The 55,485-nt window shown below is 71.2% G+C and carries 55 protein-coding genes (1 of these 55 running past the window's edge); 28 read left to right on the forward strand and 27 right to left on the reverse strand.

Annotation, left to right across the window (positions count from 1 at the left end; all coding sequences use genetic code 11):
* The 4 genes from ACFXAZ_RS03260 to ACFXAZ_RS03275 form a co-directional block, all read left to right on the forward strand.
* Nucleotides 1–1,350, forward strand: partial view of an ATP-binding protein gene (locus ACFXAZ_RS03260; protein WP_384584305.1) — the 3' portion only. 1,185 nt of this gene lie to the left of the window's left edge; only the last 1,350 of its 2,535 coding nucleotides appear in the window; the start codon falls outside the window, past its left edge; its stop codon occupies nt 1,348–1,350.
* Between the two features lie 50 nt (nt 1,351–1,400).
* On the forward strand, nt 1,401–2,315 hold the full coding sequence (locus ACFXAZ_RS03265) for an anti-sigma factor RsbA family regulatory protein (RefSeq protein WP_384584308.1): 915 nt from the start codon (nt 1,401–1,403) through the stop codon (nt 2,313–2,315).
* A 134-nt stretch (nt 2,316–2,449) separates the two neighbouring features.
* Entirely contained in the window at nt 2,450–2,941 is a 492-nt protein-coding gene (locus tag ACFXAZ_RS03270) for an ATP-binding protein (RefSeq protein ID WP_384584311.1), read from the forward strand.
* 154 nt (nt 2,942–3,095) lie between these two features.
* The gene (locus ACFXAZ_RS03275) at nt 3,096–4,424 is read left to right on the forward strand and encodes an Nramp family divalent metal transporter (RefSeq protein WP_384584314.1); all 1,329 of its coding nucleotides are present in this window, start codon (nt 3,096–3,098) and stop codon (nt 4,422–4,424) included.
* 108 nt (nt 4,425–4,532) lie between these two features.
* Here ACFXAZ_RS03275 and ACFXAZ_RS03280 read toward each other — a convergent pair whose 3' ends face one another.
* Entirely contained in the window at nt 4,533–6,230 is a 1,698-nt protein-coding gene (locus ACFXAZ_RS03280) for a chitinase (protein WP_384584531.1), read from the reverse strand.
* A 370-nt stretch (nt 6,231–6,600) separates the two neighbouring features.
* Here ACFXAZ_RS03280 and ACFXAZ_RS03285 point away from each other — a divergent pair, with 370 nt between their 5' ends.
* From ACFXAZ_RS03285 to ACFXAZ_RS03350, 14 genes are all read left to right on the forward strand, one after another.
* Complete coding sequence (locus tag ACFXAZ_RS03285) at nt 6,601–7,521, forward strand: hypothetical protein (RefSeq protein WP_384584316.1); 921 nt, start codon at nt 6,601–6,603, stop codon at nt 7,519–7,521.
* A 238-nt stretch (nt 7,522–7,759) separates the two neighbouring features.
* Nucleotides 7,760–8,467, forward strand: a complete 708-nt coding sequence (gene cpaB / locus ACFXAZ_RS03290; protein ID WP_384584319.1) for a Flp pilus assembly protein CpaB — start codon at nt 7,760–7,762, stop codon at nt 8,465–8,467.
* A gap of 31 nt (nt 8,468–8,498) precedes the next feature.
* Entirely contained in the window at nt 8,499–9,794 is a 1,296-nt protein-coding gene (locus ACFXAZ_RS03295; RefSeq protein WP_384584322.1) for a CpaE family protein, read from the forward strand.
* A gap of 53 nt (nt 9,795–9,847) precedes the next feature.
* The gene (locus ACFXAZ_RS03300; RefSeq protein ID WP_384584534.1) at nt 9,848–10,183 is read left to right on the forward strand and encodes a pilus assembly protein; all 336 of its coding nucleotides are present in this window, start codon (nt 9,848–9,850) and stop codon (nt 10,181–10,183) included.
* Between the two features lies 1 nt (nt 10,184).
* Nucleotides 10,185–10,556, forward strand: a complete 372-nt coding sequence (locus ACFXAZ_RS03305; RefSeq protein WP_384584325.1) for a TadE family protein — start codon at nt 10,185–10,187, stop codon at nt 10,554–10,556.
* 14 nt (nt 10,557–10,570) lie between these two features.
* Nucleotides 10,571–11,908 (forward strand): CpaF family protein, encoded by a 1,338-nt coding sequence (locus ACFXAZ_RS03310; protein ID WP_384584328.1) that lies wholly within the window; start codon nt 10,571–10,573, stop codon nt 11,906–11,908.
* Between the two features lie 339 nt (nt 11,909–12,247).
* Nucleotides 12,248–13,162: a type II secretion system F family protein gene (locus ACFXAZ_RS03315; RefSeq protein WP_384584537.1), complete on the forward strand. Its 915-nt coding sequence runs from the start codon at nt 12,248–12,250 to the stop codon at nt 13,160–13,162.
* Between the two features lie 15 nt (nt 13,163–13,177).
* On the forward strand, nt 13,178–14,065 hold the full coding sequence (locus tag ACFXAZ_RS03320; RefSeq protein ID WP_384584331.1) for a DUF5936 domain-containing protein: 888 nt from the start codon (nt 13,178–13,180) through the stop codon (nt 14,063–14,065).
* A gap of 6 nt (nt 14,066–14,071) precedes the next feature.
* Nucleotides 14,072–15,478 carry a sensor histidine kinase gene (locus ACFXAZ_RS03325; RefSeq protein WP_384584334.1) on the forward strand — a complete coding sequence of 469 codons (1,407 nt, stop codon included), beginning with the start codon at nt 14,072–14,074 and terminating at the stop codon, nt 15,476–15,478.
* Nucleotide 15,479: 1 nt separating this feature from the next.
* On the forward strand, nt 15,480–16,292 hold the full coding sequence (locus ACFXAZ_RS03330) for a response regulator (RefSeq protein WP_384584337.1): 813 nt from the start codon (nt 15,480–15,482) through the stop codon (nt 16,290–16,292).
* A gap of 123 nt (nt 16,293–16,415) precedes the next feature.
* Nucleotides 16,416–16,613, forward strand: coding sequence for a Flp family type IVb pilin (locus ACFXAZ_RS03335; protein ID WP_384584540.1), 198 nt, complete (start codon nt 16,416–16,418; stop codon nt 16,611–16,613).
* Nucleotides 16,610–17,206, forward strand: a complete 597-nt coding sequence (locus ACFXAZ_RS03340; RefSeq protein WP_384584543.1) for a pilus assembly protein TadG-related protein — start codon at nt 16,610–16,612, stop codon at nt 17,204–17,206. The genes ACFXAZ_RS03335 and ACFXAZ_RS03340 overlap by 4 nt, the downstream gene beginning before the upstream one ends.
* 34 nt (nt 17,207–17,240) lie before the next feature.
* Complete coding sequence (locus ACFXAZ_RS03345) at nt 17,241–17,828, forward strand: hypothetical protein (protein ID WP_384584340.1); 588 nt, start codon at nt 17,241–17,243, stop codon at nt 17,826–17,828.
* 11 nt (nt 17,829–17,839) lie between these two features.
* Nucleotides 17,840–18,460, forward strand: coding sequence for an OmpA family protein (locus tag ACFXAZ_RS03350; RefSeq protein WP_384584343.1), 621 nt, complete (start codon nt 17,840–17,842; stop codon nt 18,458–18,460).
* 2 nt (nt 18,461–18,462) lie between these two features.
* On the opposite strand, the gene ACFXAZ_RS03355 is transcribed toward ACFXAZ_RS03350, so the two are convergent.
* The gene (locus tag ACFXAZ_RS03355; protein ID WP_384584346.1) at nt 18,463–18,876 is read right to left on the reverse strand and encodes a DUF192 domain-containing protein; all 414 of its coding nucleotides are present in this window, start codon (nt 18,874–18,876) and stop codon (nt 18,463–18,465) included.
* A gap of 155 nt (nt 18,877–19,031) precedes the next feature.
* On the opposite strand from ACFXAZ_RS03355, the gene ACFXAZ_RS03360 reads away from it, so the two are divergent.
* Complete coding sequence (locus ACFXAZ_RS03360; RefSeq protein WP_384584349.1) at nt 19,032–19,907, forward strand: LLM class flavin-dependent oxidoreductase; 876 nt, start codon at nt 19,032–19,034, stop codon at nt 19,905–19,907.
* 76 nt (nt 19,908–19,983) lie between these two features.
* Nucleotides 19,984–20,766 (forward strand): class I SAM-dependent methyltransferase, encoded by a 783-nt coding sequence (locus tag ACFXAZ_RS03365; protein WP_384584352.1) that lies wholly within the window; start codon nt 19,984–19,986, stop codon nt 20,764–20,766.
* Between the two features lie 24 nt (nt 20,767–20,790).
* On the opposite strand, the gene ACFXAZ_RS03370 is transcribed toward ACFXAZ_RS03365, so the two are convergent.
* On the reverse strand, nt 20,791–21,969 hold the full coding sequence (locus ACFXAZ_RS03370; RefSeq protein WP_384584355.1) for a winged helix DNA-binding domain-containing protein: 1,179 nt from the start codon (nt 21,967–21,969) through the stop codon (nt 20,791–20,793).
* Nucleotides 21,970–22,796: 827 nt separating this feature from the next.
* Here ACFXAZ_RS03370 and ACFXAZ_RS03375 point away from each other — a divergent pair.
* The 4 genes from ACFXAZ_RS03375 to ACFXAZ_RS03390 all read left to right on the forward strand — a co-directional run bounded on the left by ACFXAZ_RS03375 (nt 22,797) and on the right by ACFXAZ_RS03390 (nt 27,971).
* On the forward strand, nt 22,797–23,570 hold the full coding sequence (locus tag ACFXAZ_RS03375; RefSeq protein WP_384584358.1) for an isoprenyl transferase: 774 nt from the start codon (nt 22,797–22,799) through the stop codon (nt 23,568–23,570).
* Between the two features lie 402 nt (nt 23,571–23,972).
* Entirely contained in the window at nt 23,973–25,298 is a 1,326-nt protein-coding gene (locus ACFXAZ_RS03380; protein WP_384584361.1) for a PhoH family protein, read from the forward strand.
* A gap of 407 nt (nt 25,299–25,705) precedes the next feature.
* The gene (locus ACFXAZ_RS03385) at nt 25,706–26,422 is read left to right on the forward strand and encodes a transglycosylase SLT domain-containing protein (RefSeq protein ID WP_384584364.1); all 717 of its coding nucleotides are present in this window, start codon (nt 25,706–25,708) and stop codon (nt 26,420–26,422) included.
* A 181-nt stretch (nt 26,423–26,603) separates the two neighbouring features.
* Nucleotides 26,604–27,971 carry an AI-2E family transporter gene (locus ACFXAZ_RS03390; protein ID WP_384584368.1) on the forward strand — a complete coding sequence of 456 codons (1,368 nt, stop codon included), beginning with the start codon at nt 26,604–26,606 and terminating at the stop codon, nt 27,969–27,971.
* Nucleotides 27,972–27,992: 21 nt separating this feature from the next.
* Here the strand turns inward: ACFXAZ_RS03390 and ACFXAZ_RS03395 are convergent, their stop codons facing one another.
* Both ACFXAZ_RS03395 and ACFXAZ_RS03400 read right to left on the reverse strand, forming a co-directional pair.
* Nucleotides 27,993–28,526 (reverse strand): alkyl hydroperoxide reductase, encoded by a 534-nt coding sequence (locus tag ACFXAZ_RS03395; protein WP_384584371.1) that lies wholly within the window; start codon nt 28,524–28,526, stop codon nt 27,993–27,995.
* Nucleotides 28,527–28,530: 4 nt separating this feature from the next.
* Nucleotides 28,531–29,085, reverse strand: coding sequence for a peroxiredoxin (locus tag ACFXAZ_RS03400; RefSeq protein WP_384584374.1), 555 nt, complete (start codon nt 29,083–29,085; stop codon nt 28,531–28,533).
* 169 nt (nt 29,086–29,254) lie between these two features.
* Here ACFXAZ_RS03400 and ACFXAZ_RS03405 point away from each other — a divergent pair, with 169 nt between their 5' ends.
* Nucleotides 29,255–30,235, forward strand: coding sequence for a hydrogen peroxide-inducible genes activator (locus ACFXAZ_RS03405; RefSeq protein ID WP_384584546.1), 981 nt, complete (start codon nt 29,255–29,257; stop codon nt 30,233–30,235).
* Nucleotides 30,236–30,811: 576 nt separating this feature from the next.
* Here the strand turns inward: ACFXAZ_RS03405 and ACFXAZ_RS03410 are convergent.
* The 5 genes from ACFXAZ_RS03410 to ACFXAZ_RS03430 all read right to left on the reverse strand — a co-directional run bounded on the left by ACFXAZ_RS03410 (nt 30,812) and on the right by ACFXAZ_RS03430 (nt 35,808).
* A complete protein-coding gene (locus ACFXAZ_RS03410) occupies nt 30,812–33,103 on the reverse strand; it encodes an ABC transporter permease (protein ID WP_384584549.1) in 2,292 nt (763 codons plus the stop codon).
* Between the two features lie 86 nt (nt 33,104–33,189).
* Complete coding sequence (locus tag ACFXAZ_RS03415) at nt 33,190–33,891, reverse strand: ABC transporter ATP-binding protein (protein ID WP_384584376.1); 702 nt, start codon at nt 33,889–33,891, stop codon at nt 33,190–33,192.
* Nucleotides 33,888–34,412 carry a PadR family transcriptional regulator gene (locus ACFXAZ_RS03420; protein ID WP_384584379.1) on the reverse strand — a complete coding sequence of 175 codons (525 nt, stop codon included), beginning with the start codon at nt 34,410–34,412 and terminating at the stop codon, nt 33,888–33,890. Before ACFXAZ_RS03420 ends, ACFXAZ_RS03415 begins: the two co-directional genes overlap by 4 nt.
* A gap of 140 nt (nt 34,413–34,552) precedes the next feature.
* Nucleotides 34,553–34,927 (reverse strand): hypothetical protein, encoded by a 375-nt coding sequence (locus ACFXAZ_RS03425; protein ID WP_384584382.1) that lies wholly within the window; start codon nt 34,925–34,927, stop codon nt 34,553–34,555.
* Nucleotides 34,873–35,808 carry an SPFH domain-containing protein gene (locus tag ACFXAZ_RS03430; protein WP_384584384.1) on the reverse strand — a complete coding sequence of 312 codons (936 nt, stop codon included), beginning with the start codon at nt 35,806–35,808 and terminating at the stop codon, nt 34,873–34,875. The genes ACFXAZ_RS03425 and ACFXAZ_RS03430 overlap by 55 nt, the downstream gene beginning before the upstream one ends.
* 267 nt (nt 35,809–36,075) lie before the next feature.
* On the opposite strand from ACFXAZ_RS03430, the gene ACFXAZ_RS03435 reads away from it, so the two are divergent.
* Nucleotides 36,076–38,388, forward strand: a complete 2,313-nt coding sequence (locus tag ACFXAZ_RS03435) for a transglycosylase domain-containing protein (RefSeq protein WP_384584387.1) — start codon at nt 36,076–36,078, stop codon at nt 38,386–38,388.
* A gap of 46 nt (nt 38,389–38,434) precedes the next feature.
* Here ACFXAZ_RS03435 and ACFXAZ_RS03440 read toward each other — a convergent pair whose 3' ends face one another.
* From ACFXAZ_RS03440 to ACFXAZ_RS03495, 12 genes are all read right to left on the reverse strand, one after another.
* Nucleotides 38,435–39,898, reverse strand: a complete 1,464-nt coding sequence (locus ACFXAZ_RS03440; RefSeq protein ID WP_384584390.1) for a catalase — start codon at nt 39,896–39,898, stop codon at nt 38,435–38,437.
* A gap of 161 nt (nt 39,899–40,059) precedes the next feature.
* Nucleotides 40,060–42,174 (reverse strand): SpoIIE family protein phosphatase, encoded by a 2,115-nt coding sequence (locus ACFXAZ_RS03445; protein WP_384584392.1) that lies wholly within the window; start codon nt 42,172–42,174, stop codon nt 40,060–40,062.
* Between the two features lie 317 nt (nt 42,175–42,491).
* A complete protein-coding gene (locus ACFXAZ_RS03450; protein ID WP_384584395.1) occupies nt 42,492–43,211 on the reverse strand; it encodes a DUF402 domain-containing protein in 720 nt (239 codons plus the stop codon).
* Nucleotides 43,212–43,293: 82 nt separating this feature from the next.
* Nucleotides 43,294–44,715, reverse strand: coding sequence for a class II fumarate hydratase (locus tag ACFXAZ_RS03455; protein ID WP_384584398.1), 1,422 nt, complete (start codon nt 44,713–44,715; stop codon nt 43,294–43,296).
* 106 nt (nt 44,716–44,821) lie between these two features.
* The gene (locus ACFXAZ_RS03460) at nt 44,822–45,511 is read right to left on the reverse strand and encodes a GntR family transcriptional regulator (protein WP_384584401.1); all 690 of its coding nucleotides are present in this window, start codon (nt 45,509–45,511) and stop codon (nt 44,822–44,824) included.
* Between the two features lie 28 nt (nt 45,512–45,539).
* Nucleotides 45,540–46,541 carry a proline racemase family protein gene (locus ACFXAZ_RS03465; protein WP_384584404.1) on the reverse strand — a complete coding sequence of 334 codons (1,002 nt, stop codon included), beginning with the start codon at nt 46,539–46,541 and terminating at the stop codon, nt 45,540–45,542.
* The gene (locus ACFXAZ_RS03470) at nt 46,541–47,458 is read right to left on the reverse strand and encodes a dihydrodipicolinate synthase family protein (protein WP_384584407.1); all 918 of its coding nucleotides are present in this window, start codon (nt 47,456–47,458) and stop codon (nt 46,541–46,543) included. The genes ACFXAZ_RS03465 and ACFXAZ_RS03470 overlap by 1 nt, the downstream gene beginning before the upstream one ends.
* On the reverse strand, nt 47,455–48,990 hold the full coding sequence (locus ACFXAZ_RS03475; protein WP_384584410.1) for an FAD-dependent oxidoreductase: 1,536 nt from the start codon (nt 48,988–48,990) through the stop codon (nt 47,455–47,457). The genes ACFXAZ_RS03470 and ACFXAZ_RS03475 overlap by 4 nt, the downstream gene beginning before the upstream one ends.
* On the reverse strand, nt 48,983–49,282 hold the full coding sequence (locus ACFXAZ_RS03480) for a (2Fe-2S)-binding protein (protein WP_384584413.1): 300 nt from the start codon (nt 49,280–49,282) through the stop codon (nt 48,983–48,985). The genes ACFXAZ_RS03475 and ACFXAZ_RS03480 overlap by 8 nt, the downstream gene beginning before the upstream one ends.
* On the reverse strand, nt 49,279–50,436 hold the full coding sequence (locus tag ACFXAZ_RS03485; protein ID WP_384584416.1) for an NAD(P)/FAD-dependent oxidoreductase: 1,158 nt from the start codon (nt 50,434–50,436) through the stop codon (nt 49,279–49,281). The genes ACFXAZ_RS03480 and ACFXAZ_RS03485 overlap by 4 nt, the downstream gene beginning before the upstream one ends.
* A gap of 125 nt (nt 50,437–50,561) precedes the next feature.
* Nucleotides 50,562–50,759 carry a DUF397 domain-containing protein gene (locus tag ACFXAZ_RS03490; RefSeq protein ID WP_384584419.1) on the reverse strand — a complete coding sequence of 66 codons (198 nt, stop codon included), beginning with the start codon at nt 50,757–50,759 and terminating at the stop codon, nt 50,562–50,564.
* Nucleotides 50,756–51,637 (reverse strand): Scr1 family TA system antitoxin-like transcriptional regulator, encoded by an 882-nt coding sequence (locus tag ACFXAZ_RS03495; protein WP_384584422.1) that lies wholly within the window; start codon nt 51,635–51,637, stop codon nt 50,756–50,758. The genes ACFXAZ_RS03490 and ACFXAZ_RS03495 overlap by 4 nt, the downstream gene beginning before the upstream one ends.
* A gap of 130 nt (nt 51,638–51,767) precedes the next feature.
* Here ACFXAZ_RS03495 and ACFXAZ_RS03500 point away from each other — a divergent pair, with 130 nt between their 5' ends.
* Nucleotides 51,768–52,013, forward strand: coding sequence for a hypothetical protein (locus tag ACFXAZ_RS03500; RefSeq protein WP_384584425.1), 246 nt, complete (start codon nt 51,768–51,770; stop codon nt 52,011–52,013).
* Entirely contained in the window at nt 52,013–52,201 is a 189-nt protein-coding gene (locus tag ACFXAZ_RS03505; protein WP_384584428.1) for a hypothetical protein, read from the forward strand. The genes ACFXAZ_RS03500 and ACFXAZ_RS03505 overlap by 1 nt, the downstream gene beginning before the upstream one ends.
* A gap of 250 nt (nt 52,202–52,451) precedes the next feature.
* Here the strand turns inward: ACFXAZ_RS03505 and ACFXAZ_RS03510 are convergent, their stop codons facing one another.
* The 5 genes from ACFXAZ_RS03510 to ACFXAZ_RS03530 all read right to left on the reverse strand — a co-directional run bounded on the left by ACFXAZ_RS03510 (nt 52,452) and on the right by ACFXAZ_RS03530 (nt 55,289).
* Nucleotides 52,452–52,919, reverse strand: coding sequence for a hypothetical protein (locus ACFXAZ_RS03510; RefSeq protein ID WP_384584430.1), 468 nt, complete (start codon nt 52,917–52,919; stop codon nt 52,452–52,454).
* Nucleotides 52,920–53,000: 81 nt separating this feature from the next.
* Nucleotides 53,001–53,225 (reverse strand): DUF397 domain-containing protein, encoded by a 225-nt coding sequence (locus tag ACFXAZ_RS03515; protein ID WP_384584433.1) that lies wholly within the window; start codon nt 53,223–53,225, stop codon nt 53,001–53,003.
* A gap of 514 nt (nt 53,226–53,739) precedes the next feature.
* On the reverse strand, nt 53,740–54,588 hold the full coding sequence (locus tag ACFXAZ_RS03520; RefSeq protein WP_384584436.1) for a Scr1 family TA system antitoxin-like transcriptional regulator: 849 nt from the start codon (nt 54,586–54,588) through the stop codon (nt 53,740–53,742).
* The gene (locus tag ACFXAZ_RS03525; RefSeq protein WP_384584439.1) at nt 54,578–55,099 is read right to left on the reverse strand and encodes a DUF6879 family protein; all 522 of its coding nucleotides are present in this window, start codon (nt 55,097–55,099) and stop codon (nt 54,578–54,580) included. The genes ACFXAZ_RS03520 and ACFXAZ_RS03525 overlap by 11 nt, the downstream gene beginning before the upstream one ends.
* Nucleotides 55,083–55,289 (reverse strand): hypothetical protein, encoded by a 207-nt coding sequence (locus ACFXAZ_RS03530; RefSeq protein ID WP_384584442.1) that lies wholly within the window; start codon nt 55,287–55,289, stop codon nt 55,083–55,085. The genes ACFXAZ_RS03525 and ACFXAZ_RS03530 overlap by 17 nt, the downstream gene beginning before the upstream one ends.
* Nucleotides 55,290–55,485 lie beyond the last annotated feature (196 nt).

Here is a 55,485-nt window from a genome sequence, read left to right on the forward strand (position 1 = left end):
ACCCCCCTCCCGCCCCCACCGCCCCTCCGCTACCGCCTCCTCGACACCCTGCGCCACTACGGGCTGGACAAGCTGCGGGTGCGCGGCGGGGAGGAGGTGGCCGCCCGGCGGCGGCATCTGGCGTGGATGCAGCGGCGGGCCGAGGAGTGCGAGCGGAACTGGTTCGGCCCCGGGCAGCGGGAGGCCGTGGCGCGGCTGCGGGCCGATCAGGACAATCTGCGGGCCGCCCTCGACTTCGCCCTCACCGCCCCCGGCGAGGCCCTCGCCGGGCTGCGGCTGGCCGGCACCCTGTGGTTCTACTGGCACGCCTGCGGCGCCCCGCGCGAGGGCCGCTACTGGCTCGACCGCGCCCTCGACGCCAACCCCGCGCCCACCCGCGAACGCGCCCGCGCCCTGTGGACCTCCGCCCTGCTGGCCGGCTGCCCCGAGGACCTCACCCGCGGCCGAAGACAGGCCGAGCAGGCCCGCGCGCTCGCCCTGCGGCTCGGCGACCGTGCGGAGGCCGCGCACGCCGAGTACGTGATGGGCGTCGTGGTGCTGTTCGGCAACGACCTCCCGGCCGCCCTCGCCCACTTCCGCGCCAGCGTCGCCCGCGGCCCGCTCCCCGGCCAGCACCTCAGCCTGGTCGGCCTGGACCGGGTCGAACTCGCCTGCGCCCTCGCCTTCCTCGGCCAGGCGGACGAGGCCATAGCCGTCTGCGAGGAGACCCGACGGCTGTGCGAACGGCACGGCGACGCCTGGGTCCTGTCGTACGTGCTGCGCATCATGGCCCTCGCCCATGTCGTCAAGGGCGACCTCCCGAGCGCCGAGAGCCACGCCCGCGAGGCGCTGCGCCTGAAACGGGCGGTCCACGACGTCCTGGGCATCGGACTCACCCTCGACCTGCTCGCCCGTATCAGCGCCCTGCGCGACGCCCCCGACCGGGCCGCCGTCCTGCTCGGCGGCGCCGACCGTGTCTGGGCCGACGTCGACCGCAACCGCTGGGGCTCCGACCCGCTCACCACCGACCGCGCCGACACCGAGAACCGGGCCCGTGCCGCCCTCGGCACCCCCCTCTTCCAGAAGGCGTACGAGCACGGCCGCTCGCTCGGCCTGGAGGAGACCCTCGGCCACGCCCTCGACGAACCCCCGCCCGCCCCCGCGCCCCCCGCGCCCACCGCCCCCGCCCCGCTGACCCGGCGCGAGAACGAGGTCGCCCTCCTCGTCGCCGAAGGACTCGCCAACCAGCAGATCGCCGACCGCCTCGTCATCGCCCGCCGCACCGCCGAGGGCCATGTCGAACGCATCCTCAACAAGCTCGGCTTCACCAGCCGCAGCCAGATCGCCGCCTGGGTGACCGCACGCCAGTAGAGCCGTGCGCCGCCCACCCCAGCCCCACCCACTCATCCCCCGGGAGCCTCATGACCACGTTCGCCCACCCCGCCACCCCGCACGGCGTCTTCGACCACCGCATGGCCGTGTTCGACACCGACGCGGAGTTCCTGACGGCCGCGCTGCCCTTCCTGACCGAGGGCCTGACGGCACCCGGCGAACCGGCCCCGGTCGCCATCACCACCCCCGCCCGCCTCGCCCTCCTGCGCGACACCTTCGGCGACGCGGTCGGCTATGTCCCGCACACCGACTGGTACACCGGCTCGGCGCCCAACGCGATCGCCCAGGGCGCCGGTTATCTGGCCGAGCACGCGGGACCCGGCGGCCGTGTCCATCTCCTCATGGAGCCCGACTGGACGGGCCGGGCCGGCAGCTCGGCGCGCGAGCGCACCGAGTGGATCCGCTACGAATCCCTGGCCAACCTCCTCTTCGCGCCGCTCGCCACCACGGCCCTGTGCGTCTACGACACCCGGCTCGCGGCCCCCGAGGTCATCACCCAGGCCCGCCGCACCCACCCGGACACCGGCGGCTACGAGGACCCGTACCTGCTGACGGCCGAACTGGACGCCGTACCCCTGCCCGAGGCCCCGGCGGACGCCGAGCCGTTGCCGGTGGACGCGGTGGCGGCCTGGGCAGGCGCCCGGGGTCTGGCCGCGGCGGACGCGGAACTGTTCGCGGCGGCGGTGGGGGAGGCGGCGCACTCGCTGGGGCCGCATCGCGCGGAGGTACGGGTGTGGGGCGACGCCCCGGCCTGCGTGGCCGAACTGCGCGTCCCGGGCCACCTCGACGACCCGCTCGCCGGGTTCGTGCCGCCGCCGGGCGGGCTGCGCCCGGAGCCGGGGCAGGGGCTGTGGTTCGCGCGGCAGGTGTGCGCGTACGTGGATGTGCGGGGCGGGACGGGACCCGCGGCCACGACGGCCGTGCGGGTGCAGTACGGGCGGTGACGGGAGTAGGGGGGAGGGGGGTAGGGAGGTACGGGGGGTGCGGTGACGGGGGTACGGGCGCGTAGGTAGTGATAGGTAGTGATTGGGGTAGTCCTCCCCGTGCGGAAGGCGGGCCGGGCGGTCACTCTTGGGACATGCTCCAGCTCTCCGGAAACCGATTCCCGGGCCCCGACTTTCCGGACGGCGCGTTCCCTCAGCCACCGCTGCGGGCCGGCCATCTGCGGGTCACGTACGACCCCCGTCCCACCGCGGTCCGTGAGGCCCGGGTGGCGGTGCGCAGGCATCTGGAGGAGTGGGGCCTGGCGGAGCAGGACGCCCCCGAGGGCCTGGTGGACACGGCCGAACTCCTGGTCAGCGAGGTGACGACGAACGCGCTGCTGCACTCCGCGGGCCGCTTCACCCTCACCCTGTCGGCCGCCCACGGCGTGCTGCGCTGCGAGGTCGGCGACATCGGTCCCCGGGCCCCGCGGGTGGTCGAGGCGGGCGGCGCGGAGAACGGACGCGGCATGTTCCTGGTGGCGGCACTCGCCCGCCGCTGGGGCTGCCGGCAGGAGGGGTCGGGCAAAACCGTCTGGTTCGAGCTCGGCACATGCGCGTGCGACGGCTGCGGTCGGCGACAGCCGTAGCACGCGTACCCCCAGCGGGGCCCCGGCGGCACGGTCGGCCACCGGGGCCCACCAGCTGGCCCGGCGGGCGCCCGCGTTCGCGACTGCGCACATCGGGTGAAGATCGCCGCACCCCCTCTTGTCCGCCCTCGGCTCGTGCGCTTACTTGGCCCGCATGGCGGACACCACGGGAAACACCTCGCAGACCAAGGCGCCCGACCGGCCGGCCACCGACACCGGGCCGCGCAGATCGAGCTGGCGGCACATCGGCCCCGGGATCGTGGTCGCGGCGACCGGGGTCGGCGCGGGCGACCTGGTGGCGACGCTCATCGCGGGCAGCAATTTCGGCTACACCCTCCTGTGGGCGGCGGTCCTGGGCTGTCTGGTGAAGATCTCCCTGGCGGAGGCGGCGGGCCGCTGGCATCTGTCGACCGGCCGCACCCTGTTCGACGGCTGGGCGGGCCTGGGCCGCTGGACCCTGTACTTCTTCGCCGTGTACGCGGTGATCTGGGGCTTTGTCTACGGGGCGGCGGCGATGTCGTCGAGCGCCCTGCCGCTGCAAGCGCTGTTCCCGGGGGTGATGGACCTTCAGTGGTGGGGGATCGCGTGCGGGCTGGTGGGCCTGGTGTTCGTCTGGTTCAACAAGTACGTGGTGTTCGAGAAGGTCATGACGGTGCTGGTCGGCGTCATGTTCGTGGTGACGGTGTATCTGGCGGTCCGGGTCACCCCGAATCTGGCGGACGCCTTCGCGGGCCTGCTCCCGGTGCTGCCCGATGAGCAGGACTCGATCCTCAACACCCTCGGACTGATCGGCGGGGTCGGCGGCACCATCACGCTCGCGGCCTACGGGTACTGGGTGAACGCCAAGGGCTGGACCGACACCGGCTGGATGCGGATGATGCGCCTGGACAACCGGGTGGCGTACGCGACCACCGGCGTCTTCGTCGTGGCGATGCTCTTCGTCGGCGCCGAACTCCTGCACTCCGCCAACGTGGCCATCGCCACCGGCGACAAGGGCCTGATCCAGCTCGGCGACATCCTGGCCGCCGAGTACGGGGACGCCACCGCGACGTTCTTCCTGATCGGCTTCTTCGCCACCTCCTTCACCTCCCTCATCGGCGTCTGGCACGGCGTCAGCCTGATGTTCGCCGACTTCACGGCCCGCTTCGGCGCCGCCCGGGAATCGCGGGGCGACGCGGTGGCCTCCGGCGCCCGCGAACGCTCCTGGCCCTTCCGCGCGTACCTGCTCTGGCTGACCTTCCCCCCGATGGTCCTCCTCTTCCAGGACCAGCCCTTCCGTCTGATCATCCTGTACGGCGTGCTGGGTGCCGCCTTCCTCCCCTTTCTGGCGGGCACCCTGCTCTGGCTCCTCAACTCCGCGCGCACCCCGAGGGAATGGCGCAACGGCCCGCTCAGCAACACCATGCTGGCCCTCGCGGGCGTCCTCTTCCTGGTGCTGTGCGTCAAGCAGGTCTGGGACCAGCCCTGGGCCGATTTCTTCTGAGCCCCCTTCGCCTTCCGCCGCCGATCCCGCTCGTGGGCACGCGTGACGCCCGGGCCCCCCTGAGGGGACCCGGGCGTCGGGGTGCGGTCCTGCGGTGGCGTGTCGGCGCTAGGGCAGCGCGTCCACGTGCGGGCCCACCACGTTGGACCAGGCGTTGCCGGACGTGGCGTCCCAGTTGGTCGACCAGGTCATGGCGCCGCGCAGATCGGGGTAGGTGCGGGCGGGCTTGAAGGTGCCGCAGCTGGTGCCCTTGGTGAGGCAGTCCAGGGCGGCGGTGACCACGGACGGGGCGACATAGCCGCCGCCGGCCGCGCGGGTGGAGGCGGGCACGCCCAGGCCGACCTGGGACGGGGCCAGGCCGTTCTCCAGCTGGATGCAGGCCAGGGCGGTCAGGAAGTCGATCGTGCCCTGGGCGTAGACCTTGCCGTCGCAGCCCAGCATCGTGCCGCTGTTGTAGTACTGCATGTTGACGACCGTGAGGATGTCCTTCACGTTCAGGGCCGTCTGGAAGTAGGAGTTCGAGGTCGACTGCATGTCGATCGTCTGGGGGGCCATGGTGAGGACCAGGGACGGACCCGCCAGCGCCGACAGCGAGCGCAGGGCCTGCGTCATGTAGGTGGCGTTGAGGCCGTTCTCCAGGTCGATGTCCACACCGTCGAAGCCGTACTGCTGCATCAGCGCGTACACCGAGTTGGCGAAGTTGGTCGCCGAGGTGGAGTTGTTGACGGTGATCGTGCCCAGCTCGCCGCCGATGGAGATGACGACCTTCTTGCCGGCCGCCTTCTTCGCGGCGACGTCCGCCTTGAACTGGTCGACCGTGTAGCCGTTCAGGCCCACCGTGTCGAGGTTGAAGGTGACCGCGCCCGGCGTCGCCGTCGCGTCCGCGAAGGACACGGCGATGATGTCGTAGGCCGCCGGGACGTCGGAGAGCTTCTGGACCGTGGCGCCGTTGTTGAAGTTCTGCCAGTAGCCGGTCACCGCGTGCTTGGGCACCGTGCCACCGCCGCCGCCACCGGTGGCCGGGGTGGTCACCGCGACCGCCGTCGAACGGGGCGACTCACCGGCCGCGTTGGTCGCCGTCACCTGGAAGGAGTACGAGGTGCTCGCGGTCAGGCCGGTCACCGTCGCCGATGTGCCGGTCACCGCCGTGATCCGGGTGCCGTCGCGGTAGATGGCGTAGCCGGTCGCGCCGGAGACCGTGTTCCAGGCCAGGTTCACCGAGGTCGAGGTCGTGCCGGAGGCCGCGAGGCCGGTCGGCGCCGTCGGGATCGTCGGGCCCGGGTCCGTACCGCCGCCGCCGTCCGGGCCGAAGACCGAGACGTCGTCGACGAAGTACGGCTGCTGGCCGTACCAGCCGTGGGTGTACAGCGTCACCGACGTGGTCGAGGCGCCCGTCGTGAAGGTCGTCGACAACTGCTTCCAGGCCGTGGAGTCGGGGGTCCACGTCGACACGTCCGTGGTGCCGGTGCCGGTCGCGCCGAGGTAGGCGAAGCCGCCCTGCACCCACGCGCTGAGCGAGTACGTCGAGCTGGGCCGCACCGCGACCGTCTGGGTACAGCGGGCGTTGTCCTGCCCGGAGGGGGCCGCGCGCAGGGCCGCGGTGCCGCCGTGCACCGGCGTGGTCACCGAGGTGCCGCTGTTCGCCGAGCACGTCCAGTTGCTCAGACCGGACTCGAAGCCCGCGTTCTTGGCGTTGTTGATGTCGGCCGCGGACGCTTCGACTGCGGTCGACAGGGAGAGGGCGAGGGCGGCGACGGCGGCGCCCGCCCATACCCGGGTACGGAGCTTGCGCCGGGGGGTGCTGATGTTCCGTCTGTTCCAAGCGAGGTCCACTCGGGCCTCCGGTGGGGAGAGTCGGGACGGGGAGGGGGAATGCCAGAAAGACTCAAGGGGGAGAGAAGAGGAACGGTGGCCACCGCCGCTGCGTCCAAGGTGGTCCAGACCAATTGTGTTGTCAAGGTCTGGACCAAACCGACACCTGCTTCACAGGGTCGAAACGTGCCTAACCTGCCCTGATTTGAAGTGACTTGTGCGATGCCAGTTGTCGCAGAGCCACCGAAACGCTGTTCTCCGGTCACAGAGGCACGGATACAGTGCTGCCGTAGTCACGCAATGAAGTCATCTCGGTGCACCGGAGTAACGCCGCGCACCGGCCGGCGAAATCGGGGAGCTGCGCGTGCCAACTGCCATTGCCGTGACCGGTGCCGATCTCGCACTGCCGGCGCAGGACGAACGGACCCTGCCCGCCGCCGTGCTGCCCGACCTGGACCGGCGCCCGCTGGAACAGACCCTGGCCGAGATGCAGGTGCTGCTCGACCAGCACGGTCAGGTCGTCGTCGTGTGCTCCGGCGCCGCGCCCCCCGCCGTGCACCGGCGGCTGCACACCATCCGCTCGCTGCTCGAAAGCGACCGGATCGCCCTCTTCAGCCCCGACCTGCCGCCGCTCGGCGTCGCCGTCCTCGCCCGGCAACTGCGGCAGCTCGCCTCCTGCGACCTCAGCCCCGGCGTGCTCGCCTCCGCCGGCCGGCTGCTCACCCACTACATCCACGCCGGTGCCGTCCTCGGCTCCGTCGCCAAGCTCGACCGGGTACCCGTCACCCTCAAGGCGCACGCCAAGTCCTGGATGCCGGGCAGCCAGTTCGCCGTACTCGCCCATCCCCAGCCGCAGCTCGTGCGGCTCGGACCCGATGCCCAGCTCGCCGGACCGGAGTTCGCCACCCGGATGGTGGTCGCCAAAGGACAGCTCGCCACCGACTGGGTCACCGCGACCCTCGCCCCCGCCTGGCAGGTCCAGGGCCTGCGCGAGACCGAACTGCCCGCCGACTCCGCCCGCTGGTGGGGGACGGGCAGGATGGTCGAGTTCTGCGCCCATCTGGCCGATCTGCCGGTCCTCTACCAGCTCGTCACCTCCGTACGCCGGACCGTCTGTCACTGGTGCGGCCTCGATGTCATCGGCGACCTGTGCGTGTTCTGCCGCGCGACCCCGCCCGAGAGCGGGGACGCGCCGACGGCCGGTCACCGGACGGCCGTCGCCGACGGACGGCCCGCCCGGCTGGCCCAGAACCCGGCGCACAGCCGCCAGGCGCTGACCCCGTAGTACCCGTACCCGTACCGCCTCGTAGTGCCCGCACCACCCCGTGGGGCCCGTAGTACCCGTACCACCCCGTAGTACCCGTAGTACCCGTACCACCCCGTAGTACCCGTAGTACCCGCAGCACCCTGCGCCACCGCACCACCCTCGTAGCCCACAAGTCCCGAAGCCCCGAAGCCCCGAAGTCCCGCAGCACCGTCCGCCACCCCGCCCCGTCACACCCCCCATCGAGGACGCACGGTTCATGAACTCCCGTCAGCGCCGCGGCGTGATACTCCTGCTCCTGTCCATCCTGTGCGCCCTCGGTGCCTTCGCCGGCGTGCTCTCCGTCGTCAACGACGTCCGGTCCAAGGTCGGCCCCGAGGTCACCGCGTACGAGCTGAAGTCGAACGTGGCGCCCTACACGCCGCTCAGCGTCGGCCAGTTCAGCGAGATCGAGCTGCCGGAGCGCTGGCTGTCACCGACCGCCGTCACCGATCTCGCCGACATCCGCGGCAAGATCGCCGTGACCACCCTCAAGAAGGGCTCGCTCCTCCAGAGCGACATGATCGTCGACCAGCCCGCCCTCCGGCCGGGCGAGCAGGAGGTCGCCATCATGATCGACGCGGCGACCGGGGTGGCCGGCAAGATCACCCCCGGCGCCACCGTCAACGTCTACGCCACCTTCGAGGGCCGGCGCGAGGAGGACCCCGACCAGTCCCGGGTGATCGTCGCGAACGCCCGGGTGCTCGACGTCGGCGAGCTGACCCCGCTCGAAGCCGACGCGAACGACCGCACCGCCACCGCCGGTGACGCCGTGCCCATCACCTTCGCGCTGTCCGCGATCGACGCCCAGCGCATCACCTACGCCGAGTCCTTCGCCGAACAGGTCCGGCTCGCCCTCGTCGCCCCCGGCGGCGACGGCACGGTGCCCGAAGAGGACCGCACCTACGAACTCGCCGAAGACCAGTGACGACACGCAAGGACAAGGGAGAGGCCGCCCCATGCCCACCAGGATCCTTCCGGCGGTGGCCGACGCGGACGCGGTCCGTTCGCTCACCACGCTCCTCAGCCAGCTCCCGGACGCCGAACCGGTCCACCCGGTCCTCGACTCCACCCAGCTGATCGACACCCTCGCCCGGCTCGCCGCCGAGTCCGTCGACGAACTCCCCGAGGTCGTCGTCGTCCACGAACGGATCGGGCCGGTCCCCGCCCTGGAGCTGATCCGCGAGGTCGCCCTGCGCTTCCCCGCGGTCGGCGTCATCCTGGTCACCTCCGACGCCGGCCCCAGCCTGTTCGCCGCCGCCATGGACTCCGGCGCCCGCGGCGTGGTCGCCCTCCCGCTCGGCTACGACGAACTCGCCGGCCGGGTCCAGGCGGTCGCCCAGTGGTCGGTGGGCGTCCGCCGCCACCTCGGCCACGGCGCCGACGTCCTCCCCGGCGTCGGCGGCACCGTCATCACCGTCAGCGGCGCCAAGGGCGGCGTCGGGACCACCGTCGTCGCCGTCCAGCTCGCCCTCGCCGCCCAGGCGTCCGGCCGCTCCACCTGCCTGGTCGACATGGACCTCCAGACCGGCGACATCGCCTCCTACCTGGATGTCCAGTTCCGCCGCTCGGTCGTCGACCTCGCCACCATCACCGACATCTCGCCCCGCGTCCTCGCCGACGCCGTCTTCCGCCACGACACCGGTACGGCCCTGCTGCTCGCCCCCGCCGACGGCGAACGCGGCGAGGAGGTCAGCGACCGCGCCGCCCGCCAGCTCGTCAGCGCCCTGCGCTCCCGCTACGAGACGGTCGTCCTGGACTGCGGCGCCCAGCTGAGCGGCGCCGGCGCGGCGGCCGTCGAGATGGCCGACACCGCGCTCCTGGTCACCACCCCCGACGTGGTCGCCGTACGCGGCGCCAAACGCGTCGTCCGCCTCTGGGACCGGCTCCAGATCCGCAAGGCCGAGGAGACCACCCTCGTCGTCAACCGGCACACCCGCGGTACGGAGATCCAGCCCGCCCTCATCCAGCGGATCACCGGCACCGCCGTCGCCAAGACCGTCGTACCCGCCCACTTCAAGGAACTCCAGGCGGTCGTGGACGCCGGCCGGCTGCACGAACTCGACGCCAAGAGCACCGTGAAACAGGCGCTGTGGACGCTGGCCGCCGAACTGGGGCTGGTGCGTGGCCCCGAGAGCGGCGGCCCCGCCCACCGCCGAGCGGGCCGGGCCCGCGGCGCCGACCGGACACGCGCCCCGCGCGGCGGCGAGCGGGCCGCGCTGACCTTCCGGCGGCGCAAGGAGCTGGGGCGGTGAGGCGGCCCCGGGGGCGGGGCGATCGCGGTCAGGTCACCATCGAGTTCCTCGGTATGACGCCGCTGATCCTCATCACGCTCGTACTGCTGTGGCAGTTCGTGCTCCTGGGGTACACCTTCACGCTCGCGGGGAACGCTGCCGACGAGGCCGTACGGGCCGGGACGGCCGCGCCACCGGGGGAGCGCGCCGCCGCCTGCGAGGAAGCGGGCACCGACAAGCTGCCCGGCGCCTGGGAGGGGAACGCCGAAGTGACCTGTGGAGGCTCGGGTTTCGTCACCGCGACGGTCACCCTTCAGGTGCCGGTGCTCTTCCCGGGCACGGTCGCCTTCCCGTTCGAGGTGACCGGGCACGCGGGCGCGGTGGAGGAGGACACGGGGGAGTGGGACTGAGATGCCGTACGAGTCATCACGGGCCCGGCGCCCGCGGCGCGACCGGGGCCAGGTCGCCATCGAGTACCTCGGCTTCCTGCCTATCCTGCTGCTCGTCGCCCTCGGCACGGTCCAGCTCGGGCTGATCGCCTACGCCGGACAGCAGGCCGGCACGGCGGCGCGGGCCGGGGCCCGGGCCGCCTCGCTGGACCTGGGCGCCCAGGCGGGCTGTACGGCCGCGGTGAGCGACTGGCTCACCGTCGGCTGCTCCGAGGCCATCCTCGGGGACGAGGTCGAGGTCACCGCCGCCGTCGAGATCCCGCAGCTGATCCCCATGTGGGACTTCGGGCAGGCCACCCGTACCGCCGTCATGCCGATCGACCAGAGCGACTGAGAGGAGGCCCCGCGATGAGCCTGAGGGCACGCATGAACTCCCCGGAGGAGCAGGGCAGCCGGGGCGAGGACGGCCATCTGGTCGCCTCCTACCGGGCCAAACTGCTGGAGGAGATAGACCTCGCGGAGATGAGTTCGCTCACCACCGCCGACCGGCGGGCCCGGCTGGAGCGGGTGCTCGGGCACATCATCAGCCGCGAGGGCCCGGTCCTGTCCACCGTCGAACGCTCCCAGCTGATCCGGCGGGTGGTGGACGAGGCCCTCGGCCTCGGCATCCTGGAACCGCTGCTCGAAGACGCCTCCATCACCGAGATCATGGTCAACGGCCCCGACGCGATCTTCGTGGAGCGTGGCGGGCGGGTCGAGCAGCTCCCGCTGCGGTTCGCCTCCGCCGACCAGCTGATGCAGACCATCGAGCGGATCGTCTCCACCGTCAACCGCCGGGTGGACGAGTCCAACCCCATGGTGGACGCCCGGCTGCCGTCCGGCGAACGCGTCAACGTCATCATCCCGCCGCTCGCGCTGACCGGCCCCACCCTCACCATCCGCCGCTTCCCGCGCTCCTTCACCCTCCAGGAGCTGATCGGCTTCGGCTCGCTCGACGAGCACATGCTGTATCTGCTGGCCGGGCTGGTGCAGGCCCGGTTCAACATCATCGTCTCCGGCGCCACCGGCACCGGGAAGACCACCCTCCTCAACGCCCTCTCCGGCCTCATCCCCGGCGGCGAACGCATCATCACCATCGAGGACTCCGCCGAACTCCAGCTCCAGCAGACCCATGTCATCCGCCTCGAATCGCGCCCGCCCAACACCGAGGGCAAGGGCCATGTCACCATCCGCGACCTGGTCCGCAACTCGCTGCGGATGCGCCCCGACCGGATCGTGGTCGGTGAGGTCCGCGGCGGCGAGTCCCTCGACATGCTCCAGGCGATGTCCACCGGCCACGACGGCTCGCTCGCCACGGTCCACGCCAACAGCGCCGAGGACGCGCTGATGCGGCTCCAGACCCTCGCCTCCATGTCCGACGTCGAGATCCCCTTCGTCGCCCTGCACGACCAGATCAACAGCGCCGTCGATGTGCTCGTGCAGCTCACCCGGTTCGCCGACGGCACCCGCCGGATCACCGAGATCGCCCTGCTCGACAGCCATGGCGGGGAACCGTACCGGCTGGTGTCCGTCGCCCGCTTCGACGCCCGGCCGATGGCCGCCGACGGCCGGGTGCACGGCGTCTTCCGCCACTTCCCGCTGCCGCGTCGCACCGCCGACCGCCTCTACATGGCGAGCCAGCCCGTCCCGCAGGCCTTCGGCATCGCACTCACCGAGGAACTGCTCGCCACCCGAGAAGCCAGGTAGGACCCGCCCCCCATGGACCTTGACGCCCCCGACCACCTCGCCGGCCCCGACCACCTCGCCGGTCTCGACCATGCCGCCGGTCCTGAGAGCCTCGCCGGTCTCGACCACGCCGCCGGTCCTGAGAGCCTCGCCGGTCTCGACCATGCCGCCGGTCCTGAGAGCCTCGCCGGCCTTGACCACGTCGCTGGCCCTGAGAGCCTCGCCGGTCTCGACCACGTCGCCGACCCTGAGAGCCTTGCCGCCCCCGGCCACCTCGCCGGCTTCGACCACCTCGCCGCCCCCGACCACCTCGCCGCCCCCGACGGCCTCGCCAGCCTTGAGAACCTCAGCACGCTCACCATCGGCGCCACGCTGCTGACCCTGCTGCTCGCCGTCATCGGGGTGCACGTCTACGCCGCCGGACGCGCCCAGCGCCGGGCCCTGGTGGACCGGCTCACCTCGACCGGCCAGATACCGCTCACCGGACGCCGGCGCCACTTCCGCGACCTGGACCGCAGACTGCGCCGCACCCGGCTCGGCCGCCGCCTGGAGCTGCGCCTGGCGGCCACCGGCCTGGACATCACCCCCGGCGAGTTCGCCGCGGCGATGCTCCTCGCGGTCGCCGGGCTCTGGCTGGTCGGCCACGCCGCCCTCGCCCCCTTCTTCGGCCCGATCGCCGGTCTGCTGGGCGCCTGGGCGGCCCTCCAGTTCCTCAACTGGCAGCGCCAGAAACGCATCGAGAAGTTCATCAACCAGCTCCCCGAACTCTCCCGGATCCTCGCCAACGCCACCAACGCCGGCCTCGCCCTGCGCACCTCGATCGGCATGGCCGCCGAGGAACTGGAGGCCCCGGCCGGCGAGGAACTCGCCAAGGTCGCCGACCAGCTGGCCCTCGGCGCCGCCCTGGACGACGCCCTGGACGAGATGGCCCAGCGCCTCCCCTCCCGCGAACTGGTCGTCCTGGTCACCACCCTGGTCCTCGCCAACCGGGCCGGCGGCCAGGTCGTCGGCGCCCTGCGCAACCTCACCGAGACCCTGGAGGAGCGCAAGGAGACCCGCCGCGAGATCCGCACCCAGCTCTCCCAGGTCAGCATGACCTCGTACGCCGTCCCCGCGATGGGCCTCGGCGCCCTCTTCCTGATGAACGGGGTCAAGGACGGCGCCCTGGACCGGATGACCGGCTCCCCCTTCGGACAGGCGGCCGTCATCATCGCCTTCGGCCTGTACGCGGTGGGCTTCCTGCTCATCCGCAGGCTGTCCCGGATCGACGTGTAGGGGAGGGTGACGACCATGGCACTGCTGCTGGCCGCGCTGATGGCCCTGAGCGTCTGGGGCGTCTTCGCCGGTATCCGCATGTACCGCGCCGACGCCAAGCTCCCCGGCGATCTGCTGCTCGCCCTGGAGGTCGGCGCCACCCGCACCGGCGCGGTCGACTCCGTCATCGACCGCATGGGCATGCGCTACGCCCCCGCCGTACTGCGTCTGATGGGCCCCAAACAGGTCGCCAAGTACCGCCGCAAGATCGACCTCGCAGGAAACCCCGGCGGCCTGACCCTCAACCGCTACGCGGCCCGCCGGGCGGTGTACGGCGCCCTGGGCGCGCTGGGCTTCCTGGTCTTCCTCCTGCGCGGCGACTACCTGGTGGCACTGCTGCTCCTGGCCTTCGGGGCGTTCTGGACGGAGGTCGGCATCTGGTCGGCGATCCGGGTCCGCAAGGACGTCATCGAACGCACCCTGCCGGACTTCCTGGACGTCCTCGCCGTCGTCGTCAGCGCGGGCCTCGGCTTCCGCCAGGCCCTGGACCGCGTGGCCGCCAAGTACGAGGGTCCCTGGGCCGACGAGATCCGGATCACCCTGCGCCAGATGGACCTGGGCGTGAGCCGCCGCGAGGCCTTCGCGGAACTGCGCCGCCGCAACGACTCCGAACAGGTCGCCATGTTCGTCACCGCCCTCCAGCAGGGCGAGGAACTCGGCGCGCCGATCGTCGACACCCTGGTGTCCATCGCCAAGGACATGCGCCGCACCGACGCCCAGAACGCCCGCCGCAAGGCGGCCCGCGCGGTCCCCAAGGCCACCATGATGATCACCACCTTCATGGTCCCCGCCACCATGCTGCTCCTCGCCGCGGGCCTGCTCCTCGGCTCGGGGACGGACTTCGGCACCATCACGGGGGAGTAGCGGAAGATGACGACGGTGCCGACGGCGGGGGAGGGCTGGGGGCGCGCCCGATGGACCCTGCGCGACCGCCTCCGCCACGCGCTCCCCCCGTTGATCCCCCAGCCCCCCACAGACACGGGCACGGGCGCTGGTGCTGAACCGGCGGCCATCCCCCTCCAGGTGAACGCCCTCCAGGCCCTGTGCCGCCAGGTCTTCGGCTTCCGGCTGGCGATGATCGCGGTGGCCGCCCCCGCGGCACTGATGAACGCGGGCCCCGGACTGGGCGTACGCCTGGTCGGCGCGGCGGCCGTCGTCACCTTCATGGTGTCGTACGTCCTGTTCCGCGACTGGGAACGCTTCGGCCCCCTCCTGCTGCGCCACCCCGCCCTCCTGGCGGCGGACACCGCCTTCGGCGCGCTCCTGCTGATCTCGGCGGGCCCGGACAGCACACTCGCCTACGTCGGTGTCTGCACCCCGCTGCTGGCGGGCCTGGTCTACGGCTGGCGGGCGGCGGCCGTCTTCGCGTCCCTCCAGGGCCTGATCCTCTGGGTGACCGAGGCGACCCTGAACCGCGACCAGCCGACCACGGTCGCCGAATCCCTGCTGCTGCCCGGCCTGTGCGTGATCGTCGGTGCCGTCGGCTCCACCCTGCGCAACCTGCTCCTCCGCTTCGGCGCCGCCACCCAGGCCCTGACGGAGGTCCGCACCCGGCTGGCGACGACGGAGGCGGTCGGCGCGGAACGCGCGCGACTGGCGCGCGAGTTGCACGACTCGGTGGCCAAGACCCTGCACGGCGTGGCCCTGGCCGCGGAGGGCCTGGCGGCGACGGCGGCCCGCACGGCCGCCGACCCGGACCTGATCCGCCGCCAGGCGGACCTGGTGGCCCGTTCGGCCCGCCAGGCAGCGGCGGAATCCCGCCACCTCCTGACGGACCTGCGGGGCACCCCGGTGGAGGGCCCGGTGGAGGGCGCGGACCTGGGAGGAGAACTGATGTCCCGGGCGAAGGACTTCGAGGCACGTACGGGCCTGAAGGCGACGTACGCCGGACAGGACCCTTCGCCGCCCCAGCTCCCGCCGATCCCGTCGGCGGTGGCCCGCCAGCTCCTCACGATCGCGTCGGAGGCGATGGAGAACGCCCACCGGCACTCCGGGGCGGCCCGGGTGGAGGTCGCCTTACGGGTGATGGGCGATCAACTCCGCTTGACGGTGTACGACGACGGACGCGGCCTGCCCCCGGACACCACCCTCGAACGCCTCCGCCGTTCCGGCCACTTCGGACTGGTCGGGATGGTGGAACGCGCGGCGTCCGTGGGCGCCCGCATCCGCGTCGGCAAGGGGGACCATCCGCGCGGCACGGAGGTCAGATTGGACATCCCGCTGCACACCCTCGTCCTTCGGGGACAGGCGTGCGAGGAGCAGGAGAGGAGGCCCTGACATGAAGATCCCGTACGACGAACTGCCGTCGGCGCCACCGCTGACGCCCTTACGGGTCATGGTGGCCGACGACAACCCGGTGGTCCGCGCCGGCCTCAACGCGCTGCTCTCCGGCCGGGAGGACATCACGGTGGTCGCCCAGGCGACGGACGGCCGGGAGGCGTGCGAGGCGGCCCGCAGGCTCCGGCCGGACGTGGTGCTGCTCGACGTCCGCATGCCCGGCGTGGACGGCATCTCGGCGCTGCCGTATCTGACCCCGCTGGCACCGGTCATGATGCTGACCTACAGCGGCGAACCGGACATCGTGCGCGAGGCGCTGCGACTGGGGGCGCGGGGGTATCTGGTGCACGGCGAGTTCACGGTGGAGCAACTGGTCACGGCGGTACGGGACATGACCACCGGCCGCCCGCACCTGACCCCGACGGCGGCGGAGGCCCTGCTGGGACGGGCCCAACACCCCGCCAAACCCGATGCGAGTGCACATGACGATGACGTAAATCGCGTTTTCCGGGGGTCAAATTCACCAGAAAACCTTTCGCAGATGCAATCCTCTATGGCACAGTCATCGTTGGGCACGGTGCCGGGGGCCGTGGCCGCACGGGCGGGGTTCCGACTCAGCGCGAGGGAGGCGGAGATCATGGACCTCATCGCAACGGGCATGAGCAATCAGCAGATCGCCGCCCTGTGCTTCATCAGCGAGAAGACCGTCAAGAACCACATCAACCGCATCTTCGCCAAACTCCACAGCGCCAGCCGCGCGGAGGCCACGGCGAAGTGGCTGGGAACGGCACGCGAAGCGGGGTGGGGAGCATGACCGGTCCACACCGGAATTGGGCCCGGGGGTGGGCCCTGGGGCCCTGGGGTAGGAGAGGGGGGTGGCGCTACGGTGCGGGCGTCGGGAGCGGCAGTGGCCACGGTCACCCTGGAAGGGAACGTCATGGGCAACTGGATCAAGGGCGCGGTTTCGGGTCAGCGCCGTCGGGGCGCTCAAGGCGACCAGGGACAGACGGCGGTCGAGTATCTCGGGATCATTGCCGTGGTTGTGGCGATCGTGCTGGCCATTACGGGGACGGACATCGGGAACACGATCTACAACGCGATCACGGACAAGGTCAACGAGGTCATCGGCGGCTGACGCGGGCTCGTCAACGAGGCGACGCGGGGCAGGCCTTCCCCATCTACATCACGGTGGTGGCGGGTCTGCTCTTTCTTGCGCTCGCCTTCCTCGCGGTTGGGCAGGCGGCGGCAAATCGCAATGGCGCGCAGACCGCTGCTGACGCTGCGGCGTTGGCCGCGGCGCAGGAGACGCGGGACGACCTCGCAGGCGTCTGGTTGGAAGATGTGCTCAACCCCGACAAGTGGCAGGCGATATTTGATGGCATCGCGCCCGGCGTCGAATCAGCGTGCTGGCGTGCGTACGAACTGGCCGCGATGAATGACGCGCAGGCCACCTGCGCGTCCGACGGGCTGCTCGCCTACGAGGTTGAGGCCACCACCAACAAGACCGTAGGGGATTCGATTGTGCCCGGTACGGCGGGGAAGCGGTCTACGGAAACGGCGAGGGCCGTGATCGAACCGCACTGTACCTTCGAGCTTCCCGGCGAGGACGCCGGTGATGATGTGCTGCCGAGTCTCTCGTGCGATGGCGAGGACTGGGAACTGGATCCAGAAGACCTCACTGATCTGCCGGGCCCCGAGGACCTCTTCGACGTCCATCTGGCCGACTGACAGACGAACGACAAGTGATGAAGGAAGCGGAGTCATGAGTATTCGGTTCACGGCGAAGGCTCGTAGGGGGATGGCTGCGTTGTCCGTTGCGGCCTGTGTGGTCCTCGGCGTGGCGGGATGCGGAGGCGGAGGTGGTGACGGGGACAGCGGGAAGCCGGATTCCTCAGCATCCGCGTCCAAGGCCGACGGGTCAGATCCGAGCACTCAGGAAGGACAGGCCGCCGAGTCCCTGGCGGAGCTGAGAGGGGCAGACGGATTGATCCTCCAGATCACGTCCGCGCAGCGTGACGGCGGTGGCTTCCTCACCGTGAGCGGCACCCTCAAGAACGACGGTGCAGAACGGATCTCCGTTCCCGGCGAAGTACGGGGTGACGAGACCGAGATCCTGAGGCACGGCATGTCGCTGGGCGGGGCAACCCTTGTCGACAGCAAGACGAAGAAGCGTTACTACGTACTGCGCGACACGGACGGTCGTCCCCTGACGACCACGGGCTTCTCTTCGCTCAAGGCCGGTGAATCACTGGCGGTCTTCATCCAATTTCCCTCCCCCCCCGCCGAAACCACCGAAGTAACCTTCCAGCTCCCCACCTTCGCCGCCGCCCCCATCCAGATCTCCGGATGAGGACCCCGACCATGAAGCGCACCCGCCTCACCCTCCCCCTGATCCTCGCGACGACGACCGTGCTCCTGGTCACCGCCACCGTCGCGCACGCGGAGGACGATCCCAGCGTGCCGCCCGGTACCGAGGCGAGCGCGTCGGCTCCGGTCGAGGTCGATCCGAACGACCCGGATCTGAAGATCCCCGAGGGCGCCACCCTGGCGGAGCCCAAGGTGCTGGACATCAAGACGGTCGTCGAAGAACAGAGCGGCGACGAGCGGCGCGAGGACACCAACGCGGATGTGAAGTTCGCGCTCCAGGCCGAGGTGCTGTTCCCCAAGGGCAGCGCCAGCCTGACCAGCGAGGCCAAGGCCAGGATCGCCGTGATCGCCGACGAGATCGAGGCACAGGGCGGATCCGCGGTCCGTGTCTTCGGCTTCACCGACAACCTCGGCTCCGCCTCCTCCGGCGACGTCCTCTCCAAGGAGCGCGCCAACGCCGTGCACGACATCCTCGTCTCCGAGCTGAACGACCCCGACGTCACCTTCGAGGTCCGCGGCTACGGCGAGGAGTACCCCATCTCCTCCAACGCCACCGAGGCCGGCCGCAAGAAGAACCGCCGGGTCGAGGTGTCCTTCCCCCGCACCGACAACTGACCTCACTCCCCGCCCATCTCCACCCTCACCCGCACCCCCGCCCGTACCCCCCACCCCGCCATCCCCCCCGCCTCCGCTTCCAGCACAAACCGGGAGCGCAGGCGGGGCAGGCCCAGGCGCCCTGGCGGCATGGTCCGCACGGCGATGACCCGCAACCCGCGGTCGAGATACGCCACGTCGATCGGGAAGCGCATCCCGAATGTGTGCACACTCCCCGCCGGCGTCAGCAGCAGCGCCCCCTCGATGCCGTCCCGCCCGAGCAGCCCCCGCGTCCGCGCCCGATACGACCGGGCCACCTCCAACGGAACCCTCACCGGAGCTGCCACCGAAGCCGCCACCGCAGTCTCCGGCGGCCCGCCCCCCACCCCCGAACCCACGACCAGCACTCCCCGCCCGTCCCGCCACCGTCGCCCCACGCCCGACCACCTCCGCGCCCGACCCAACCACAGGACACCCACCCTCCGCCCCGCCGACGACCCAACCACAGGCACGCCACCCCCACCCCCACCCCCGCCGCGCCCCCCGGCAAACCGTTTGTCCCCCAGGGCGTGCGCTGGGTAGGAAGAGGGCCATGACCACTCTCGGCGCCGTCTTCCGCCCCGAACTGCCCCCCGAACGCCTCCGCTCCCTCGCCCTGCTCGCCGACGACCGCGGGCTCGAAGAGCTGTGGCTCTGGGAGGACTGCTTCTTCGAGGGCGGCATCTCCACCGCCGCCGCGGCCCTCGCCTGGACCGAGCGGGTGCGGGTCGGCGTCGGGCTGCTCCCGGTGCCGTTGCGCAATGCCGCGCTGACCGCGATGGAGGTCGCCTCGCTGGACCGGATGTTCCCGGGGCGGGCCGTCCTCGCCGTCGGACACGGTGTGCAGGGCTGGATGGGCCAGGTCGGCGCCCGCGTCGAGTCCCCGCTGACGCTGCTGCGCGAGCACCTCGTCGCGCTGCGGGCACTGCTCGCCGGGGACACGGTCACCACCAAGGGCCGGTACGTCTCCCTCGACGACGTCACCCTCGACTGGCCCCCGGCCGCCCCCGTGCCGATCCTCGCCGGTGCCACCGGCCCCCGTACCCTGCGGCTCACCGGAGAGGCGGCCGACGGGACCGTGCTGACCTCCGGCACCACCCCCGACGATCTGCGCCGCGCCCGCGAGCTGATCGAGGGGGGGCGGCGGGCCGCGGGCCGGACCGGCGACGGCCACCGGACCGTCGTCTACCTCCTCGCCGCCACCGGCCCCGACGCCGAGCGCCGGGTGCACGCCGAGCTGGCCGCGGAAGGGCGCGCCGACCGCCCCGACCGGGGCGCGGCGGGCGACGCCGCCACCGTGGCGGCGGCCGTACGGCGGCTCGCCGACGCGGGCGCCGACGCCGTGATCCTCCAGCCGACCGGCGACGAACCGGACCCGGAGGCGTTCGTGCGGTTCGCCGCCGAGGACGTACGGCCGCTGGTGCCCTGACCCGCCCACCCCCAACGGCGGCGGCCTCCCCCCTCTCCCCCCTCTCCCCCCCTCACCTCCCTGAGATGGTCAGCCCATGCCCCACCCCACCTTCGAAGAACTCGTCGCCGAAGGCGCGGCCGTCCCCACCGAGGGATGGGACTTCTCCTGGTTCGAGGGCCGTGCCACCGAGGCGCGGCCCTCCTGGGGATACGCGCTCGGCCTCGCCGGACGCCTCGGCGCCGCCACCGCCGCGCTGGACATCCAGACCGGCGGTGGCGAGGTCCTGGACTTCGCCCTCGCCCATACGGCCCGTACGCCACCCCGCACCACCGCCACCGAGGGCTGGCCCCCGAACGTCGACAAGGCCACCGCCCTCCTGCGCCCCCACGGCGTCCCCGTGGTCGCGTCCCCCGAGGACGCCCCGCTCCCGTTCGAGGACGCCGCCTTCGACCTCGTCTCCAGCCGGCACCCCGTGCGCCCGCACTGGCGGGAGATCGCCCGTGTCCTCACCCCGGGCGGCACGTACTTCGCCCAGCACGTCGGCCCCGCCAGCGTCTTCGAACTGGTCGAGTACTTCCTCGGGCCACAGCCCGCCGCAGTCCGCGGCGCCCGCCACCCCGACCTGGAGCGCGCCGACGCCGAGGCCGCCGGGCTGGAGGTCACGGCGCTGCGGGCGGAGCGGCTGCGGATGGAGTTCCACGACATCGCCGCCGTCGTGCACTTCCTGCGCAAGGTCGTCTGGCTGGTGCCGGGCTTCAGCACCGAGGGGTACGAGCCGCGGTTGCGCGCCCTGCACGAGCGCATCCGGGCCGAGGGCCCCTTCGTCGCGCACAGCACCCGCCACCTCTTCGACGCCCGCAAGCCGCCGCCCCGCTGAGCCCACCGCCGTCCATTGCCGTCCTCACGCGTGCGCCCCGACCCCCACCTCTCCCACCACCAGCTCCGCCCGCGCCTCCAGCACCTCTCCCACCCGTTCGACCCGCTCGCCCAGCTCCCGCCGCTGCCGTGCCGTGAGCCTGCCCAGCGGCTCGACGGTGACCGTCGTACGACGTCCCTGGCGCCGCTGGTGCCAGACGCCCGCCACGACCCCGTCCACCAGCAGCACGGGAAAGTTCCCGGCCTGTCCGCCCGCCAGCGCCCGCCGGTAGGCCGGTCCGGGGAACAGCAGCTCGCGCGGCTGGGCGGCGATGCCGTACGCGTCGAAGTACGGCAGGAGCCGTACGCCGCGCGCCGGGGTGTCCGGGAACTCCGTGTCGCCCGTCACCAGCCAGGCCGCGGCGCCCTCGAAGTCGACCTTCTCGATCTCACCCGCGTTCGCCAGCGCGGCGAACAGCCGGTTCGCCCAGCCCTGCGGCGCCGCCAGCCACTTGGCGAAGTGCTGCGGCGTAGCCGGTCCGTAGGCGTGCAGATAGCGGCGGACCAGGGCGGCCGGCGCGATGTCCGGGGCGAGCGGGGTGAAGTGCGGCGGGCGGGTGTAGGTGACCTTGCGACCGTGGTTCGGGCCGAAGCACAGCGCGCCCGACTGCCCGGCCCGGTGCAGTACCGACCGCCAGCGCGGCCACAGGTCCTGGAAGGCGGGCATCACCCGTTCCCCGGCCCAGGGCCCGGTGCGCGCCACGACCTCCTCGCCCAGCTCGTCGATGGTCAGGCACCGGTGCTCCAGCGCCTCCCCGATCGCCGTGACCACCTGCTCGGTCCGCTCCTCGGTGAGACCGGTGGGGTTGGGGCCGGTCGGTACGGCGGTGAGCGCGGCGCAGAACAGCGGCAGTTCGGCGGTGGGCAGCAGATGTACGGTGCCGCGCGGGCCGTGCGTCTTCACCAGCGAGGGCCCTGGTGAGCCGCCGGGTGAGGCGCCCTCCGGCCGCACCGCGCTCCACAGTGCCGTCCGGACATCCGCCCGGGTCCGTCCGGCGGTCCGGACGCCGATCGACAGCTCGGCCGCGGACAGCACCTGGGCGTGCGCGCCGAGCATCGCGGACACGATGTGGGGCACGTCGACGGTGTCCGACGCGGGATTGGCCAGGAACTGCCGGTCGAGCCGTCTGGCGCTCGCCGCACTCCATGTGATCGCAAGGGTCATGAGGACGACCGTAGGCAGGGACTAGGTCAGGTTCTGGCCTCATGGCTGGGGTTCGCAAATGGCAATAAATCGCCCAAATGGGTCTAACCGTCAATCTGTCGCTCCGTCACTTCACATGTTTTCCACATCGTTATCGCGATCAATTCGCATCTACGTCGAGCCTCACGTAAGTTCAGACCAAGGTAATTCGCGTGAGCAAAGCTGCGCGGTAGGCATCGCGCAGTGGAGGGGGCTGCGCGATGCCGTGCCCGTGCGGTCAGGTGTCATGGCCCGTGCCACGTGCGCTTTCGTCCGCGGATTAGCCCATCGGGTGGATCCTGGGCGCTGCGGCGGGGCGGGCCGCCAAGGGCCGGGAACCGGCCATGAACCCGCTGTGGAGCGGGCCTTTCATGGCTGCCGGGGCGTTGCCGGACAACTTCGGAGAGTAGTTGTGGCACGCCGATGCACGCAGCATCACTTACAAAGGGTTATGGTGGAAGCCCCCCCTCGGGCCGGTCCGTCTCCCCCCCACGGACCGGCCCGTTTTTCTGTGCTCCGCCGACCCGCCCCCTCCTCCGCGCCGCGGCCCGCGCCCGCCTCTCCGCCCCGGCCCATGCCCGTGCCCCCTCACCATGACCCGCACTCCCCACCCACGGCCCACCATGGCGGCGCATGGCCCTTTCACAGCCCGCCACCCGCGTGCGCCGACCGGTCCCCCGGGGCCCAACACCCCTTGGGGAAACCGTCGTCGAACGGGGGTAGGCTCAGGCCCCTCGGGGGACCGCCACTCGGACTGGAACCGCACTCGGCCGGGCAGTCCGACCTGTACCGGAGGGGCTGACAATCACGTGAACCTGCGCGACACGCTGCGTGGTCTGCTGGTCAGGCTGTACGCGCACCGGGTGGAAGGCCACCTGGACCACGCTCAGGTGCCCCAGCACATCGGCGTCATCATGGACGGCAACCGGCGCTGGGCCAGGGCCTCCGGATCCACCGCGGTGCACGGGCACCGGGCCGGTGCGGAGAAGATCGGGGAGTTCCTCGGCTGGTGCACCGAGACCGATGTCGAGGTGGTCACCCTCTGGCTGCTGTCGACCGACAACTTCGACCGCCCCAAGGACGAGCTGGTCCCGCTCCTCGGCATCATCGAGGACGTCGTGCGCAGCCTCGGCGCCGACGGACGCTGGCGGGTGCACCACGTGGGCACCATGGACCTGCTGCCCGCCGGGATGCAGCACACCCTGAAGGAGGTCCAGGAGGCCACCTCCGACATCGACGGGATAACCGTCAATGTCGCCATCGGCTACGGCGGCCGGCAGGAGATCGCCCACGCGGTCCGCTCGATGCTGCTCGACGCCCACGACCGGGGCACCACGATGGAGGAGCTGGCCGAGGCCGTCGACGTGGAGATGATCGGCGGTCATCTGTACACCGGCGCCCAGCCCGACCCCGACCTCGTCATCCGCACCAGCGGAGAACAGCGGCTGTCCGGATTCATGCTGTGGCAGACGGCCCACTCCGAGTACTACTTCTGTGACGTCTTCTGGCCCGCGTTCCGCAAGGTCGACTTCCTGCGCGCCCTGCGTGACTACGCCGCCCGCCACCGCCGCTTCGGCGGCTGAGCACCGAACCGGCAGGAAAACCGCCCCGCGTACCGGCACGGTCACCCGACCGCGTGAGGCCATACCCGTCCAACAGGGTGCTGTCCCGGCAAGACGGGTGTAACCCAGACGTACCTCTCTTCATACGGAGTTCACCGGAGCGCCGTCATATGCCGTGGCATGGCAGCGCGTGTTCGAGGGCATAACGCAAACAGGTCGACATCCGAACCACGGGTGTCTCGATCTCAGCGGACGGCACGGGGCCGTCCGCCCGGGAGGCCCTTTGCACCAGCCCGACCGTGCGGTCTCGGCACGGGAGAAGCCGCGGAGGGCCGGTTCACGGCCCGTGGTGCCACGGGGCCGAGGACCGGTCCAGAACCTCTCCGTCGCTCCCCGACCTCATCCGAGGGGGTACGTCCTTCCGTGGTGACCAGCACAAAGCGCCACAAGCCAGACCGGCGCACCTATGTTCTCGACACCAGCGTCCTGCTGGCCGACCCCAATGCCCTCACCCGATTCGACGAGCACGAGGTAGTGCTCCCGATCGTCGTGGTGACGGAGCTGGAGGCCAAAAGGCACCATCCCGAACTCGGCTACTTCGCCCGTCAGGCCCTGCGCCTGCTGGACGACCTGCGGGTGCGGTTCGGCCGTCTCGACGCCCCCATCCCCACCGGGGAACTGGGCGGCACCATCCGTGTCGAGCTCAACCACTCGGACCCCAGCGTGCTGCCGACCGGCTACCGCCTGGGGGACAACGATTCCCGCATCCTCGCGGTCGCCCGGAATCTCCAGGCGGAGGGTTTCGATGTCACCGTCGTGTCGAAGGACCTGCCGCTGAGGATCAAGGCGTCCTCCGTCGGCCTGCTCGCCGAGGAGTACCGCGCCGAGCTGGCCATCACGGACTCCTCCGGCTGGACCGGCATGGCCGAACTGACGCTGCCCGCCGAACAGGTGGACATCCTCTTCGAGGAAGGACACGTGTATGTGCCCGAGGCGGCCGAGCTGCCCGTGCACACCGGACTCACCATCCAGTCCGAGCGGGGCAAGGCGCTCGGCCGGGTGACTCCGGAGGGCAGCGTCCGGCTGGTGCGCGGCGACCGGGAGGCGTTCGGCATCAAGGGCCGCAGCGCCGAACAGCGGATCGCGCTGGATCTGCTGCTCGACGCGGACATCGGGATCGTCTCGATGGGCGGCCGGGCCGGCACCGGCAAGTCGGCGCTGGCACTGTGCGCGGGCCTGGAGGCGGTCCTGGAGCGCCGCCAGCACGAGAAGATCATGGTCTTCCGGCCGCTGTACGCGGTGGGCGGGCAGGAGCTGGGCTATCTGCCGGGCACCGAGGCCGAGAAGATGAGCCCCTGGGCACAGGCGGTCTTCGACACGCTGTCGTCGGTCACCAGCCGCGAGGTCATCGAGGAGGTCACCGCCCGCGGGATGCTGGAGGTGCTCCCGCTCACCCATATCCGGGGACGCTCGCTGCACGACGCGTTCGTCATCGTGGACGAGGCCCAGTCACTGGAGCGCAATGTCCTGCTGACCGTCCTGTCCCGGATCGGCGCGAACTCACGCGTCGTCCTCACCCATGACGTGGCCCAGCGGGACAATCTGCGGGTCGGGCGCTACGACGGGGTGGTCGCCGTCGTGGAGAAACTGAAGGGGCATCCGCTCTTCGCGCATGTCACGCTCACCCGGTCCGAGAGGTCCCAGATCGCCGCGCTTGTGACCGAAATGCTGGAGGACGGCCAGATCTGACCCACCCGCCCCACGGCGGGGTGAATGTCCGGCAGTTGGCGCCGTTCGGCAAAGGGGAAGACCCTAGCCGGGCGGCGCCTTCGCGCGTCACCCTTTTGCGGAATCCCACGAGGCGCGCGGGGTGTGAGCTTTCACACGCAACACATAATTGCCTCCCGGCGCCGGGTTACGGCAGAGTCTCGTTCCTGTCAGGCCCCGCATACGGCACCCGCGTACCCCGAGGGGTACGGCACCACCGCAAACTCCACATCGTCGCCGTATGCCGCCCAAGCACTTCGCGGCGCTCCCATTCGGGAGTTGCCCACCGGGCCCGCGCCTCCCGTGACCCCGCAGTTGGGAGGCCAGCGCAAGGGGCACGATCGCGTCCGTGAGGGTCACCGAAGCGGGCGACGCTGGAAGGAAACCGTGTGAGCCGGATCTCGGTCCGGGGGTTCGCAGTGGCCTCGGCCACCGCGGTCACCGCCGTCGGAAGCGTTGTCGGTGTTGCCTCGGGCAGCATCGCGCAGAACAACGATGCCGAAGCGACGGCGACCGACCTGACACTCCTCGCGGACATACCCACAGGCCAGCAGGCCCAGGTACAGACCGCGTCCCTCACGCAGCAGGCCAATGTCCAGGCCATCGCCGCGGACGCGAGCGCCAAGAAGGATGCGGAGGAGACCGCCCGCAAGGCTGCGGCCGAATCCGCCGTCGCGAAGAAGGCAGCCGCCGAGGAGGCCAAGGCCAAGGCCGAGCAGGAGGCCAAGGAGCGCGCAGAGGCCGAGGCGGCCGAGGAGGCCGCCAGCGAAGAGGCCGCCGCCGACGCGACCAGCTTCAGCGTCCAGAGCTCCTACACGGTCGCCCAGATCCAGGCCATGGCCCGTCAGATGGTGCCATCCGGCCAGTGGACCTGCTTCAGCAACATCGTGGACCACGAGTCCGACTGGAACTACAAGGCGGTCAACCCCTCCTCGGGTGCCTACGGTCTCTTCCAGGCCCTGCCCGCCGGCAAGTACGTCTCCGCCGGCGCCGACTGGCAGACCAACCCGGCCACCCAGATCAAATGGGGCCTCAGCTATATGAACGAGCGCTACGGCAGCCCGTGTGACGCCTGGTCGTTCTGGCAGGCCAACAACTGGTACTAGACGGCCCGGCGTCCGGTACCGGCCGCACCTCGGCAGCGCGGTCCTCGCACTCCTTTGCGGCCCCCCGCTCAACCTCGTGAAGCCCCTCCCCGTCCTAGGGGGAGGGGCTTTCGCCCTGTACGGTCGGATACGGCGACTCCAGGGGGGAGTGGTGGGGAAGGACGGGGGAAGAGGACGGATCATGTCGCGAGTGCCAAGGTGGCTCGGCCGGATCGGTACCGGACTGACCGACATGGGCGAGCGGTTGGAGGCGCGTCGCGCCGAGGCCGACGAAGAGGACGACATCCGGCCCGAACCGGACGGCCACGCCGAGCGGATCCCGCCGCCCCCCGCGCATCAGCCCGCCCGACCGGCCCGGCCCGACCCCGTACAGGTCGTGCCCTGGGGGGTGCGGGTCGCCGCGGAGGCGGGCTGGCGGCTGCTGGTGCTGGCCGGCACGCTGTGGGTGCTGATGCGGGTCATCAGCGCCGTACAGCTGGTGGTGCTCGCGTTCGTCGCCGCGCTGCTGATGACCGCGCTGCTCCAGCCGACCGTGGCCGCGCTGCGCCGGTACGGGGTGCCGCGCGGACCGGCCACCGCGCTGACCGCGATCCTCGGGTTCGTGGTGATGGGGCTGATCGGGTGGTTCGTGACCTGGCAGGTCATGGAGAACATCGACACTCTCTCCGACCAGGTCCAGGACGGCATCGAGGAGTTGCGGCGCTGGCTGCTCAACAGCCCGTTCCATGTCACCGAGGCACAGATCAACGACATCGCCGCCAATCTGCGCGACGCGGTGGGCGCCAACACCGACGAGATCACCTCCGTCGGACTGGCGGGCGTCACGGTCATCGTGGAGGCGCTGACGGGCATCGCACTCGCCGCGTTCTGCACCCTGTTCCTGCTCTACGACGGCCGGCGGATCTGGGAGTGGGCGCTGAAGCTGGTGCCCGCGGCGGCCCGGCCCGGCGTGGCGGGCGCCGGACCGCGCGCCTGGCGCACCCTGACCGCCTATGTGCGCGGCACGGTCGTCGTGGCCCTCATAGACGCCACCTTCATCGGCCTGGGCATCTACTTCCTGGATGTCCCGATGGCGGTCCCGCTGGCCGTCTTCATCTTCCTGGGCGCGTTCATCCCGCTGGTCGGCGCGGTCATCTCCGGTGCCCTCGCGGTGGTCGTCGCGCTGGTCACCCAGGGCGTGTTCACCGGGGTGATGACCCTGGCCGTGGTGCTCGCGGTGCAGCAGATCGAGGGCCACATCCTCCAGCCGTTCATCCTGGGCCGGGCCGTGCGGGTGCATCCGCTGGCGGTGGTCCTGGCGGTCGCGGCGGGCGGCCTGGTGGCCGGGATCGGCGGCGCGGTGGTGGCCGTACCGCTGGTGGCGGTGACGAACACGGTGGTCGGGTATCTGCGGGCCTACGCGCAGGGGCGGTACGACGAGGAGGGCGCCGGGAAGGTCGTCCCGGCCCGGTCGGCCCCCGAGGACGCGGCCGTCGAGGACGGCGCGGGGTCCGGGGCCGCGGTCCTTGAGGGTGGGCCGGACGCCGAAAGCCCCGCCCACCAGGGGTGAGCGGGGCCGACGTACGGGGTGCTACTCGGAGAGCACGGCCTCGGCGTCGAGGGTGACGCCGACCGCCTGGATCACGGAGGCGATCTTGAACGCCTCCTGGACGGTCTCGCGGTCCACGCCCGCCTTGCGCAGCACCTGCTCGTGGGAGTCGAGGCACAGGCCGCAGCCGTTGATGGCGGAGACGGCGAAGGACCACAGCTCGAAGTCGACCTTGTCGACGCCGGGGTTGCCGATGACGTTCATCCGCAGGCCCGCGCGCAGGGTGCCGTACTCGTGGTCCGACAGCAGATGGCGGGTGCGGTAGAAGACGTTGTTCATCGCCATGATCGCGGCGGCTGACCTGGCGGCCGTGTACGCCTCCGGCGACAGGTTCTCCTCGGCCTCCGGCGCCAGTTCGCGCAGCACGATCGGGGAGCGGGAGGCGATGGCGGTCGCCAGGACCGTGCCCCACAGTTGCTGGGCCGGCAGGCCGGAGTTGCCGATGACCGAGCCGAGGTTGAGCTTCAGGTCCTTGGCGTAGTCCGGTATGCGGGACTTGAGGGAGTCGAGGGACATGGACTCACTCTCCGGCGAGCAGCGCGCCCGCGTCCAGCGTGTCCTCGCCCTTGGTCCAGTTGCACGGGCACAGCTCGTCCGTCTGGAGGGCGTCGAGGACCCGCAGGACCTCCTTGGGGTTACGGCCCACGGAACCGGCGGTGACCATCGTGAACTGGATCTCGCGGTTAGGGTCGACCACGAACACCGCACGCTGCGCGAAGCCGTCCTCGCCCTCGATGCCCAGGTCCCGCATCAGCTCGTGCCGGGAGTCGGCCAGCATCGGGAACGGCAGGTCGCGCAGGTCGTCGTGGTCCTTGCGCCAGGCGTGGTGGACGAACTCGGAGTCGCCGGAGAAGCCGAGGATCTGGGCGTCACGGTCGGCGAACTCGTCGTTCAGCTTCCCGAAGGCGGCGATCTCGGTCGGGCACACGAAGGTGAAGTCCTTCGGCCACGCGAAGACCACGAGCCACTTGCCCTCGTAGGACTTGTGGTGGATCTCCGCGAACTCCTTGCCCTTCTCCAGCGAGACACAGGCCGTGAGTTCGAACTCGGGGAACTTGTCACCGACAGTGAGCACTAGCTCTCCTTGTAGCGAGGAGACACCCCTCGCGGGGGCGTTTCCCATGGGTTGGACGTGCCCGATGCTCGCACAAGCTGGATTGATTGCGGAAATAGCTACACTCGGTCGGGTTGATCGGAGGGGGCTATCAGTGACCCTGGGTAAGGGTGTGGGGAATACGGTGGGGCTGTCGGCGGGGAAGCGGCGGCAGCCGAGTCTGGCCCAGTTGCGGGCCTTCGCGGCGGTCGCCGAGCATCTGCACTTCCGGGACGCGGCGGCGGCCATCGGCATGAGCCAGCCCGCGCTGTCCGGGGCGGTGGCCGCGCTGGAGGAGACCCTCGGTGTCACCCTGGTGGAGCGCACCACCCGCAAGGTGCTGCTGTCACCGGCCGGTGAGCGGCTCGCCGTACGGGCCAAGGCGGTGCTGGTGGAGGTGGCCGCGCTGTTGGAGGAGGCGGCGGCGGTACGGGCCCCGTTCACCGGCGCGCTGCGGCTCGGGGCGATCCCGACCGTGGCGCCGTATCTGCTGCCGACCGTGCTGCGGCTGGCGCACGACCGCTATCCCGAGCTGGACCTCCAGGTGCACGAGGAACAGACCGCGAGCCTGCTCGACGGGCTCACCTCGGGCCGGCTGGACCTGCTGCTGCTCGCCGTGCCGCTCGGTGTTCCCGGCGTCACCGAACTGCCCCTCTTCGACGAGGACTTCGTGCTGGTCACCCCGCTCGGGCATCCGCTCGGCGGGCGCGAGGGCATCGCGCGCGAGGCGCTGCGCGAGCTGCGGCTGCTGCTGCTCGACGAGGGGCACTGTCTGCGCGACCAGGCGCTGGAGATCTGCCGGGACATCAAGGCGGAGGGGCGCGGGTCGTCACCGGGTACGGGCGGGCGCCGGGAGGGGATCCCGGCGACGACCACCGCGGCCGGGCTGTCCACGCTGGTGCAGCTGGTCGCGGGCGGGCTCGGGGTGACGCTGCTGCCGCGCACCGCCGTCACGGTGGAGACCAGTCGCTCCAGCGGCCTGCTCACCGGGTCCTTCGCCGAACCGGCGCCCACCCGCCGGATCGCCCTCGTCATGCGCACGGGCGCCGCCCGCTCCGCGGAGTACACGGAACTGGCGGCGGCCCTGAGGGAGGCGATGGCGGGGTTGCCGGTCCGGGTGGTGGGGGGTTAGGGCCGGTCGTCGCCTTCCGCCTCCCGGCTGATCGGGGACGCCGTGCACGCTCCCTCGGTGCCTCAAGGGCGCGAAAGGTGTGCGGGGCGCGTGCTCGATGGCTCCCGTTCGGTGTGCCCGGCACCGACCCACGTGCCACTGCGGTCCGAGGGCCCGCGCTCGACGTGCCGTGGGGCGCCCTCTCTGGGGGGGGCGTGCTTGATGCTGCCGGGGCCGCGCTTCTTTCAGGAGGCTGTGCCTGACGCTGCCGGGGCTGCCCCCTTCGCGAGGCCGCGCCTGACGCTGCGGGCCCGTCCGACGGGCGGACGACGCCACGGGGACGTGGGCCCGGGCATCCGGCCCGGCGGAGGCGCGAGCCCCGTGGCTCCCGGTCGGTGTGCCGGGCATTGACCCACGTACCACCGCCCGTCCGAGGGCCCGTGCCTGGCGTGCCGTGGGGGCGCCCTCTCTGGGGTGCGCCCCCGGAGCCGCCCCCTTGGGGCACCGTGCCTGATGCCGCCGGGCGGTGTCAGGTGGGTGGGACCGGCGGGCGGGCGGCGCGCGGTGGGCCCCCGGCGCCGGCCCGGCGACCCCCGTTCACTCCGTGCGGAGTCCGTCCGGGCGCATCAGGCGCAGCAGCGGTGGCAGGCTCAGTGCGGTCACCGCGAGGACGACCCCCGCGCCGATGCCCGTCATGGTCAGCACGCTTCCCCAGTCCACCCGGACCGGGGTGTCCGACATGCGCAGCAGGACCGAACCCAGGACCAGGCCCACCACATTGGCCAGCAGCAGGCCGAGGGCGATGGGGATCGCCGTCTGCCACAGCACCGACAGGGTCAGCGTGGAGCGCCGGGTGCCGAAGGCGATCAGCGACGACAGCAGCTTCTTGCGCTCACGCAACTGCTCCAGCTGGGAGACCAGCAGGCTCGCCCCGATCAGCAGCAGCACACAGGCGGAGCCGACATACAGGCCGGTGCCGATGGAGGTGTAGCGGTCGGCGGTCTGCGAGGCGGCCCACATCATCGGGTCGGACAGCGGGTCGATCCGCGCCGCGGTGTTGCGGGCCCGCTCGAAGGCGTCCGGCACGGAGGTGTCGATCGCCAGGTACAGCTCGCCCGTCAGCAGCGCGCGCGCCCGCTCGGGCAGCGCCGACGGGGTGACCAGCAGGCCGCCCTTGTCGGTGTACCCCATCATCGTGGTCGTCGCCTCGGCCCGCTTGAGGGCGGGCAGGGTCCAGGCCAGTTCGGTGCCCCGGTCCTCGCCGTAGGTCGGGTCGAAGTACACCGTGCGGCCCTGCTTGCCCAGGGCGGCGGTGTCGCTGTCGTACTCCGCGTCGGCCACGGCGAACACATCGCCCTCCCGGCAGGAAGGCAGCTCGGCCATCTCCACCAGGTCGGCGCAGCTGCCCACGGTCACCGCGCTGCCCAGGTTCGGGTCCTTCGCCTTGTCGGACACATAGCCCTCGGCGTACGCGTACACCTTCCGTACCCCGTCGGTCGCGGCGAGCGCGGTGGCCGCCGTCTCCGTCGGAGTGCCCGCGGGCATGCTCACCTGCATCTGGACGCGCTGGGTGTCCTTCCCGGTCGCGCTGGTGTAGTCGCTCGCCACGCCGGTGAACAGCATCTGGAGGGCGATCGCGCCGGCGACCGCCACCGCGATGCCGTTGACCGTGCGGGCCGCCGTACCACTGCTCAGCTGGAGCCTGCGCACCGCGAGCTGCCAGGAGACCGGGCCGCCGCCGAGCCGGGCCACGAACCGCTCCACGATCCACGGCAGCAGCGCGGTCACGCCGACCAGCAGCAGCACCACACCGCCGGTGACCAGGTACTGGTTGAAGTCGCCGTCGTCGCGGCCCTGCCCGAGCATCGGGTACAGCAGCCCCAGACCGGCCAGCGGCAGCAGCAGCCGCCACCACAGCCGGCGTCGGCGCGGCTTCGCCGTACGGACCACGCCCAGCGGCTCGATGACCACCCCGCGCAGCGAGAACAGGGTCACCGCGACCGCGGCGGTCGGCACCAGCACCGCGACCAGCACGGCGAGCACCGGGGAGGGGTTGAGATAGCTGGGGAAGGCGCTGACGTCGAACACCTCGGCGGAGCCCGCGAGCTGCCGGCCCACCAGGAAGAAGGCCATGCCGAGGACCAGCCCGAGGACCGATCCGGCGAGCGCCTCGCCCGCCGCCACCCGACGCGTCATCGCGCTGTCGGAGCCCACCAGCCGCAGCGCCGCGAGCCGCCGGTCGCGTCCCTCGCCGCCGAACCGCTCGGCCGCGGCGACGAAGACCGCCACCGGCATCAGCAGCACCACGACGATGACCAGGATCAGCAGCAGCAGTACGGGGTCCCAGGGCTCGGAGATCCCGTCGTCCCGCCCGAAGGAGTCGATCCGCCGGACCGGGCCGCCGAGCTGCTCCGCCAGGTTCTCGCCGCCCCGGTAGAAGGCGAGTTCGTGCGAGCCGATCAGACCCGGCTCGGCGATGGTGCCGACGATCCGCTCGGGCAGCCGCTCGCGCAGCAGCGCGCCGCCCGGAGAGGCGAGCAACTTCTGGAGCGCGGGCGAGACCACCATCGTCCCCGGCGCCGGCCACTTCGCCACACCCGGCGGCAGCGGCGCCCGCGCGCCCTCCTGCTGGAGCACCCGGCCGCGCACATCGTCCTCGCGGAAGGTGGTGTCGACCGACGCGACGAGCAGGGTCCGGTCGGTGACCGGTATCGGCGGGGAGTCGAACGAATAGTCCTGGCGGGCCTGTTCGCGCTGGTCCCGCACGGCCAGCGCGTTCGGGATGGCCGTGGTGAGCAGCAGCACCGCCACCCCGAGGCCGACCCCGACGGCGGTGAGCAGCGCCCGCGCCCGGCCGCCGCGTCCGCCGAACGCGAACCGGACACCCATGGAGAGATCGCGCGCCCACTGGGTGAGGAAGGGGGTCGCGCGGGTCGGCTCGGGCGGCGCGGTGGAGGGCGCGGGCCGGGTGACGGTCATACGACGCGCTCCATGTCCCGCGACCTGCCGTCCCGTACGACCAGTTCACGGTCGGAGTAGGCGGCCACCCGTGCCTCGTGGGTGACCAGCACGACGGCGGCGTTGGTGGAGCGGGCCGCGTCCGTGAGCAGGTCCATCACGCGCTCGCCGTTGAGCGAGTCGAGCGCGCCGGTCGGCTCGTCGGCGAACAGCACCCGGGGGCCGGTGACCAGCGCCCGCGCCACGGCGACGCGCTGTCCCTGGCCGCCGGAGACCTCGCTGGGCCGCTTGGCGCTCAGATCGTCGACCTCCAGCCGCTCCATCCAGGCCAGCGAGGCACGCTCGGCCGCCTTGCGGGGCGTGCCGTTCAGCCGCAGCGGCAGCGCCACGTTCTCCACACAGGTCAGTTCGGGCACCAGCTGCCCGAACTGGAAGACGAACCCGAACTCGGAGCGGCGCAGCGCACTGCGCTGGGTGTCGTTCATGGTGGCCATCTCACGGCCGTTGTACGTGATCGAGCCCGAGTCGGGCGTCACGATCCCGGCGAGACAGTGCAGCAGGGTCGACTTGCCCGACCCGGAGGGGCCCATCACGGCGACCACCTCGCCGGGGTGGATGGAGAACTCGGCGCCGTCCAGCGCCGTGGTGGGACCGTACGACTTGCGCAGCTCGCGCGCGGTGAGCAGGGAACCGGCGGGAACGGGGGCGGGAACGCTCACTTGGCCACCGCCTCGGCGAGCCGGTCCAGACGGGCCGCGGTCAGTTCCAGCCAGCGCAGGTCGGCCTCCAGGTGGAACAGCGCGTGGTCGCAGATCAGCTGGTCGGCGAGATCGCCCTTGCGCTTGCGGTCGGTGAGGATGCGCATCATCCGCAGATGCTCCGAACGCTGGGTGTCGAGGATCCCGGCGGCGTCGCGCCGGGTGAGCAGCGCGAGGACGACCTTGGTGTAGAGCGTGGACTGGAGATACGGCTCCGGCTTCTCCGGCGTCGCGAGCCACTGCTGGACGTCGGTGATCCCGGCGTCGGTGATGGCGTACCGCTTGCGTTCGGGGCCGCCGCCGGGCTCGATGCCGTCGACCTCCACGAGCCCGTGCTTCAGCAGCCGGGACATCGTGGAGTAGACCTGGCCGTAGTGCAGAGGCCGGTCCTGACCGAACTTTTCGTCGAAGGCCCGCTTGAGGTCGTAGCCGTGACGCGGCCCGGACTCCAGGAGACCCAGAAGGGTGTGACCGATGGACATGCCGAGCACTCTACACACCGGGTATACGCCATGTGTATACCCGGAGTGTGTAGATCATGGATGGAGGCGAAGGGGAGGGTGAAAGTGCAGGTGAGGGGCATTGTCACGGTTCCGTGACGGGGGTACGGCTGCCGGCCGGCCTAGGAACCCGGGGAACCCGGCGTACCCGAGGAATCCGGGGAGCCGGAGGCATCCGCCGACCCCACTGACCCCGCCGCTCCAGGGGACCCCGCCGCCCCCGGCGGACGCCCCCGCCGTGGGATCGGCCGGGCCTCCCCCGGCAGCCGGCCCGCCTCCGCCAGTGCCCGCCGCAGCAGGAACTCGATCTGCGCGTTGGCCGACCGCAGCTCGTCGGACGCCCAGCGCGCCAGCGACTCGTACACCGCGGGGTCCAACCGCAGCAGCACCTGCTTGCGCTGCTGCGGCCGGCGTTCGGGGCCGGTGCCTGCCGAGGGGCCGGTCACTGGTAGAGCGTCCCGGTGTTGAGAACCGGCTGCGCCGAGCGGTCCCCGCACAGCACGACCAGCAGGTTGGACACCATCGCCGCCTTCCGTTCCGAGTCCAGCTCCACGATGTCCTGCTCGGCGATCCGGGCCAGCGCCGCCTCGACCATCCCGACCGCCCCGTCCACGATCTGCCGCCGGGCCGCGACCACCGCGCCCGCCTGCTGCCGCTGGAGCATCGCCGAGGCGATCTCGGGCGCGTAGGCGAGGTGCGTGAAGCGGGACTCGATGATCTGCACGCCGGCCGCCTCGACCCGGGCGTGGAGTTCGACGCCGAGCTTCTCGGTGATTTCCTCGGCGTTGCCGCGCAGCGAGAGCCCGTCCTCCTCATGGGCGTCGTACGGGTACTCGATGGCGATGTGCCGCACGGCCGCCTCGGTCTGGGTGGAGACGAACTCGATGTAGTCGTCCACCTCGAAGACGGCCTGCGCGGTGTCCTCCACCCGCCAGACCACGACCGCCGCCAGCTCGACCGGGTTGCCGTAGGCGTCGTTCACCTTCAGGACGGCCGTCTCGTGGTTGCGCACCCGGGTGGAGATCTTCGCGCGGTCGGTGAGCGGGTTCACCCAGCGCAGTCCGTCCTGCCGGATGGTGCCCCGGTAGCGGCCGAAGAGCTGGACCACCCGGGCCTCGCCCGGTGCCACCGTGTTCAGCCCGCACATCACGATGAAGGCGGTGAGCGCGAGCACACAGCCGCCGATGATCAGCGCGGCCTTGCCGCCGGACGACGAGACGGCGACGGCGGACACCGCGATCCCCACCCCGCCGAACAGCCCGATCAGGCCGAGCACCAGCACCAGGCCGCCGCCGACACTGTGCGCGGCGAACTCCCGGACCCTCGGCTCCGGCATCGCCGGACTGTCCGGCACCTGCGCGGTTTCGGATATGGACATGACTGGGCCCCCGTCTCTCGGCGCGGACTCCCGACGGGAGCCCGCTAGCATTCGTCTAGCTAAGTGATAACACTTTACCCGACCACGGCAACCCCAACCCCCCTTCGTTCGTCGGTTTCAGTGGGCCAGGTCAGGACACGTGCGGATTCTCACGTCCGTAAATGACCGGATCATTCCCACTTCGGCACAGACGGCGGTGTTAGCTTCTGAGCCGACCCGAGCCCACACGGATGTGACGGACGAGAACGAAGCGGAGTACACGGACCCATGGGACGAGCGGAAGAGAGACGAGCGCGACAGCGCGGTGCGCGCCGCGCCGCCTCCAAGGGCCGCCGTTCGCCCCGCGCGGAGGGGCGGACCGGCATACGCCGCTTCCTGACCTGGCGGAAGCTGCTCGGTACGTTCCTCGGCTTCTGCCTGCTGTGCATCGGGGCGTTCATCGTGCTCTACATGGTGATCGACATACCCGAGGGCAACGCGGTGGCGCAGGAGCAGAGCAACGTCTACCAGTACAGCGACGGCACGCTGCTGACCCGCAGCGGCGAGATCAACCGGGAGATCGTGGACCTCGCGCGGGTCCCCAAGGACGTGCAGCGCACCTTCGTCGCCGCCGAGAACAAGACGTTCTACGAGGACTCCGGCGTCGACCTCAAGGGCACCGCCCGGGGACTGCTCAACACCCTGTCCGGCAAGGGCACCCAGGGCGGCTCGACCATCACCCAGCAGTACGTCAAGAACTACTACCTGACCCAGGAACAGACGGTCACCCGCAAGCTCAAGGAGCTGGTGATCTCCCTGAAGGTGGACCGCGAGAAGTCCAAGGACGACATCCTCGCCGGATACATCAACACCAGCTTCTACGGCCGCAACGCCTACGGCATCCAGGCCGCGGCGCAGGCCTACTACCGCGTCGACGCCGACCAGCTGACCGTCGAACAGGGCGCGTATCTCGCGGCGCTGCTCCAGGCGCCGAGCCAGTACGACTGGGCGGCGGCGTCCGAGACCGGCAAGAAGCTGGTGCAGGAGCGCTGGAACTACGTCCTGGACAACATGGTCGGGGAGGGCTGGCTGGACGCCTCCGCGCGGCAGGGCATGACGTTCCCGGTGCCGAAGGAGCCGCAGGGCACGCCCGGTCTCGAAGGCCAGACCGGCTATCTGGTCGACGCGGCCAACGAGGAACTCGCCGGGCAACTGGTCGCCCAGGGTTCGGCGGAGGACACGGACGACGCCCTCGCGATGGTCAAGCGCGGCGGCTGGACCATCACCCTCAGCATCGACAAGAAGAAGCAGGACGAGCTGGAGAAGGCCGCCGAGGACCAGCTGATCAGCAAGCTCGACCCGGACGAACGCGACGTCGACGCGAACATCCAGCCCGGCGCGGTCTCCGTCGACCCCAAGACCGGCGAGGTCGTGGCGATGTACGGCGGCGCCGACTATGTCGAGCACTACCGCAACAACGCCACCAGACGGGACTACCAGCCGGCGTCCACCTTCAAGCCGGTGATCCTGGCGGCGGCCGTGGAGGAGAAGTCCCAGACCCAGGACGGCGATCCGATCACGGCCGACACGGTCTACGACGGTGACAGCAAGCGCCCGGTCGAGGACGGCGGCCAGGAGGTGGGCTTCGCCCCGCCGAACGAGGACGACGTCGACTACGGCGATGTCACCGTGCAGACGGCGATGAACAAGTCCATCAACTCCGTGTTCGCGCAGATGGGCGTGGACGTCGGCATGGACAAGGTGATGGAGGTCGCCGCCCTGCTCGGCATGGACACCGACGGCATGGAGGCGGTGCCCGCGCAGACCCTGGGCTCCATGGGCGCCAGCCCGCTGGAGATGGCCGGCATCTACGCCACCCTCGACAACCACGGCAAGAAGGTCACACCGACGATCCTCGCCTCCGTGGAGCACAAGGACACGGTGGTGGAGCTGCCCGACCCGATCGGGGAGCAGGTGATCAGCCGCGAGGCCGCCGACACGGTCACCTCGGTGCTCACCGGCGTGGTCGACGACGGCACGGCCCGCACCTCGGTCCGGGAGAACCCGGAGCGCGACGGCCAGCAGGTGGCGGGCAAGACCGGCACCTCCGACTACGGCCGCTCGGCCTGGTTCACCGGCTACACCCCGGCCCTGGTGACCTCGGTCGGCCTGTTCGGCGAGGACGCCGGGTCCGGCGACCAGGTCGACATGAAGGGCGCGACCGGCACCCTGCCGGGCACGGGCCGGGTCAACGGCGGTGGCATCCCGGCGCAGATCTGGGCGCAGTACACCTTCGGCGCGATGGGCAAGGTCACCGAGTTCGACCTGGACACCGACCAGGGCGCCGGGGTCGCGCCGACCTGGACACCCACACCGACCCAGGAACCGACGCAGGAGCCCACCACCCAGGAGCCGACGACCGAGGCACCCGTGGAGACCCCGACCGAGGAGCCGACGACCCAGGAGCCGACGACCACGGAGGAACCGACGGAGGAACCCACCACCGAGGAGCCCCCGTCCGAGACCCCGACCTCGGGCCCGCCCACCAGCACCAGCCCGCAGCCGCCCACCACCCCGGAGGACCCCTGGCAGCAGGAGTGACCCTTGGCCGTCCGACGGGGACCCCTACGGACGAAGGCGCCGGCGTCTACTTCCCGTTGAAGGCGCCGGCGATCCGGTCGCCCAGCTCCTTGTCCACATTGCGCCAGTACTGAAGGGCACGCTCCAGCACCGGCCGGGAGACCCCGTTGGCCAGATGCCCGGTGATGTTCGACGCCAGCCGCTCCCGGGCGGCGTCGTCCAGCACCTCGCGGACCATCGTCCCGGCCTGCCCGAAGTCGTCGTCCTCCCGGTGCAGCGAGTAGGCCTCCCGGACCATCTCCCCGGCGGCCCGCCACCCGGCGATGTCCCCGAACCGGTCGACATCGGCCGCGGGCCCACCGTACGAATTGGGCGCGTAGGGCGCCGCCGTCCGGGCGGGCTCGTACCGCATGGGCCCGTCCTTGGCGTAGGAGTGGACGGCCGACCGCGCCCGGTTGGGCGGCAGCTGCGCGTAGTTCGGCCCGATCCGGTACCGGTGGGTGTCCGGGTACGAGAACAGCCGCCCGAGCAGCATCTTGTCCGGCGACGGGCCGATGCCCGGCACCAGGTTCGACGGCTCGAACGCGGCCTGCTCGATGTGGACGAAGTAGTCCTCGGGGTTCTTGTCGAGGGTCATCCGGCCGACCTCGATCAGCGGATAGTCGCCGTGCGGCCACACCTTGGTGAGGTCGAACGGGTTGAACCGGTAGTCCGGCGCGTCCTCGAACGGCATGACCTGCACATACATCGTCCAGGACGGGTTGTCGCCGCGGTCGATCGCCTGGAACAGGTCCCGCCGGTGCAGATCCGCGTCCTCCCCGGCGAGCCGGTCGGCGTCCGCCTGGGTGAGGAAGTCGATGCCCTGGTCGGTCTTGAGGTGGTACTGGATCCAGAACCGCTCGCCGCCGCCGTTGACCCACATATAGGCGTGGGACGAGTAGCCGTTCATGTTCCGGTACGTCTTCGGGATGCCCCGGTCACCCATCAGCCAGGTCACCATGTGCGCCGACTCGGGGGACAGGGTCCAGAAGTCCCACTGCATGTCGTTGTCGCGCAGCCCGCTGTCCGGGCGCCGCTTCTGGGAGCGGATGAAGTCCTGGAACTTCTGCGGGTCCCGGACGAAGAACACCGGGGTGTTGTTGCCGACCAGGTCGTAGTTGCCGTACTCGGTGTAGAACTTCAGCGCGAAGCCGCGCGGGTCGCGCCAGGTGTCGGGGGAGCCCTGCTCACCCGCGACGGTGGAGAAGCGGGCCAGCATCTCGGTGCGGCGGCCCGGCTGGAACAGATCGGCCTTGGTGAACTGGCTGACGTCGTTGGTCACCTCGAAGGTGCCGTAGGCGCCGGAACCCTTCGCGTGGACCACCCGCTCGGGGACCCGTTCCCGGTTGAACTGGGCCATCTTCTCGATCAGATAGTGATCCTGGAGAAGGATGGGTCCGGTGTCGCCGATCGTCAGCGAGTGTTCGTCGCTCTCCACCGGAATCCCGGCGTTGTTGGTGGTGTAGGGCGCGCGCTGGGGCGTCTGCGTCATGAGCGTCCTCCTTCAGAGGCTTCATGAGGTCGTCAGGTCGCTTGGCTCACCCCACCCACTCAACTCCGTCACCGGTACATCGGCAACTTCTGGATATGTTCCAGGTCCGGCGGTGTCCCGGACTTGCATGGAATCCAGATTCGTACCGAGTCCGAGTCCGGTCAGGTTTTGTTCAGCTCGAACCACACCACCTTGCCGGTGCTCAGCCGGGTCGCACCCCAGCGCCTCGCCAGCCGGTTCACCAGATACAGCCCGCGTCCGCCCTCGTCGGTGGCGCGCGCCTGCCGCAGCCGGGGCAGCTGGGGCACATCGTCGCCGACCTCGCAGCGCAGCACGTCCGTGCGCAGCAGCCGCAGGGTCACCGGCTTCGACGCGTATCGCACGGCGTTGGTCACGACCTCGCTGACCAGCAGTTCCACCGAATCCGTCAGGTCCTCAAGGCCCCAGCGGGTCAGCGCCCGCCGGGCGAGGCGCCGGGCCTTGCCGGGCGCGGCGTCCTCGGGTTCCAGGAACCAGTACGCCACGTCGTTGGGCGCGATCCCGTCGAAGCGGGCGGCGAGCAGCGCGATGTCGTCGTCCCGGTCGCCGGGACCGAGCATGTCGAGCACCTCGTCGCACAGCGCCTCAAGGGGCGGCGGATGGTCCGGGCCGGTGAGCTGGGCGGTCGCGGCGAGCCGCTCCCGCAGCTGCTCTATGCCGGTCCATACGTCGCGCAGCCTGGATTCCACCAGACCGTCCGTGTACAGCAGCAGGGTGGCCCCGGCGGGCGCGTCCAGCTCCACCGCCTCGAAGTCCACCCCGCCGACGCCGATCGGGGCGCCCGCGGGCACCGACAGCACCTCCGCCCGGCCGCCGAGGTGCAGCAGCACGGGCGGCGGGTGCCCGGCGTTGGCGATGGTGATGCGGTGCGAGACCGGGTCGTACACCGCGTACAGACAGGTCGCCATGCGGTCGGCGCCCAGCCGCTGGGCCTGCTCGTCCAGATGGTGCAGGACCTCCTGCGGCGGCAGATCCAGCCCGGCCAGGGTCTGCGCGGTCGTGCGCAGCTGGCCCATGATGGCCGCCGATGTCATGGAGTGACCCATGACGTCCCCGACGACCAGCGCGACCCGGCTGCCGGGCAGCGGAATGGCGTCGTACCAGTCGCCGCCGACCCGCGCGGTCTCGGCGGCCGGGAGATAGCGCGAGGCCAGCCGCACGCCCGTGGGGCGGGGCAGGGTCTCCGGGAGCATCGTGCGCTGCAACTCGTCGGCGATGTACGCCTCGCGCCCGTACAGCACCGCCTTGTCGATGCCGAGCGCGCTGTGCGTGGCGAGCTGGGCGGCGACCAGCAGATCGTCGGCCTCGAAGGCGAGCCGCTCCGGGCCGCGCAGGAACACCGCCGCGCCGATCACCCGGCGCCGGCCCCGCAGCGGCGCCAGGATCGCCCGCAGCCCGGCGGGTACGACGAGTTCGGCGTCGTCACCGAGCAGCTCCGGCAGCGCGGCGCGGGCGGCGGGCGCGTCGGCGAACACCGGCCGCACCCCACGCAGCACCTCCGCGAGGGCGCCGCCCGTGCGCACCTCGCACAGCTCGGCGGTGACGGTGGACAGCTCGCTGGGCTCCGGCGTCTGGACCGGCAGGAAACCGCCCTCGGTGTCCCGCTCCTCGGGGATCCGGTCGGTGCGCCGCAGCCGCAGCACCACCGGCCCGGTCGGCCGCTCGTCACCCACCGGCAGCGGATCGCGCAGATAGACCAGGATCGCGTCGGCGAACGTCGGCACGGTCGCCCGGCACAGGCCCATCACGATCTCGTCCAGGTCCATGCCGCGGGCGATCCGCCGGGTGGCCGCGCCCACGAACCGCAGCCGGTCACCGTCCCGCCGCATCGGCGTCGGCCTGCCGACCGCCGGATTGCCCTGTCCGCTGCGCCGCTCCTGGCCCGAGGTCCGCCCCGCGGCGTCGGGCTGCACCGGGATGCCCTCCGATGCGGGCCGCAGCATCAGGCCGCTCTCGCCCTCGCCGGGCTTCTCCCGGGCCGGGGGCGCCACCAAGGGCTCGTCGGCGGACGGCTGGGAGTGCTCGGACTGCTGCGGGTGCTGCGGGTGGTGCGGATGCTGGGGGTCCGCGCCGCCGTCCGGGCCCACCGGGGTGCCCTGCGGGCTCTCGGCGGCCGGCGCCTGCGCGGCACGCGCGGGCTCACCGGGCTGCGGCGGGGTGTGCAGCAGCGCCCCGCGGGGATCCACGGGGTCGACGCCCGGCTGGGGGCGTTCATAGGAGGTGGGGTTCTCCGTCACGCGTGTCGCATCCGTCCGTCGGGGGCCGCGCGCCGCGCCCTTCGGGGGCCCGCGCGCCGCGTGTGTTCGTCCCGCAGAAGTCCCGATACCCGGAATACGTGCCCCAGGAACGGAATTCCCGCGTGGTCAGAGGCTGTTCCTGTGTTGTTCGCCGACCGCTCGCGGCCCGCGCGGCTGATGCCCTCGTACCGCTCGCTCACGTCCTGCCGCCCCTCGGTGACATCTGGTCAGACTCCGTGCACGCTCCGGCAGTTGCTGTCGCGCTCCCGAGGCGGAGGATGATCCTACGGTTCTTGCCCGGGGGCGCATCAAGGGTCTCATGAGGACACATGCGCGGGCGTACGGTCCCAGTCGTCCGGCAACGACGGTACCGCCCAGTCGGGGTCCGGGCGCCAGTGCTGCCAGCCGTCGGCGAACGGCGGGCCCCAGGCGTTGATCACCTCCACCGCGGCCCGCCCCGCCGCCCGCACCCGCGCGGCGAGCCCGGCGTCCACCAGACCGTCCCCGCGGGCCTGCGCGAACTCGTCCTCGTCATGCCAGGACCAGCCGCGGTCCGGGTGCACGGAGATGTCCAGAAAGTGATCCTCGGAGTCCACACCGCCGTCCCAACGGGACAGCGGCTCCTCCAGGTTGACGTACCAGTTCTTGAACCGCCAGCCCTGATCCCAGAACAGCCACACCGACCACGGCTGGCCCGGTCTGGCCAGCTTCAGCACACCGGTGCCGAACCAGCGGTCCCGCTGGACCGTGCGCGGCTTGGTGTAGCGGGTCTCCAGCGGCTCCAGATGGACCGGCGTGCCGTCGGCCAGCACCGGCCTGATGCACTCGGTGCCCGGCGCCAGCCACACGGCCAGCACCTCCGCGTCGTCCCGTACGACGGTGACCGGCCGGGCGATGTGCGGGCGCGGCCCGCCGTTCTCCCGGTACCGCCACAGGATCTGGCTCCCGGGGGACCAGTACGCCGTGCCGCCGCCCGCTGCCGCCGCTGTCGCCGCTGTCACCGTCGGGTCCGTCACCGTTCCGTCGTCGTCCGCCATGGGCAGATATTAGGTGCCATCGGCATAGGACGCTGCGGTACCGGCCACGGTTCACCCGACGGTCATCGCGGACCCCCGTCCGTCACGGGCGGGTCATACGCAGCACATCCAGCGCGTCGTCCAGCTGCGCCCCGGTCAGGTCGCCGCGCTCGACGTACCCGCCCTCCAGCACGACCTGGCGGATCGTCTTCCGCTCGGCCAGGGCCTTCTTGGCGACCTTCGCGGCCTCCTCGTAGCCGATGTACTTGTTCAGCGGGGTCACCACGGACGGGGAGGACTCGGCGTACTCGCGGGCGCGCTCGCGGTTCGCCGTGATGCCGTCGACCGTGCGGTCGGCCAGCAGCCGGGAGGCGTTGGCCAGCAGCCGGATCGATTCCAGGACGTTCTTGGCGATCACCGGGAGCATCACGTTCAGCTCGAAATTGCCGGCCGCGCCCGCGATCGCCACCGTCGTGTCATTGCCCGTCACCTGCGCGCACACCATGAGCACGGCCTCCGGGATCACCGGGTTCACCTTGCCCGGCATGATCGAGGAGCCCGGCTGGAGGTCCGGCAGGGCGATCTCGGCGAGGCCGGTGCGCGGACCGGACGACATCCAGCGCAGATCGTTGGAGATCTTCGTCAGACCGACCGCGATGGTCCGCAGCTGCCCGCTGGTCTCCACGATGCCGTCCCGGGCGCCCTGCGCCTCGAAGTGGTCGCGGGCCTCGGTCAGCGGCAGCCCGGTGGCGCGGGCGACCTCCTCGATCACGGCCGCCGAGAAACCGGCCGGGGTGTTGATGCCGGTGCCCACCGCGGTGCCGCCCAGCGGCAGCTCGGCGAGACGGGGCAGGGAGGCGGTGAGCCGCTCGACGCCGTACCTCACCTGGGCGGCGTACCCGCCGAACTCCTGTCCCAGGGTGACGGGCGTGGCGTCCATGAGATGGGTGCGGCCGGATTTCACCACATCGGCGAATTCTTCCGCCTTGCGCTCCAGGGAGGCCGCGAGATGCTCCAGGGCCGGGATCAGCTCGCGGGTGACGGCGGCGGTGGCGGCGATGTGGATCGAGGACGGGAAGACGTCGTTGGACGACTGCGAGGCGTTGACGTGGTCGTTGGGGTGCACCGCGCGGCCCAGCCGCTCGGTGGCGAGGGTGGCGATGACCTCGTTGGTGTTCATGTTGGACGAGGTGCCCGAACCGGTCTGGAACACATCGACCGGGAAATGCGCGTCCCACGTCCCCTCGGCGACCTCCCCGGCCGCCTCCTGGATCGCCTCGGCGATGTCCTTGTCGAGCACCCCGAGACGAGCGTTCACCTTGGCGGCGGCGCCCTTGATCCGGGCGAGGGCCTCGATGTGGGCGCGTTCGATGCGCTGCCCCGAGATCGGGAAGTTCTCGACGGCGCGCTGCGTCTGCGCCCGCCACTTGGCGTCCGCGGGGACCCGCACCTCGCCCATCGAGTCGTGCTCGACGCGGTAGTCCTGGGCGTCGTCGCTCCGGTCGCCGCCTGCGGTCGTGGTCATCGCGCTGGTACCTCCGTGAGTGGGTCGGGCCCCGCAGGGGAGAGCGCGGGGGACGGGAGGCGTATTCCCCGGGGTCCCGCCGTCAGGTCCCCCGGGGGATCCGCCGTCAGGTTCCCTCTCCCGGGTGGGCCGGTCCGGCCCACATCCCCCGCACATGCCCCAGATGCCGGGTCATGACGGCCCGTACGGCGCTCTCGTCGCGGGCGAGGAGGGCGTCCAGCAGTTCCAGGTGCTCCTCGGCGGACGCTTCGAGGCGTCCCTCGGCCACCAGCTTGGTCAGCCCGTACAGCCGGGCCTTCGCGCGCAGCCCGCGGACCACCTCCACCAGCGGGGCGTTGCCCGCCAGCGCCAGCAGCCCCAGATGGAAGCGGGTGTCGGCCTCCACGTACGCGATCAGATCCCCGGCCGCCGCGGCGGTCACGATCTCGCGGGCGACCGGGCGCAGCGCCCGCAGGGCCACCGGGTCGGCGGTGGCGGCCAGCGCGGCCGTGGTGGGGATCTCGATCAGCGCGCGGACGTGCGTGTACTCGTCGAGCTGGCGTTCGGAGACGACGGTGACCCGGAAGCCCTTGTTCGGGACCGGATCGAGCAGGCCCTCCTTGGCCAGGTCCAGCAGGGCCTCGCGCACCGGGGTGACCGAGATCCCGAAGCGGGCGGCCAGCGTCGGCGCCGAATACACCTCCCCCGCCCGCAGCTCACCGGCGATCAGCGCGGCCCGCAGGGCATCGGCGACCCGCTCGCGGTAACTGGCCTTGGTACCGCCGAGCACGGGCAGGGGCGGGGGCTGCGGGGTCATACGGCACTACTCCTCGTGGACGTCGGGTTCAGAGTACGAACCCGGCGGGGAACGGATCGTCCGGGTCCAGCAGATACTGGGCCGTGCCGGTGATCCACGCCCGTCCGGTGAAGCTCGGCAGCACGGCCGGACGGCCCGCGACCTCGGTCGTGCCCAGCAGCCGTCCGGTGAACCGGGTGCCGATGAACGACTCGTTGACGAACTCGGTGTGCAGCGGCAGTTCGCCGCGCGCGTGCAGTTGCGCCATGCGCGCGCTGGTGCCCGTACCGCACGGCGAGCGGTCGAACCAGCCCGGGTGGATGGCCATCGCGTGCCGGGAGTGCCGGGCGGTGGACCCGGGCGCGACGAGCTGGACATGGTGGACCCCGTGGATGGACGGGTCCTCGGGATGGTGTGGCTCGTCCTCCCCGTTGATGGCGTCCATCAGCGCGAGCCCCGCCCGCAGCAGATCGTCCTTGCGGGCCCGGTCGAACGGCAGCCCGAACGCGTCCAGCGGCAAGATCGCGTAGAAGTTGCCGCCGTAGGCGAGGTCGTACGTCACCGTCCGCCCGTCGGCGAGGGTGGCCGTACGGCCCAGCCCGACGCTGAACGAGGGCACGTTGTGGAGGGTGACGTGCCGGGCCCGCCCGTGCTCGACGGCGACCTCGGCGACGACGGGCCCGGCCGGGGTGTCCAGGCGCACGGTGGTGACCGGCTCGACGACCTCCACCATCCCCGTCTCGACCAGCACGGTCGCCACGCCGATCGTGCCGTGCCCGCACATCGGCAGATAGCCGGAGACCTCGATGTAGACCACGCCCCAGTCGCAGTCCGGGCGGGTGGGCGGCTGGAGGATCGCGCCGCTCATGGCCGCGTGCCCGCGCGGCTCGTTCATCAGCAGCTGCTTGATGTCGTCGCGGTGCTCACGGAAGTACAGCCGCCGTTCGTTCATCGTCGCGCCGGGGATGGTGCCGATCCCGCCGGTGATCACACGGGTCGGCATGCCCTCGGTGTGCGAGTCGACGGCGTGCAGGACGAGGCGGCTGCGCATCAGGCGTCCCCTCGCGTGAGCCCGCCCGCGACGGCCTTCTCGGTCGCCGTGCGCACCGCCGCCTCCTGCTCCGCCGTGAGCGGCACCCGGGGCGGCCGGCAGGGCCCGCCGTACCGGCCCACGAGGTCCATGGACACCTTGATGGCCTGCACGAACTCCACCCGCGAGTCCCAGCGCAGCAGCGGGTGCAGTTGCGCGTACAGCGTGCGGGCGGTGGCCAGGTCCCCGCCGACGGCCGCCCGGTACAGCGCCGCGGACGCCGAGGGCAGCGCGTTGGCGTAGCCCGCGATCCAGCCCTTGGCGCCCGCCAGCGCCAGCTCCAGCAGCACATCGTCCGCGCCGACCAGGAGATCCAGCTCCGGGGCGAGTTCGGCGATCCGGTACCCGCGCCGGACATCCCCGGAGAACTCCTTGACGGCCCGGATCAGCCCCTCCCCGTGCAGCTTCGCGAGCAGCTCCGGTACGAGGTCCACCTTGGTGTCGATCGGGTTGTTGTACGCCACCACCGGCACGCCCGCCTTCGCGACCTCGGCGTAGTGCCCCAGCACCGCGCGCTCGTCGGCCCGGTAGGCGTTGGGCGGCAGCAGCATGACCGCGCCGCACCCGGCGTCGCGGGCCTGCTCGGCCCAGCGCCGGGCCTCCGCGGCCCCGTAGGCGGCGACCCCGGGCACGACCCGCTCGCCCCCGACGGCGTCCACCGCCGTCCGCACGACCGCCGCCCGCTCCTCCTCCGTGAGCACCTGATACTCACCGAGCGAACCGTTGGGCACGACCCCGTCACAGCCGCCCGCCACCAGCCAGGAGCAGTGCTCGGCGAACTTCCCGTGGTCGACACGGAGATCGGGGGTCAGGGGGAGGGCGGTGGCGACGAGGAGGCCGTGCCAGGGGGAGCGATGGGGGGAGGGGGGCGGGGTCATCGGGGTTCTCCTGTCGGTCGGGGGTGGGTGGGGGTCGAGTCGGAGCCGGAGTCGCTGTTCTGGTCCGTTGGGGTGTTTGCGTGGTCCGGGTCCCGGGCCAGGACGCCGAGCGGCACCGGGCGGGCGAGCAGCCGTCGTACGGGCTCGGCGGCGCATCCGGCGACCCCGGCCACGCCCGCCGCGCACATCCGCCCCTGGCACCAGCCCATCCCGGCCCGGGTGAGCAGCTTCACGGTCCGCAGATCCCCGGCACCGAGCGTGCCGACGGCTTCCCGCACCTCTCCGGCGGTGACGTCCTCGCACCGGCAGAGGACGGTCTCGTCGGTGACGAGATCCGGCCAGTTCGGCGGCGGGGTGTAGACGCGGTCGAGCGCGGCGGTGAACCGGCGCATGCGGGTACGGGCCCTGGCGGCGCCACGCCAGGAGTCCGGGCCGGGGTCGGACTTCCGTCCGGCGAGGCGGGCGGCGATCGAACGGCCCGCGATGTGCCCCTCGGCCAGGGCGAGGGCGGCGCCGCCGATCCCGGTGGTCTCGCCCGCGGCCCAGACACCGGGGATGTCGGTGCGCTGCTCGTCGTCCACGCGGACGTACGGCCCGTCGAGCCCGCAGCCGAGGGCGTCGGCGAGATCGGTGTGCGGGAGCATGCCGTGGCTGACGGCGAGGGTGTCGCAGGGGATGCGGCGTTCCGGGCCCCCGGCGAGTGGGCCGACGGTGACCGCCTCGACGCGCTCGCGGCCGTGGGCGGCGACGATCGTGTGCCGGGGCAGCACGGGGACGCGGTGCCGGAGCAGGGCGGCGGCGTAGGCGGCGGCTTCGGGGGCTTTGGGGGCGAGGGCGAGGGCGTGGCGGAGGAGGTCGCGGGGGTACGCGAGGGCGGGCCGTACGAGGCCCCGGGGATCGGCACGCGCCTGCCGTACGAGGTCCAGGGGATCGGCACGCGCCTGCCGTACGAGGTCTCGGGGATCGGCCGATTCCACCAGCGCGGCCACGCGGGCGCCCGCCGCCGCGAGTCCGGTGGCGACCGGCAGCAGCAGTGGCCCGGTCCCGGCGACGACCACGGTACGGCCCGGCAGCACGAGTCCGCCCTTGAGCATGGCCTGGGCGCCTCCGGCGGTGACGACGCCGGGGAGGGTCCAGCCGGGGAAGGGCAGTACCTGTTCGTAACCGCCGGTGGCGAGGAGGACGGCGTCGGCGTGCAGGGTGGTGCCGTGGTCCTGGGCGGGCCCGAGGAGGGCGTGGACGGCGAAGCCGCCGTCTGTGGACCGGGCCTCGACGGACCACACATGGTGATCCGTCAGATGCGTGATCCGGGTCTGCCGGGCGAGCCCGTCGCGCAGCCGCTCCCAGGTCCGCCACTGGTGGTGCAGTGCCTGCGGCCGACGTGCCCCGAGGCCGGGCGCGGGCTGCCGGTAGAACTGGCCGCCCGCTGTGGGCGCCGAGTCGAGGAGGGTGACCCGTACGCCCCGTGCGGCGGCGGCGAGGGCGGCGGCGAGTCCGGCCGGGCCCGCCCCGATCACGGCGAGGTCAGTCATCGTGGCCCGTCCCGTCCTGCGTACGGATGTCGGCGCCGGGGTCGGCGGGGACGAGACAGGCCCGCTGATCGGGCCGCCCGTCGACGGTGACGAGGCAGTCGTAGCAGATCCCGATCCCGCAGAAGACGCCTCGGGGGCTCCCGGTCGAGCGGGTGGTCCGCCAGGAGACGATCCCGGCTGCCCACAGCACGGCGGCGACGGTCTGGCCGGGCAGGGCGGGGAGTTGGCGGCCGTCGAAGGTGACGGTGAAGGGGGTGGCGGGATGGGCTTGGGTCAGGGTGAGGGGATTCATCGGGGGGTGGCCTCCGGGAATCGGTCGGGGCGCAGGGGATGGAGGTCGAGGCTCGGGCGCTGTCCGCTGATGACCTGGGCGATGAGGTGCCCGGTGCCGGGGGCGAGCCCGATGCCCGCGCCTTCGTGCCCGCAGGCGTGGAAGAGGCCCGGCACCCGGGGGTCGGGGCCCACGGCGGGCAGATGATCCGGCAGATACGGCCGGAAACCGACGTACGTCCGCATCACCCGCACCCGGTCGAGGAACGGGAACAGCCGGGTCGCCCCGGCGGCCAATTCCCGTATCACGGGCAGCGACAGTGAGCGGTCGAAGCCGACGCGCTCGCGGCTGGCGCCGATGAGCACGGGCCCGGCGGCGGTGCCTTCGACGACCGGTGAGGTCTGGAGGGCGGCGGAGTCGCTGGCCACGTCGGCCACGTAGGCGGCGGCGTAGACCTTGTGCCGGATGCGGTGGGGCGGCAGCGGTTCGGTGACGAGGACGAAGCCTCGGCGGGGCAGGACGGGGAGGTGTACCCCGGCGAGGGAGGCGACGTGGCCGCCCCAGGTGCCGGCGGCGTTGACGAGGAAGGGGGCGTGCAGGTCGCCCCGGTCGGTGCGGACGCCGCGCACGGAGCCGTCGGGGGTGTGCAGTACGCCGGTGACGGTCCGGCCGGTCTCGACGCGGGCGCCGCAGGCGCGGAGCAGGTGGGCGGCGGCGAGGGCGGGCATGACCTGGGCGTCCTGGGGGTAGCGGACGCCGCCGCTGAGGTCCGGTGCCAGGTCCGGCTCCAGGTCGCGCAGCCGGTCGCTCCCGACGCTCACGGCGTCGACCCCGGCAGTGCGCTGACTGCCGGCGAATGCTTCCAGGGCGGCGAGTTGGGTGGGCGTGTCGGCGACGACGAGGCCGCCTTTGGCCTCGTACTCGATGGCGGCTCCGAACTCGTCCGCGAGTTCGCCCCACAAACGCCGCGACAGCAGGGCGAGTTCGAGTTCGGGGCCGGGTTCCTTGTCGGAGAGGAGCAGATTCCCCTCCCCGGCCCCGGTGGTCCCCCCGGCGACCGGCCCCCGGTCGACCACGACGACCTCCAGCCCGGCACGGGCCGCGTAGTAGGCACAGGCGGCACCCACCATGCCCGCACCAACGACCACGACATCGCAGGTCAGTTGCTTGCGCATGGCAGTAATATGTCACACAGCATAGGGCGGGGGAATGGTCCGGACACGGGAAAGTGCGGGGGCGGGCTGGAGCGCCCGACGGCCCCCACCGAAGCGGGGGCCGGGGCGAGTTGGGTGGTGCGGGGTCAGGGGGACAGCTGCCCGCCCTTTATGGCGTGTACGAACGATGACCAGTGGTCCGCCGGGAAGGTGAGCGCCAGGCCGTGCGGGACTTTGCTGTCACGGACGGGGACGATGCCGGGAAAGCCGTCGGCGACCTCCAGGCACTCGCCCTGATTCGAGCCGCTGTAGCTCGACTTCCGCCACTGGAGCGCGTGGGTCATGTGTATATGTCCTTCATGATCGAGTCGATCGTGGCTGCCGATTCGTCCGGAGACAAGGCTGTTGCCCTGAGAAGATCATATGCACGCTGGGCCTCGGCGACAGGCGCCGAGTCGGCCACGATGTAGCCCGTCGGAAAGCCGTCCACATGAGCTACGTCGGCCCCATCCCGGAACGACAGCAGCCCGAATGCATTGCTTCCCGCGTGGAACGGCACGGCCGTCTCGGGGAGGATCTGGACAACGTGACGCGGGATCTCGGCAAGTTCCCAGAGCCGCTGAAGTTGGCCATGCATGATGGCCGCATCCATCGCCGGTCGGCGAAGCGCGTACTCACTGATCACCAGCCACAACCGCGGCGGGTCGTCCCCGGTGAGAATGTGTTGCCGTGCCATGCGAAGAGTCACGGCTTCATCGAGATTGTCCGGCCGTCCGGCTCGTAGGACTGCCCGCGCGTACTCCTCCGTCTGAGCGAGTCCGGGAATCAGCAGCGGGTTGAACAGCCTTACGTGCGTGGCCACTCCCTCCAGCTCGACGTACGGGCGGAACCACGCCGGATATGCGTGCCTCAACGCGAGCGGCCACAACCGCATAAAACGCCCGTTGGCGTGCGGGAACACCCGGTCGCACGCCTCCGCGAACTCCCTGGGCGGTACCCGCTGCCCCTGCTCGACCTTGGCCACGAGAGAGTACCCGCAGGTCGCTTCCTTGCCGAAGTCCGCCCGGGACATGCCCAGTAGCTCCCGTTCGAGCCGGGCCTCATTGCCGAAGTGGGCGAGCGCGGACGACGCCGGATCGGTGAGGTCCGCGCCGTCCGTTTCAGCGGTCACGCGCTCCACCCCCTCTTCCTGTCTGGACAGTTGGCCCTGTCCAACCGTCACCCCTGGTGATCGTATCCCTACGCATCGAAGCTAGGGAGCGGAACAAACAGCACAGGCCACATCCAAAACCCCCGCGACGCGGCGAACGTCCGGGGGCGTGGCCACCAGCTACCCAGAGGAGCTGACGGCAGTGAGCATTATCCATACGTTCGTGGGGTGGGTACTGGGCATTCTGATGCCCGGCACCGGCAAGCGGAGGGCGGATGTCCGTCCGGCCCCCGAGCCCTCCTCATGGTGCCACCGCGCATCCTGCCCGGCCGTCGCCGTACGACTTCCCGCGCACCGGTCTCCGTACGGCCTCGCCGATCCGCCGTTCGACGGCACCGATACCGCCCTGGTCCGCCCGTACGTCGCCAGCCGGGCAGGGGCGGCGTGATGAGCGCGCCGGTCGCGGACCCGCAACTGTCGGCGGAATGCGCAGTCGCACGGCGGACGGAGTACGCCGATCTGCACACCTGGTGCCGCCGCACGGCGGACGTGTCGCTGGCGCACCGCGGCGGGGTCGTACTGGTCCCGCGCTGCTCCTGCGCCTGCCACGTGCCGGTCGGGGAGGGCGCGCGGTGAACGCTGGTACGCCGCCCGCGCCGGGCACTTCCCGGCTGACGATCGAGACGTACCGGGTGGCCCCGGACGGCGAGCGCGTAGGGCGTACCCCGCCCCGCACCTACCGGCCCGGCCCAGGCCCCATCGTGCTCGACTCCCTCCGCTGGCCCCCGTGCCGCTGCCCACGCTGCCGGACGGGCGACGGCCCGAGAGGTGTCTGGTAACGGCGCCGCGAGCAACTGGGAGGCCCGGACGGAGGCGGCAGCATCGGTCACGTGCAGGTGGGGCAGGGAAGGCCGGGGTCGGCACGGTTGGGGGAGCACGTCACGAGGGCGATGGAGTGGAAGACCGTGCCCGTCAGGTAGTGGCCGAGGGACACGTCCCCACCCCACGTGAGCCGCTCGACGGCGGCTTTCGCGAGGAGGGCGAGCCTGGTCGCCGCCCGGTTCTCCTCGGAGGCGAACCGGGGGGCGAGTCCGGCGAGTCGGAGGGCCAGCCACTCGCCGGCCTCCTTGGGCTCCTCCCACGTCCCCCGGATCGCGGACGGCGGCTTCAGCAGCCAGTGCGCCGTCTGGATCGGGGGCAGGTCGGAAGTCCGGAACAAGGACACGGCTTCCCGGTACCGGTCCCGCACCTCCTGATCACTGCTCCCGGTCGGGGCCTGCCCCGGGGGCCGCCGCACACTCTCCTTGTCGAACGCCCGCTTCTCCCCGAGCCATGCGTAACCGTGGTGGTGCACTGCCGCTCCGTTCCATGGGAGGGTGACGGCCCTGCCCAACGGCGCGGGGCAGGGCCGTCGGTGTCCGGGTGGGGCTGTGGATCAGGCGGAGAGGTCGAAGCGCGCGGGGTCGATCCCCGCCGCGTCCAACTCCGCCGTGGTGAAGCGCAGCGGCTCCGCGGCGGGGCGCTTGCTGTCACCCATGGCCCAGGCACCCGGCCCGATCCGCGCGAGCGTCACGCAGGCTTCGCCGTCCGGGTGGGTGTTGCCGCCGCATGCCTTCGAGAATTCGACTCCGTCGATGGGGAGCCCGTACAGGTCGGTCATCGTGGTGCCCTTCCTGATCTGCTGACGGCTCCGGAGAGAGCCGTCTCCCGTCCGTGGGGGACGGAAGTCCTGAAAGACGGTCACTCCGTAGGGCATTTGATATGCCGATAGATGACAAGCGGTGCCCCCGACTGTCTTTCGATGGAGCCTCGGCGCACCCGTTCGAGCGACTCAATGGACTTCAGGCAGGCAGGACACATTTCCCCTTGAGGGGCGTAGGTGACGTATTCCCATTGCCTGGCGTCTGTGCTTCCTGCGGCTGTCTTCGCACGCATATCGTCGGCCTCCCAGTGAACCCGTCCTGTCTGCCCAATGCTGGCAGGATTCGCGCATCGTTGCCTAATTTATGCGCGTTTTCGGGTAAAATAATCGGCGCCCTCGGAGAGAGGTCTTCGATACTCGTCCCCACGAGTCAGGAGTCCGGAGCATCCGGGATCGGGTTCTCCGGTGACATCGCCCTTCGGCTTCACGAATATCACGCAATGATGCCGGGTGGCGTACGCTGGAAAGAGTCCTATTTGTGCTGTCGGGTAAAAATCCTGGCCCATTCGGAGAGGAGTCCGCGACACTCGTTTCCGAATACGGCGTACGACTCATATCGCTCAAAGTCTTCCCGGTAAGCGTTTACGTCTCTGTGGTCTCGAAGGATCAGAGCACCTGTTTGGGTCTCGACTTGGACCAGCCGCCGGTCGTACACGGTGAAGACGCTTAGTGGGGTCTCGCTGACGGGGCCGACTATCCCGAGGGGGATCACTCCTAGTCGAACGTTGGGGATGCGCGAGACGGACGCTAGCCGGTCGAGTTGCATAGCCATCGCGATAGGTGAGGCTAGAGGCCACCGAACGGCCTGCTCGGTCAGTAGGAATGTGAAGAACTTCGATGAGTCCAAGAGGGTCTGCTGGCGCTCCAGCTTCTTGGCCACGATCTTGGACATGTCACCAGGGTTTCGCGCGAGGCTCGCTCGCGCGTAATCGGGCGTCGACAATAGGCCGGTGATCATCGTCGGCAGGAAGAAGCGAAATTCTGTTGTGACGGCTTCCAGTCTGGACAATTCATTCTGTTTCTTGTCCAGGCCCCGCCGTCGAGAGGCCCAATCGTCCTGCCACTCAGTGTTGGCTGCGTGAGCAAGGTTGAGTATCTCCGTGGCAATAGGGCCCTGCGCCCCGAGCGTCTCCAAAATTAGCTCAACATCAACGATGGTCGGGGTGATCTTACCGCTCTCGATATTGCTGACTTTGGTCTGGGACATGTTGCAGCGCCGAGCGAGCGCGGTCTGAGTGAGACCGGCTCGCTTGCGCTCGCTGCGTAGTGCTTCTGCTAGGTCAGACCCAGACTTGCCTAGCGACTCAGGATCAAAGGTCAAGGCCCTTCACGTACTCCTCGAAGGGAACCGATTCGGCCAGGGCGATCCGCTGGTATTCCAGGAAGGGACTCACGTCGCCTTCAAAGACCTCCCGATTGATTTGCGTGCCGTCCGACTCGTAGTTCATCAGCACGACTTCGGACCAGTCGAACATCCAGAAGTCCTGCACCCTCTCAAGGGGGTTGGGTCTACCTGTGACATCCATGATACGAATGTCTTCACCAGCCCACGCATGCGGTTGGTAGTACATGAACTCATAGCGCAGGTAGTCAGACAGAGGGCGAGTCACGATGTGAACACGCCCCTTGTTCTTTCCTTCCCGTCGCAGCCGCTTGAGGTCCTCGGTGTACTCGTTCGAGTAGGCGTGAGGGTCAATGCGTTCCCCGGAAAAGAACGCCTCGATCTCCTCGGTTTCTTGAGGGACGCGGTACTCCGGCAAGGTTTCCAGCCGCCATGCCTCATGCTGGAAAGTCTCGAACCGAGCCGCCCACTCGTCACCATCCAAGAGCACGGAAAGCCTCCCTCAGTGTCTCCTCCGGGATCTCCACGAGCCCTTCCCCATCTGGGGCGGTGAATGCTTGGGACACGTCGCCCTGCACGACGAAAGACCCGGACGCGGTCCGGTAGACGTTGGGGCAGTCGTTCTTGTTGCACTCACCCGTAGCGGTGCCCGTAAGCCGGGTCAGTTCCTCACGCGCCATCGTGAAACCCCCTTGTGTCTGGCCCATGTTGAGGGCCGTTGCAGATGACGGTACGAAGATTGGTTGTTGTCGTCCATGTGGGATCACGAATATTCGCGTTGTCGGGTAAGGATCTTGACGTTGGCCCTTGGCAGCTTGATGGGGTGGGGCCCTAGGAGACGCCAAGAGCCCCTGACCGACGGCCAAGGGCTCCCTA

This window comes from Streptomyces sp. NPDC059477, from assembly GCF_042749375.1.
Taxonomy (GTDB): Bacteria; Actinomycetota; Actinomycetes; order Streptomycetales; family Streptomycetaceae; genus Streptomyces.

What these genes read in the sequence shown, in the direction of transcription:
- ACFXAZ_RS03490 (WP_384584419.1), bottom strand. Translation starts at nt 50,759, where the DNA reads ATGACCCACGCGCTCCAGTGGCGGAAGTCGAGCTACAGCGGCTCGAAT.
- ACFXAZ_RS03335 (WP_384584540.1), top strand. Translation starts at nt 16,416, where the DNA reads ATGGGCAACTGGATCAAGGGCGCGGTTTCGGGTCAGCGCCGTCGGGGC.
- ACFXAZ_RS03440 (WP_384584390.1), bottom strand. Translation starts at nt 39,898, where the DNA reads ATGACGCAGACGCCCCAGCGCGCGCCCTACACCACCAACAACGCCGGG.
- ACFXAZ_RS03485 (WP_384584416.1), bottom strand. Translation starts at nt 50,436, where the DNA reads ATGCGCAAGCAACTGACCTGCGATGTCGTGGTCGTTGGTGCGGGCATG.
- ACFXAZ_RS03460 (WP_384584401.1), bottom strand. Translation starts at nt 45,511, where the DNA reads ATGACCCCGCAGCCCCCGCCCCTGCCCGTGCTCGGCGGTACCAAGGCC.
- ACFXAZ_RS03530 (WP_384584442.1), bottom strand. Translation starts at nt 55,289, where the DNA reads ATGGCGCGTGAGGAACTGACCCGGCTTACGGGCACCGCTACGGGTGAG.
- ACFXAZ_RS03435 (WP_384584387.1), top strand. Translation starts at nt 36,076, where the DNA reads ATGGGACGAGCGGAAGAGAGACGAGCGCGACAGCGCGGTGCGCGCCGC.
- ACFXAZ_RS03370 (WP_384584355.1), bottom strand. Translation starts at nt 21,969, where the DNA reads ATGACCCTTGCGATCACATGGAGTGCGGCGAGCGCCAGACGGCTCGAC.
- ACFXAZ_RS03450 (WP_384584395.1), bottom strand. Translation starts at nt 43,211, where the DNA reads ATGGCGGACGACGACGGAACGGTGACGGACCCGACGGTGACAGCGGCG.
- ACFXAZ_RS03305 (WP_384584325.1), top strand. Translation starts at nt 10,185, where the DNA reads ATGCCGTACGAGTCATCACGGGCCCGGCGCCCGCGGCGCGACCGGGGC.
- ACFXAZ_RS03275 (WP_384584314.1), top strand. Translation starts at nt 3,096, where the DNA reads ATGGCGGACACCACGGGAAACACCTCGCAGACCAAGGCGCCCGACCGG.
- ACFXAZ_RS03270 (WP_384584311.1), top strand. Translation starts at nt 2,450, where the DNA reads ATGCTCCAGCTCTCCGGAAACCGATTCCCGGGCCCCGACTTTCCGGAC.
- ACFXAZ_RS03475 (WP_384584410.1), bottom strand. Translation starts at nt 48,990, where the DNA reads ATGACTGACCTCGCCGTGATCGGGGCGGGCCCGGCCGGACTCGCCGCC.
- ACFXAZ_RS03430 (WP_384584384.1), bottom strand. Translation starts at nt 35,808, where the DNA reads ATGTCCATATCCGAAACCGCGCAGGTGCCGGACAGTCCGGCGATGCCG.
- ACFXAZ_RS03455 (WP_384584398.1), bottom strand. Translation starts at nt 44,715, where the DNA reads ATGACCACGACCGCAGGCGGCGACCGGAGCGACGACGCCCAGGACTAC.
- ACFXAZ_RS03470 (WP_384584407.1), bottom strand. Translation starts at nt 47,458, where the DNA reads ATGACCCCGCCCCCCTCCCCCCATCGCTCCCCCTGGCACGGCCTCCTC.
- ACFXAZ_RS03265 (WP_384584308.1), top strand. Translation starts at nt 1,401, where the DNA reads ATGACCACGTTCGCCCACCCCGCCACCCCGCACGGCGTCTTCGACCAC.
- ACFXAZ_RS03330 (WP_384584337.1), top strand. Translation starts at nt 15,480, where the DNA reads ATGAAGATCCCGTACGACGAACTGCCGTCGGCGCCACCGCTGACGCCC.
- ACFXAZ_RS03515 (WP_384584433.1), bottom strand. Translation starts at nt 53,225, where the DNA reads ATGACCGACCTGTACGGGCTCCCCATCGACGGAGTCGAATTCTCGAAG.
- ACFXAZ_RS03410 (WP_384584549.1), bottom strand. Translation starts at nt 33,103, where the DNA reads ATGGGTGTCCGGTTCGCGTTCGGCGGACGCGGCGGCCGGGCGCGGGCG.
- ACFXAZ_RS03350 (WP_384584343.1), top strand. Translation starts at nt 17,840, where the DNA reads ATGAAGCGCACCCGCCTCACCCTCCCCCTGATCCTCGCGACGACGACC.
- cpaB (WP_384584319.1), top strand. Translation starts at nt 7,760, where the DNA reads ATGAACTCCCGTCAGCGCCGCGGCGTGATACTCCTGCTCCTGTCCATC.
- ACFXAZ_RS03480 (WP_384584413.1), bottom strand. Translation starts at nt 49,282, where the DNA reads ATGAATCCCCTCACCCTGACCCAAGCCCATCCCGCCACCCCCTTCACC.
- ACFXAZ_RS03390 (WP_384584368.1), top strand. Translation starts at nt 26,604, where the DNA reads ATGTCGCGAGTGCCAAGGTGGCTCGGCCGGATCGGTACCGGACTGACC.
- ACFXAZ_RS03465 (WP_384584404.1), bottom strand. Translation starts at nt 46,541, where the DNA reads ATGCGCAGCCGCCTCGTCCTGCACGCCGTCGACTCGCACACCGAGGGC.
- ACFXAZ_RS03295 (WP_384584322.1), top strand. Translation starts at nt 8,499, where the DNA reads ATGCCCACCAGGATCCTTCCGGCGGTGGCCGACGCGGACGCGGTCCGT.
- ACFXAZ_RS03345 (WP_384584340.1), top strand. Translation starts at nt 17,241, where the DNA reads ATGAGTATTCGGTTCACGGCGAAGGCTCGTAGGGGGATGGCTGCGTTG.
- ACFXAZ_RS03420 (WP_384584379.1), bottom strand. Translation starts at nt 34,412, where the DNA reads ATGTCCATCGGTCACACCCTTCTGGGTCTCCTGGAGTCCGGGCCGCGT.
- ACFXAZ_RS03300 (WP_384584534.1), top strand. Translation starts at nt 9,848, where the DNA reads ATGACGCCGCTGATCCTCATCACGCTCGTACTGCTGTGGCAGTTCGTG.
- ACFXAZ_RS03395 (WP_384584371.1), bottom strand. Translation starts at nt 28,526, where the DNA reads ATGTCCCTCGACTCCCTCAAGTCCCGCATACCGGACTACGCCAAGGAC.
- ACFXAZ_RS03325 (WP_384584334.1), top strand. Translation starts at nt 14,072, where the DNA reads ATGACGACGGTGCCGACGGCGGGGGAGGGCTGGGGGCGCGCCCGATGG.
- ACFXAZ_RS03320 (WP_384584331.1), top strand. Translation starts at nt 13,178, where the DNA reads ATGGCACTGCTGCTGGCCGCGCTGATGGCCCTGAGCGTCTGGGGCGTC.
- ACFXAZ_RS03505 (WP_384584428.1), top strand. Translation starts at nt 52,013, where the DNA reads ATGAGCGCGCCGGTCGCGGACCCGCAACTGTCGGCGGAATGCGCAGTC.
- ACFXAZ_RS03365 (WP_384584352.1), top strand. Translation starts at nt 19,984, where the DNA reads ATGCCCCACCCCACCTTCGAAGAACTCGTCGCCGAAGGCGCGGCCGTC.
- ACFXAZ_RS03310 (WP_384584328.1), top strand. Translation starts at nt 10,571, where the DNA reads ATGAGCCTGAGGGCACGCATGAACTCCCCGGAGGAGCAGGGCAGCCGG.
- ACFXAZ_RS03360 (WP_384584349.1), top strand. Translation starts at nt 19,032, where the DNA reads ATGACCACTCTCGGCGCCGTCTTCCGCCCCGAACTGCCCCCCGAACGC.